Source organism: Stenotrophomonas sp. Steno-Z10-BAI (assembly GCF_056393115.1).
Genome location: NZ_JBWJOZ010000001.1, coordinates 56,588 through 114,258 on the forward strand (window position 1 = coordinate 56,588; position 57,671 = coordinate 114,258).

At 67.0% G+C, this 57,671-nt stretch carries 46 protein-coding genes (2 of these 46 running past the window's edge); 16 read left to right on the forward strand and 30 right to left on the reverse strand.

What is annotated here, in order from left to right; all coding sequences use genetic code 11:
• The 5 genes from AC06E9_RS00270 to AC06E9_RS00290 all read right to left on the reverse strand — a co-directional run.
• On the reverse strand, positions 1-164 hold the beginning of the coding sequence (locus AC06E9_RS00270) for a hypothetical protein (protein WP_121038154.1). Its footprint begins 223 nt before the window's first position; 164 of the gene's 387 nt are visible here — the first part of the coding sequence; the start codon lies at positions 162-164; the stop codon falls past the left edge of the window.
• A gap of 107 nt (positions 165-271) precedes the next feature.
• The gene (locus AC06E9_RS00275; protein WP_461770086.1) at positions 272-682 is read right to left on the reverse strand and encodes a hypothetical protein; all 411 of its coding nucleotides are present in this window, start codon (positions 680-682) and stop codon (positions 272-274) included.
• A 29-nt stretch (positions 683-711) separates the two neighbouring features.
• Positions 712-981, reverse strand: a complete 270-nt coding sequence (locus AC06E9_RS00280; protein ID WP_143592178.1) for a hypothetical protein — start codon at positions 979-981, stop codon at positions 712-714.
• Positions 982-1,121: 140 nt separating this feature from the next.
• Positions 1,122-10,064: a two-partner secretion domain-containing protein gene (locus AC06E9_RS00285; protein WP_478055211.1), complete on the reverse strand. Its 8,943-nt coding sequence runs from the start codon at positions 10,062-10,064 to the stop codon at positions 1,122-1,124.
• A gap of 55 nt (positions 10,065-10,119) precedes the next feature.
• Complete coding sequence (locus tag AC06E9_RS00290) at positions 10,120-11,868, reverse strand: ShlB/FhaC/HecB family hemolysin secretion/activation protein (protein WP_478055212.1); 1,749 nt, start codon at positions 11,866-11,868, stop codon at positions 10,120-10,122.
• 412 nt (positions 11,869-12,280) lie between these two features.
• Between AC06E9_RS00290 and AC06E9_RS00295 the strand changes: the two genes are divergently transcribed.
• From AC06E9_RS00295 to pgaD, 5 genes are all read left to right on the forward strand, one after another.
• A complete protein-coding gene (locus AC06E9_RS00295; protein WP_121041142.1) occupies positions 12,281-13,492 on the forward strand; it encodes a CynX/NimT family MFS transporter in 1,212 nt (403 codons plus the stop codon).
• A 344-nt stretch (positions 13,493-13,836) separates the two neighbouring features.
• Positions 13,837-15,873 (forward strand): poly-beta-1,6 N-acetyl-D-glucosamine export porin PgaA, encoded by a 2,037-nt coding sequence (gene pgaA / locus AC06E9_RS00300; protein WP_478055213.1) that lies wholly within the window; start codon positions 13,837-13,839, stop codon positions 15,871-15,873.
• A 10-nt stretch (positions 15,874-15,883) separates the two neighbouring features.
• Positions 15,884-17,779, forward strand: coding sequence for a poly-beta-1,6-N-acetyl-D-glucosamine N-deacetylase PgaB (pgaB, locus tag AC06E9_RS00305; protein WP_183073743.1), 1,896 nt, complete (start codon positions 15,884-15,886; stop codon positions 17,777-17,779).
• 7 nt (positions 17,780-17,786) lie between these two features.
• Positions 17,787-19,034 (forward strand): poly-beta-1,6-N-acetyl-D-glucosamine synthase, encoded by a 1,248-nt coding sequence (pgaC, locus tag AC06E9_RS00310; RefSeq protein ID WP_478055214.1) that lies wholly within the window; start codon positions 17,787-17,789, stop codon positions 19,032-19,034.
• Positions 19,031-19,507, forward strand: a complete 477-nt coding sequence (pgaD, locus tag AC06E9_RS00315) for a poly-beta-1,6-N-acetyl-D-glucosamine biosynthesis protein PgaD (protein ID WP_121038169.1) — start codon at positions 19,031-19,033, stop codon at positions 19,505-19,507. Before pgaC ends, pgaD begins: the two co-directional genes overlap by 4 nt.
• 32 nt (positions 19,508-19,539) lie before the next feature.
• Here the strand turns inward: pgaD and AC06E9_RS00320 are convergent, their stop codons facing one another.
• The 12 genes from AC06E9_RS00320 to AC06E9_RS00375 all read right to left on the reverse strand — a co-directional run bounded on the left by AC06E9_RS00320 (position 19,540) and on the right by AC06E9_RS00375 (position 31,491).
• Complete coding sequence (locus AC06E9_RS00320) at positions 19,540-20,802, reverse strand: glutamate-5-semialdehyde dehydrogenase (protein ID WP_478055215.1); 1,263 nt, start codon at positions 20,800-20,802, stop codon at positions 19,540-19,542.
• 35 nt (positions 20,803-20,837) lie between these two features.
• Positions 20,838-21,986 carry a glutamate 5-kinase gene (gene proB / locus AC06E9_RS00325; protein ID WP_121038175.1) on the reverse strand — a complete coding sequence of 383 codons (1,149 nt, stop codon included), beginning with the start codon at positions 21,984-21,986 and terminating at the stop codon, positions 20,838-20,840.
• Between the two features lie 13 nt (positions 21,987-21,999).
• Positions 22,000-22,260: a YciI family protein gene (locus tag AC06E9_RS00330; RefSeq protein WP_282263435.1), complete on the reverse strand. Its 261-nt coding sequence runs from the start codon at positions 22,258-22,260 to the stop codon at positions 22,000-22,002.
• A gap of 69 nt (positions 22,261-22,329) precedes the next feature.
• Entirely contained in the window at positions 22,330-23,625 is a 1,296-nt protein-coding gene (argH, locus tag AC06E9_RS00335; protein WP_152152728.1) for an argininosuccinate lyase, read from the reverse strand.
• Between the two features lie 75 nt (positions 23,626-23,700).
• Entirely contained in the window at positions 23,701-24,654 is a 954-nt protein-coding gene (argC, locus tag AC06E9_RS00340) for an N-acetyl-gamma-glutamyl-phosphate reductase (RefSeq protein ID WP_478055216.1), read from the reverse strand.
• Positions 24,651-25,250, reverse strand: coding sequence for a GNAT family N-acetyltransferase (locus AC06E9_RS00345; RefSeq protein ID WP_121038188.1), 600 nt, complete (start codon positions 25,248-25,250; stop codon positions 24,651-24,653). Before AC06E9_RS00345 ends, argC begins: the two co-directional genes overlap by 4 nt.
• 5 nt (positions 25,251-25,255) lie before the next feature.
• Positions 25,256-26,581 carry an acetylglutamate kinase gene (locus AC06E9_RS00350; RefSeq protein WP_183073675.1) on the reverse strand — a complete coding sequence of 442 codons (1,326 nt, stop codon included), beginning with the start codon at positions 26,579-26,581 and terminating at the stop codon, positions 25,256-25,258.
• 73 nt (positions 26,582-26,654) lie between these two features.
• A complete protein-coding gene (locus tag AC06E9_RS00355; protein WP_478055217.1) occupies positions 26,655-27,743 on the reverse strand; it encodes an acetylornithine deacetylase in 1,089 nt (362 codons plus the stop codon).
• A gap of 5 nt (positions 27,744-27,748) precedes the next feature.
• A complete protein-coding gene (locus AC06E9_RS00360) occupies positions 27,749-28,198 on the reverse strand; it encodes a GNAT family N-acetyltransferase (RefSeq protein WP_121041150.1) in 450 nt (149 codons plus the stop codon).
• Positions 28,199-28,261: 63 nt separating this feature from the next.
• Positions 28,262-29,455, reverse strand: a complete 1,194-nt coding sequence (locus tag AC06E9_RS00365; protein ID WP_121038191.1) for an argininosuccinate synthase — start codon at positions 29,453-29,455, stop codon at positions 28,262-28,264.
• Between the two features lie 92 nt (positions 29,456-29,547).
• The gene (locus tag AC06E9_RS00370) at positions 29,548-30,558 is read right to left on the reverse strand and encodes an N-acetylornithine carbamoyltransferase (protein WP_478055218.1); all 1,011 of its coding nucleotides are present in this window, start codon (positions 30,556-30,558) and stop codon (positions 29,548-29,550) included.
• A gap of 360 nt (positions 30,559-30,918) precedes the next feature.
• Entirely contained in the window at positions 30,919-31,491 is a 573-nt protein-coding gene (locus AC06E9_RS00375; RefSeq protein WP_121038197.1) for a hypothetical protein, read from the reverse strand.
• Between the two features lie 255 nt (positions 31,492-31,746).
• On the opposite strand from AC06E9_RS00375, the gene cysS reads away from it, so the two are divergent.
• From cysS to AC06E9_RS00390, 3 genes are all read left to right on the forward strand, one after another.
• Positions 31,747-33,114 (forward strand): cysteine--tRNA ligase, encoded by a 1,368-nt coding sequence (gene cysS, locus AC06E9_RS00380; protein ID WP_478055219.1) that lies wholly within the window; start codon positions 31,747-31,749, stop codon positions 33,112-33,114.
• A 151-nt stretch (positions 33,115-33,265) separates the two neighbouring features.
• Positions 33,266-33,706 (forward strand): SufE family protein, encoded by a 441-nt coding sequence (locus tag AC06E9_RS00385; RefSeq protein ID WP_461770096.1) that lies wholly within the window; start codon positions 33,266-33,268, stop codon positions 33,704-33,706.
• The gene (locus tag AC06E9_RS00390; protein ID WP_121038206.1) at positions 33,703-34,956 is read left to right on the forward strand and encodes an MFS transporter; all 1,254 of its coding nucleotides are present in this window, start codon (positions 33,703-33,705) and stop codon (positions 34,954-34,956) included. The genes AC06E9_RS00385 and AC06E9_RS00390 overlap by 4 nt, the downstream gene beginning before the upstream one ends.
• A gap of 885 nt (positions 34,957-35,841) precedes the next feature.
• On the opposite strand, the gene dksA is transcribed toward AC06E9_RS00390, so the two are convergent.
• Entirely contained in the window at positions 35,842-37,113 is a 1,272-nt protein-coding gene (gene dksA / locus AC06E9_RS00395) for an RNA polymerase-binding protein DksA (RefSeq protein WP_121038209.1), read from the reverse strand.
• 272 nt (positions 37,114-37,385) lie between these two features.
• Here dksA and yidD point away from each other — a divergent pair, with 272 nt between their 5' ends.
• Genes yidD through AC06E9_RS00410 form a run of 3 tightly spaced genes read left to right on the forward strand, consistent with a single transcriptional unit; the run spans position 37,386 to position 39,835 of the window.
• Positions 37,386-37,643 carry a membrane protein insertion efficiency factor YidD gene (gene yidD, locus AC06E9_RS00400; protein WP_121038212.1) on the forward strand — a complete coding sequence of 86 codons (258 nt, stop codon included), beginning with the start codon at positions 37,386-37,388 and terminating at the stop codon, positions 37,641-37,643.
• Positions 37,644-38,990 carry a dihydroorotase gene (locus AC06E9_RS00405; RefSeq protein WP_282264030.1) on the forward strand — a complete coding sequence of 449 codons (1,347 nt, stop codon included), beginning with the start codon at positions 37,644-37,646 and terminating at the stop codon, positions 38,988-38,990.
• Positions 38,990-39,835 carry a M23 family metallopeptidase gene (locus AC06E9_RS00410; RefSeq protein ID WP_183073676.1) on the forward strand — a complete coding sequence of 282 codons (846 nt, stop codon included), beginning with the start codon at positions 38,990-38,992 and terminating at the stop codon, positions 39,833-39,835. Before AC06E9_RS00405 ends, AC06E9_RS00410 begins: the two co-directional genes overlap by 1 nt.
• A gap of 31 nt (positions 39,836-39,866) precedes the next feature.
• Here the strand turns inward: AC06E9_RS00410 and AC06E9_RS00415 are convergent, their stop codons facing one another.
• From AC06E9_RS00415 to efp, 5 genes are all read right to left on the reverse strand, one after another.
• Positions 39,867-40,574 carry a squalene/phytoene synthase family protein gene (locus AC06E9_RS00415; protein ID WP_478055220.1) on the reverse strand — a complete coding sequence of 236 codons (708 nt, stop codon included), beginning with the start codon at positions 40,572-40,574 and terminating at the stop codon, positions 39,867-39,869.
• Between the two features lie 18 nt (positions 40,575-40,592).
• Positions 40,593-41,276 carry a phosphoglycolate phosphatase gene (locus AC06E9_RS00420; protein WP_121038222.1) on the reverse strand — a complete coding sequence of 228 codons (684 nt, stop codon included), beginning with the start codon at positions 41,274-41,276 and terminating at the stop codon, positions 40,593-40,595.
• Positions 41,269-42,000, reverse strand: coding sequence for a bifunctional 2-polyprenyl-6-hydroxyphenol methylase/3-demethylubiquinol 3-O-methyltransferase UbiG (gene ubiG / locus AC06E9_RS00425; RefSeq protein WP_121038225.1), 732 nt, complete (start codon positions 41,998-42,000; stop codon positions 41,269-41,271). The genes AC06E9_RS00420 and ubiG overlap by 8 nt, the downstream gene beginning before the upstream one ends.
• A gap of 16 nt (positions 42,001-42,016) precedes the next feature.
• The gene (locus AC06E9_RS00430; protein ID WP_478055221.1) at positions 42,017-43,360 is read right to left on the reverse strand and encodes a TRZ/ATZ family hydrolase; all 1,344 of its coding nucleotides are present in this window, start codon (positions 43,358-43,360) and stop codon (positions 42,017-42,019) included.
• A gap of 227 nt (positions 43,361-43,587) precedes the next feature.
• Positions 43,588-44,157 carry an elongation factor P gene (efp, locus tag AC06E9_RS00435; RefSeq protein WP_019182820.1) on the reverse strand — a complete coding sequence of 190 codons (570 nt, stop codon included), beginning with the start codon at positions 44,155-44,157 and terminating at the stop codon, positions 43,588-43,590.
• A 126-nt stretch (positions 44,158-44,283) separates the two neighbouring features.
• On the opposite strand from efp, the gene epmB reads away from it, so the two are divergent.
• Positions 44,284-45,288, forward strand: a complete 1,005-nt coding sequence (gene epmB, locus AC06E9_RS00440) for an EF-P beta-lysylation protein EpmB (protein ID WP_478055222.1) — start codon at positions 44,284-44,286, stop codon at positions 45,286-45,288.
• 2 nt (positions 45,289-45,290) lie between these two features.
• Here epmB and AC06E9_RS00445 read toward each other — a convergent pair whose 3' ends face one another.
• From AC06E9_RS00445 to AC06E9_RS00455, 3 genes are all read right to left on the reverse strand, one after another.
• Positions 45,291-47,417, reverse strand: coding sequence for a putative bifunctional diguanylate cyclase/phosphodiesterase (locus tag AC06E9_RS00445; protein ID WP_121038232.1), 2,127 nt, complete (start codon positions 47,415-47,417; stop codon positions 45,291-45,293).
• Positions 47,414-48,337: a phosphate/phosphite/phosphonate ABC transporter substrate-binding protein gene (locus AC06E9_RS00450; protein ID WP_478055223.1), complete on the reverse strand. Its 924-nt coding sequence runs from the start codon at positions 48,335-48,337 to the stop codon at positions 47,414-47,416. The genes AC06E9_RS00445 and AC06E9_RS00450 overlap by 4 nt, the downstream gene beginning before the upstream one ends.
• A gap of 61 nt (positions 48,338-48,398) precedes the next feature.
• On the reverse strand, positions 48,399-49,172 hold the full coding sequence (locus AC06E9_RS00455; protein ID WP_478055224.1) for an RNA methyltransferase: 774 nt from the start codon (positions 49,170-49,172) through the stop codon (positions 48,399-48,401).
• A 119-nt stretch (positions 49,173-49,291) separates the two neighbouring features.
• Between AC06E9_RS00455 and AC06E9_RS00460 the strand changes: the two genes are divergently transcribed.
• Positions 49,292-50,119, forward strand: coding sequence for an inositol monophosphatase family protein (locus AC06E9_RS00460; protein ID WP_019182815.1), 828 nt, complete (start codon positions 49,292-49,294; stop codon positions 50,117-50,119).
• A 457-nt stretch (positions 50,120-50,576) separates the two neighbouring features.
• Here AC06E9_RS00460 and htpX read toward each other — a convergent pair whose 3' ends face one another.
• Positions 50,577-51,449 (reverse strand): protease HtpX, encoded by an 873-nt coding sequence (gene htpX / locus AC06E9_RS00465; RefSeq protein WP_121038240.1) that lies wholly within the window; start codon positions 51,447-51,449, stop codon positions 50,577-50,579.
• A gap of 93 nt (positions 51,450-51,542) precedes the next feature.
• Between htpX and gluQRS the strand changes: the two genes are divergently transcribed.
• The 3 genes from gluQRS (at position 51,543) to phaR (ending at position 53,909) form a co-directional block, all read left to right on the forward strand.
• Positions 51,543-52,448, forward strand: coding sequence for a tRNA glutamyl-Q(34) synthetase GluQRS (gene gluQRS / locus AC06E9_RS00470; protein WP_478055225.1), 906 nt, complete (start codon positions 51,543-51,545; stop codon positions 52,446-52,448).
• Positions 52,449-52,501: 53 nt separating this feature from the next.
• The gene (phbB, locus tag AC06E9_RS00475) at positions 52,502-53,242 is read left to right on the forward strand and encodes an acetoacetyl-CoA reductase (protein ID WP_121038246.1); all 741 of its coding nucleotides are present in this window, start codon (positions 52,502-52,504) and stop codon (positions 53,240-53,242) included.
• Positions 53,243-53,363: 121 nt separating this feature from the next.
• Positions 53,364-53,909, forward strand: a complete 546-nt coding sequence (gene phaR, locus AC06E9_RS00480; RefSeq protein ID WP_152153446.1) for a polyhydroxyalkanoate synthesis repressor PhaR — start codon at positions 53,364-53,366, stop codon at positions 53,907-53,909.
• 122 nt (positions 53,910-54,031) lie between these two features.
• Here the strand turns inward: phaR and AC06E9_RS00485 are convergent, their stop codons facing one another.
• The 3 genes in view from AC06E9_RS00485 to mutL are tightly spaced (at most 10 nt apart) and all read right to left on the reverse strand, a layout consistent with a single transcriptional unit that may run on beyond the window.
• Positions 54,032-54,994 carry a TraB/GumN family protein gene (locus tag AC06E9_RS00485; protein ID WP_461770330.1) on the reverse strand — a complete coding sequence of 321 codons (963 nt, stop codon included), beginning with the start codon at positions 54,992-54,994 and terminating at the stop codon, positions 54,032-54,034.
• Between the two features lie 2 nt (positions 54,995-54,996).
• Positions 54,997-55,935: a DUF1684 domain-containing protein gene (locus AC06E9_RS00490; protein WP_478055226.1), complete on the reverse strand. Its 939-nt coding sequence runs from the start codon at positions 55,933-55,935 to the stop codon at positions 54,997-54,999.
• Between the two features lie 10 nt (positions 55,936-55,945).
• Positions 55,946-57,671, reverse strand: partial view of a DNA mismatch repair endonuclease MutL gene (mutL, locus tag AC06E9_RS00495; protein WP_478055227.1) — the 3' portion only. 146 nt of this gene lie beyond the right edge of the window; the window shows 1,726 of its 1,872 coding nt (coding positions 147-1,872); its start codon lies off the right edge, out of view; its stop codon occupies positions 55,946-55,948.

The window sequence follows — 57,671 nt, forward strand, 5'->3', positions numbered from 1 at the left end:
GCGTCGGCCTTGCTCGCCCCCGCCTTGCGCCAGTACTGCCGCGTCGGCATGACACGAACGGAACCCGCCGGAACAGGCCCCATGTCCGTCACCGCCACCTGCCCCGGTACAGCGGGAGTGCTGGCACAGCCTGCAACCGCGAAAAGTACGATCGCCATCAGCATCGATATACGTCTGACCCTCCGGCTCGCGCGAGGGTGCTCATGCGCCGTCCGCCGATGCCAGGGAGCAGGTGCAGCGGTGAACGCAACGCCACGAGGCCGCCGCACGTTCATCGCGACTGGCAGGCGGGGAATCGACTCGCAATATCCCCTGAGCATGTCCCGGTGTATCGGTATCCCTTTTGCATCATGCAGCGCTGGACGTCGTCATTCTTCCGGGTGAGGCGCTGCACGGTTTCGGGACCGTTGCCGCCCTGCTGATCGATGCCGACGTTGCCGTTCGCCATGCCGCCGCATGCCACCCACGCCGCCCCCAGTTGCGAGGCATCTGCCGTGCCCGCGGCCCAGCTGTCGCGCTGCGAAGGGGGATTGGCCAAGGCGTCGTGGGTTTTCTTGTCACAGTAGGCGCGCGGCGTCTGCGGGCCGCATAAGCGCCCGTTGCCCGCGGTGCAGCCCGTCATGACCGCTACCGCCATCAGCAGACCGAACCCCGTACAGCTTCGCCTTCGAACCTGCTTCATGCGCTTCGTCCAGGATGTCCGCAGACGCCTTACTTCTGGCATGCGGGATATTGACTGCGTATATCGCCTTCGCAGGAGCCCGTGTATTGATACCCGCGGGACATCATGCAACGCTGCATGTCGTCGAACTTGCGGCTCATCGCCTGCTGGATCACCGCAGAGCTCGATCCATCCGACGTGGCGACGTTGTAACCGCCGCTGTCCGCCCCGCCACAACCGAGCCAGTCCGCACTGCGGGCCGCGGGGTCATTGCCTGCTTTCTGCCAATGATCGCGCGGTGGAACGATGTTCCTGCCCACGGACGGATCTCCATTCATCCACATACCGCCGATGCCACAACTGGCGAGCATCAACGTTACACAGGCAAGTAGGAGCCTGTTTCCTGCACGCGGGGACCTCATGCTGACGTACCTTTTCTTTGAGGGATTGAGGAGGGATGTCATCGACTGGCACCGGCAAGAATGGAGATCGCGGACCAGACCTGGGGCGGCAGCGCCTTCGCCATTGCGAAGGGAGCCGCCACGGGAATCGCGACGACGGTCCAGCCTTCGTGGAAGGTGGACAGCGCCCATGGACGGCCACGACGTGCATTCCCCTGCTCATCGTACAACCCTGCAAGTTGCCCGCCGATCATGTCATGCGGGCCGGCGAAGTACTCGATCAGCCTGTCCTGCCAGTCTCCTGGCTTGTAGGGGTCGCCTCGCAGCGTCCCTGTCCAGCCTTGGATACCCCCAGTTACGCCGCCCAGTTTCTTGCCTTCCTCCGACGCCAGGTACTGGGCGAGGGTCAATCCCCCCTGTTTATCGTCGAACTGCACGCGTCCCAGCGAATCCAGGGCAAGTGTGCCGTCTGGATTCGTTGCACAGCGGATGCTGCCAGGTCCGCACAGCTGATCCAGGTCCACGCGGGTTCCCCCGATCTTGAACTCATCGCCATCCACACCGGCACTCTTTCCGTGGATGTTGTCCAGTGTCGTCACGCCGTCGGTGACACCCGGGAACAACTGCGAGTTCTTGATCATCTCCTGCCGCATCCAGTCCGCCGCACTGGCCAGCGCCTCCTTGGAGACCGCGCTGGTCGCCGAGCCGGTCACCGCGCCGATCAGGATGTTGAGCATCTTCTCCTGCGTGCGCAGTTCATCGGCTTCAGCCTGCAGCGCAGCCTTCTGCTCCGGCGTGGAGGCTTCCTCGTAACGCTCCTTGATGCTGGCGCCGCGGCTGGCCACATAGCTGCCCACGGCACTGTGCGCCTGCTGGGTGAACGCTGCGCTGATCTGCGCTTCGGCCTGCACCTTCTGCGCGAGCTCCACCGGATCCCAGTTACGGATCAGCCCGTTGGCATCGTCGCCACTGAGCACACCGCGATTGAGGCTGGCCAGGGTGTCGTCGATGCTCTTGCCGGTCTTGGCCAGCTGCGCGTTGCCATCGGTGATGGTCAGCGCGCCTGCGCTGATACCGCTGCGGGTGGTGCTGGCATCGCTGCCCTTGTCGCTGGCATAGCCGGGTGCGGCGGCGCTGGCATCGTTGCCATAGTTCTGCCACGACCAGCTGCTGCCCTGCCCGGCTGCACCGGTGGACCCGGGCGTGCCGTCGTTGCCACGGCCGCTGTTGCCGCCATTGGACGGGCCGCCTGTGCCGCTCTTGCTGAAGCCGCCGGACAGGCTCAGGCTGCTGGCCTTGTAATCGCTGCGGTTGTCCAGATCGCGCACACTCAATGTGCTGGTGATCAGCTGGTTGCGACCGTCGGCGATGGCCTGCTCGCTGGAGGCGATCACGCCACCGATCAGATCGGTATTGCCGCCTACGCGCACCTGGTAGCCACCGTCGCCCGCCTTGATCCCGCTCTGCTCGACAACACTGGCGTAGTCACCATCGACCTTGGTGTTGCCGTAGCTGGCGCTGCCGGAGAAACCCAAGCCGACCGTGACACTGCCGCCGACACTGGTGTCCTTGCTTTGGAAGGTGGAGGTGTCCTGCAGGCTCTCGATGTTGAGGTCGCCGCCGATATCGGCGATCACCTCGCGGCCGCTGGCCACCGCGCCACGCAGGGTGGTGTCGCCACCGGATTCGAGCACCAGCGTGTTGCCGGCGTTGACGTGGCTGTTGGTCCACTGCACGTCGGTGCCCTCGCCCTTGCCCTTGGAGCCACTGGCGTTGGCGGTGATGCCCGCACTGGCACCGCCGGAGCCGATGCTGATGGCCACGCCGACACCACCGCTGGCCGCGCTGCTCTTGCGATCGGTTTCCTGCGTGTTCTTCGCCGCCAGCAGGGCGATATCGCCATCGGCCCGCAGGTAGGCGTTGTTGCCGGCGTTGATGGTGCTGCCAATCACGGTCAGATCCGAGTCCTTGCCCGCGCCCGTGGCACTGATGCGCACGTCGCCGCCCGCGGTGATGCTGGAGCCGGCTGCGTTGTCATGCGTGGTGGTGGTCTTGCTGTCGCTGCGTGCGCCGCCCACGGTGATGGAGATGTTGATGCCGCCCGCCGCGCCCGGATCGGCCTGCACCGCACCCACCGCTGCCGCCGTATTGAGCACGGTGGTCGCCGCCGCCAGCGTCTTCATGCGGCTGTCGTCGGTCTGGCTGGCCGCCTTCTTCATCTGCTCGGCGCTCTGGATCGCCGAGATCACCGGCGCGGTCAGCGCCACCGTCAGGCCGGCCTGGCGGAACTTGTCCTCCTGGGTGGCGACGCCGGTCTCGCGGGCCTCCACGATGTCGACCTTGCGCGCATGGATGTCGATGTCGCCCTCGGGCGCGACGACGTGGCTGCCAACCTGGCGGTAGTTGTTGCCCGCCACCATCACCACGTTGCCCGCGGTGGAGCCGATGGTGGACGCCGCGGCACTGGTACTCACGTCCTTGGCATCGCGGCTCTGCATCTGCGTGCCGACCGTGAACGCGACGCCGCCGTTGTAGAGGAAGCCGCTTTCATCTTTGCGCTTGTAGTGGCTCTCACCGCGCGTGTTGGTCGCCGCCTGCACGGTCAGATCGTTGTCGGCCAGCAGCACGGTGCCCGCATCGGAGACCACGTTGCTGCCGGTCACGGTGATGTTGTTGCCGCGCACCGCCACCTGGTGCCCGCTGAGCGTGCTGGCGATGGCCTGGGTTTCCTCCAGGCTGTCGCGCGTGGTGTTGGTGGTGGACTTCAACAGCCCGCGATGGGTGTGCTTGCGGCCCTCGCTCCAGTTGTTGCTCTGCTCGCCGCTGGCGATGCTGACGTCGTTGTCGGCCATCACCGAGATCGCGCCATCGCTGCTGTAGACCTGCGCGGCGCGCAGGTTCACGTCATGCCCGGCCTGCAGCTGCACGGCCCCGGCGGTATCGAGGGTGGTGCCGACCTCGCGCACGTAGCCTTGGCGCAGGTAGTTGTCGTTGTTGCGGACATTGTTTTCCTGGCGCGCCTCGGTGACCGTGCCCAGGGAGAGATCCCGCCCCGCCGCGAGCAGGGTCTGGCCCTGTGCACCGGTGTTGACCACCTGGGCGCCGTCCATGCGCAGATCGCGGCCGGCCTTGGCCAGCAACGTGGCGCCCTGGTCGCTCACGAACAACCCGGCCACGCGATCGATGTTGGTCCGGCTGAAGTCGCTCAACCCCGCGGTGTTCTGACCGCTGCGGGTGGTGGTGACCATGTTGAGATCACGGCCGGCGCTGGCGACCAGCACGCTGCGCGCATCGATCAGGCCGCCGAGGTTGTCCAGATCGGTACGCGCGTTGGCACTGACCGTGTCACCGCTGATGCGGCCGTCGAGGTTGCGCAGGTTCTGCGCGTCGATCTTCACCGCGGTGCGGCCAGCAATGGTGCCGCTGTTGACCAGGTCGCCGCGCAGGTTCAGCTCCACCGAGCGGCCGGCCAGCAGCGTACCGGTGCCGTCGATATCGCCGGGGCGCACGCGCACATACACCTGCGGAACCAGTGCGGTGGTGGTGCTGCCATCGGCCAGGGTGACGCGCTGCTCGACCAGCCAGACGATGTCGCTGGTGAGCTGGGCCATCTGCGCCGGGGTCAGCGCCACGCCCGGGCGCAGGCCCCATGCGTCGGCGATGGTGGCCGCGTTGTCGAGCAGCGCGCGGTACTGCGCTTCATCGTCGGCGTAGCCATCCAGGAAGCGGCGGCCGGTGAGCTGGGCGACCTGATCGCGGACCAGCTTCTGTTCGTAGAACCCATCGCCCAAGCGCTTCTGCACGTTGGCCGGGTCCACGCCCATCTTCTGCAGCAGGTACTCCGAGCCGAGCCAGCTGCGGTAATCGGCAAAACGCGGATCGGTTTCGACCAGGTACTGGCCGGCATCCGGGCCGCTCTGGAACAGGCTGCTCTGCGGCAGTTCGGCCTCCACGCCGATGGTGCGGATCACGGTCGGCTGGTTGCCCGCCGCACCCTGCGCACCGGTGCCGGCAGTGCTGCCGGGCCCGGCCAGCGAGGCCACGCTGGCGCTGACTTCGGTCACCTGGCGCTGCCCACCCACGGCACCGGCCTCGGCTGCGCCACCGACCTGCCCACCGACGGAACCGGTGCTGACGCCGCCCACCTGATAGCCGCTGCCACCGTCGCGGGTGTGCTCGGCCGTCCGGGTGACGCCCAGGTTGATGGTGCGCACTTCATCGGCCGGGCGATAGGCGATCTTCCGGTCCCACTTGCGTTCGTGATAGCGCTTGAAACCACCGCGCCAGCGACTGTAGGTGTACTGGCTGGTGCCTTCCTCGTGCACCCGGTACTCGCCGAACGCATCGATGTTGCGCAGGTTGCCCAGGTCGCCCAGCAACGCACCGCCGGCCAGGATCTGGCTCTTGTCGTTGATCAGCTCATCGCCGCGCAGGCTCATGTTGCCGCCGGAAATGATGCGGCCGGGCGCGCTGGAGGCGACCTGGGTTTCGTACTCGGTATGGGTGACGTCGTACTGGGTCCAGTCCTTGACGTCGCCGTTGCCGTTCTTCCACCAGTACTTGCCGGCGCGGCTCCAGCTGGACCAGGTGAACTCGCTGGCATCGTGCATGCCCGGCGTGCCCTTGGGCTGGATGTACAGCTTCTTGGTCGGGCCCACCACCATCACTTCAGTGGTGGCGAAATGCTCGTTGCTGTTGAGCAGGCGCGCGGCATCGATGCTCACGCCACCCAGCGACTCGATGGTCGCGCTGGCATTGTGCACCGAGCCGGCGCGACCGACCGCATGCCCCTGCGCATCCAGCGCACCGCCGATGTTGAGTGCATTGTCGCCACCGCCGGCGCTGAAGATCAGCGCCTGCTCGCGGTTGACCACGGTGCCGGCGCCGATATCCAGGCGCTCACGCGCGGCAATGGTGGCGGCGCGGGTCACGCCCTCCAGCGTTTCGTCACTGTTGACCAGGGTGTTGGCACCGATCGACAGGCGGTCGCCATAGATGCGACCGGTGCCGACGTTGAGGATCACATCGGCATCGACGCGGGTATCCACGCCATCGATCAGCCCACGGTTGCCGAGCACGCCATCGGCGCGTACCTGGGTGCGGATGCCGCTGATCTCACCCGTGGCGAGGTTGTCGATCTGGCGTGCGTGCAGGTTCAGATCCCCGGCCTGCACCTTGCCTGCATTGGTCCACAGCCCCTGCGTGGAAACGGTGGCCTTGCCATTGGCGGTGATCTGGCCATCGTTGCGGTAGTCCTGCTGCAGCGCCAGCACCAGGTCGCCCTGCGACAACACCCGGCCCGTACCGTTGAGCGCGTTGGCATGCAGCGTCTGGTTGCCCGCCGACAGCAGCGTGCCGTCGGTGTTGCCGACCTGGCCGGCGTGCACGTCCAGGCTGCCCGCCGAGGACACCAGCCCCTGCTGGTTGAGCAGTGCATCGGTCGCCTGCAGCGCAATGCGCTGGTCGGCAGCGATCATGCCGCTGCTGTTGTCGATCTGCGCGGCAGTGAGGTCCACGTTGCGACCCTGCAGCCCGAGCGCGGTGCCGCCGCCGCTCGTGGCGCGGTTGTCGATGCGCGCGGCCCGGGCGACCAGATCGCCACCGGCCACGGCCAGCCCGGCCTGGTTGACCAGCTCACCGCTCAGATCGAGGGTCAGATTCTGGGCGGCCTGGAGACGGCCACCGCTGTTATCCACGCGCTGCGCCTGCAGCAGCAACGAGGCCCCGCTACCCACCTGCCCGCCGCTGCGGTTGTCCAGCGAGGCCAGCCGCGCATCCAGCGCCGCCTGCGCCTGGACAAGGCCGGCCCGGTTGTCCAGCTCACCCGCGCGGAGGGTCAGCCCAGCACCGCTGACGATACCACCGCGCGCGCCCGCCTCGGTGTTGCCCAGGCGCTGGCCGTGGGTATCGATGCGCATCGCCGCACTGGACTGCAGCAGGCCAGCGCGGTTCTCCAGCGCGCCACTGCGGATATCCAGCGTGCCGGCGGTGGCGGCGAGGATGCCCTCACTGTTGTCCACGCCCCCCAGGCCCGTATCGAGAGCAACGGACGCGCCCGCCAGGGTGCCACGCACGTTGGTCAGCCCCTGACTGGCGACCGAGAGCGCACGTTCGGCCTGGATCACACCGGCGGTGTTGTCGATAGCGCTCGCGCTATCGAGCGTGACATCGCCCTCGACCGAGGCCAGCGTGCCCGCCTCACGGTTGACGATGCGGCCGGCCTGCACCTGCAGCGTGCCGTTGGCAGCAACGGTGCCGGCGCTGTTGTCCAGCGCCTGCGTCACCGCCACGCCGAGCGTATCGCCCGCGTTGACGGTGCCGCTGTGATTGTCGAGGCTGCCGGCGCGCAGCTGCTGCGCACCACCGGAGGCGATCAGGCCACCCTGGCGGTTGTCGAGCAAGCCGTCCACGCTCAGCTGCAATGCACGGTCACCGGCCGCCTGGACCGTGCCAGCCTGGTTGTCCAGCTGGCCAGCCTGCAGGGTCAGATCGCCCGCGCTGGCCAGTGTGCCGCGCTGGTTGTCGATCACACCGGCCACCTGCAGCGCGGAGGCCGCATTGCCTGCCGCCAGCAGCTTGCCGTCGCGGTTGGAGAGGCTGCCCGCCTCCACGGCGAGCGCACCATTGCCGATGATCTGTCCGCTGTCGTTTTGCAGCGCGTGGGTCACGCGCAGGCCAAGCGTGTCGGTGCCGGTGGCGATCAGCTCACCCCGACGGTTGTCCAACTGCCCGGCGTCGATCGCCAGCCGCACCGCCGAGGTGATACCGCCGGAGACGTCGATACGCTGTCCCTGCAGGTGTAGCGCGCCATTGCTCAGCAGCTTGCCGCCTGCCCCGGCCAAGGTCGCCGCGGTGACGTCCAGGCGGCCGCTGCCGGCCTGCTGCACCTGCCCACCCGCGTTGCTCAACAGCGCGGTATCGATGGCCAGATCGCCGTTGCTGGCGAGCGTGCCACCGCTGTTGTCCAGCGCGGTTGCCGCCTTGATGCGGTTGGCCTGGCTGCCGGTCGCCAGCAGCTGGCCGCCACGGTTGTCGAGCGTATCGACCTGGAGATCGAGCGTGCCGGCCTGCAGTTCCGCCTGGCGATGGTCGACCTGCCCTGCGCGCAGGCTGAGCGTTCCAGCCGTGGCGATCTCGCCGCGCTGGCCGTCCAGCGTGCCGGTGGTGAGCTGCAGGCCGTCGCTGCCGGCGTGCAGCAGCGTGCCATCGGTGTTGACCAGCATTGCACTGGTCAGCGCCAGCGAAGCGGCGTTGCTGGCGAGACTGCCGTCGGTGTTATCGAGCGTGCCTGCCACCTGAAGCTGCGCGGGTGCAGTGCCGCTGTGGGCGATCTTGCCGCTGCGGTTGGACAGCTGCGTGGTGCGCGCATCGAGGGCGCCGCCCACATTCAATGCGCCCGCGTCGTTGTGCAGTGCCTGGCCCTGCACGCGCAGGTCGCGCTGGGTGGTCAGTTCGCCCTGCCGATTGGACAGCACACCACCGTTCACGCTCAGGTCGCGCACGCCGATGCTGCCGGCGTCGTTGTCCAACCCACTGGCGCGCAGATCGATATCGCCACCGGCCAGCACCGCGCCGGCATTGTTGTCGAGCAGGCCGGCAATCACCACGCGGCCCTGCGCGAGCGGCGCGGTGGTCGGCGGAATCACGCCCGGCGCGCTGCCGTCGGTGCTGCCGTTGCCGGTGCCCGGTGTTCCTGGGTTGCCCGTGCCTTCCCCCGTGCCTGGCGTCGTCGGTGCGGTGCCATCCTGCTGGGCCAGCGCGCCGATGCTGCCCTTGTCGCGGTTGTTCAGCTGCCCACTCTCTACCGCCAACGCCTGCACACCCGCCTGCTCAATGCGCCCGTCGCGGTTGACCAGCGAGGCGGCTTCCACATCCAGACGGGTGCCATTGAGCTGGCCGCCGCGGTTGTCCAGATCCTGGCCGGTGCGCAGGTTCAACTCGCGACCCGCGCTGACCAGACCTTCATTGCGCACACCGCCGCTGGCCGCGATGCCGGTGTCGTCGCGCGCCTGCAGTTTGCCGGTGTTTTCCAGCCGGCCATCGACGGTGACCACCAGCTCACCGGTCTGCGCGCCGAGATTGCCGGCGTTGCGCACGCCTACCCCATGCTCGGTGCCCATCAGCAGAATCTTGTTGGCATACATGCCGCCGAGCTGGGCGACGTCGAGCGCGTACTGCGGCGTGCTGCCGTCGGCCGCTTGGGCCTGCACGCGGCTCAGATCGGCGCTCACCGTATTGGCGCCAGTGGTGACCTGCAGCTGCTGTGCCCAGAGGCCCGCATTGAGCTGCACCGAGCGCGCGATCAGATCGGTGTAGTCGACCCGGCTGGCATCCATGCCGGCGCCAAAGATATGGATTGCCCCGCCCTGCACGCGATAGCCCTCCAACGCGCCGCCGTTGAACGTCGGCGTGCCGGTGGTCAGGGTGATGCGGTTGGCGTTGATGAAGCCGCAGCCATCGCAATCGATACCAGCGGGGTTGGCGATCACCACCTGCGCACGGTCGCCGGCAACTTCCACGTAGCCGCGCAGCTGGCTCGGGTTGGCGCCGTTGATCTCGTTGAGGATCACCCGTGCGGTGCCACCGGCCAGCCATGGATTGCCCTGTACCCAGCCACCGAGCTGGGACTGCGTGTTGCCGCGCGAATTGTTGAGGATGGCGCCCTGCTGGTCGACATCGAAACGCTGGTAGGTATTGCGCGAGACACCCGCCGCACTGGGGGTCTGGATGTTGATCTGCGGCGTGCCGTTGGCGGTTTCCAGCACGGTCGGGCGCTGGTTGCCCGGTGCGTTCGGATCGGCCACCACCTGCGCCGCGGCCAGGCCGCTCACGCCGACCCAGCCCAGCATCACCCACAACGCGAAGGCCATCGGGCGCAGTGCCGCCGTGCGATCGCCATCCTGCCCGGTACCGGCGCCGCCGGGGCGCGGGGTGATTTCCGCGGCGACCTGCCAGAGCATGAGGGCGTGGTTGAACACGAGGCGGTACAGATGCTTGTTCATTACAATTCCTTTGTGTGCGTGCGGTCGGTGCGGCGCGAACGCGCCCGCACTGAAATCAGAACGACCAGCTCAGGGTGAATCCGGTGACCGTGTACGCGTTCTGGAAGCCAGACGGCTTGTTCAACGGGGCGCCGACGAAGCCGTCCCAATACAGGCCGCGATAGGACCCGCGCAGGCCGATCACCGTGCCTGCGAGGTCATTGCCCAGCTGCCATTGCGTGGCGCTGCCGCCGACATGGCCGTAATCGGCGCCGACGTAGAACTCCTGCCCACCGCCGAGTGCCAAGCCGATGTCGTTGCGGATGAGCCAACCGCGTTCGCCCATCAGCGACATCTCGCCATCGAAGCCGCGCACGGTGTAGCGGCCACCGATCGCGAAGCGGTCCTGCGGCACCAGCCCGCCACGGTTCCACTGCGCGCGCCAGCTGCCGGTGTAACGCAGGCGCTGCTGGCCCAGCTGGAACGGGACGCTCAGCTGGGCGTCGGCGAAGTAGATCTTCGGGTGCGAGGTGGCTTCACCGAACAGCTCCTCGGGCGCTGCGATCGAGCCGAATGCCCCGGTGCCGCGGCGGAAGCCGACGGTGCCATCCAGCGTGGCCTGGCCGATGAAATGCCGGTGGTTCAGGCCGAGTTCCCAGCCGCCCATGCGCCGGCGCTGCACCAGGATTTCGGTGTCGTCGATGAAGTTGCGCGAGTCGCGCTCCCACGCGCGCAGGTACATGCTGGTCTTGCTGCTCGCGTTGCGGAACAGCAGACGCGTTGCCCGTACTTCGGCGTTGTAGCTTTCGCCGCTGTACAGATACGACTGCTGGCTGCCGGCCACGGTCTGCTCGTATTCGTAGCCGCTGCGCGTGGCGCCGAACAGCCAGTAGCCGACAGGCACGGAGTAGTGGAAGGTGAAGCCCTTGGTGCCGCGCTTGCCGCCGCTGAACACGTCATGGTTGAGGTTGACGTAGAACAGGTCGTTCTGGCGCAGCGCGTGGTCCAGCGACATCGTCGCACCGGCCTGGGTCTTGCCGGTGGCCTTGCTCCCGGAATCGTCCAGGCTCAGGTTGAAGCGCACCAGCCGCTGCTGCGACCACTGCACGACCAGGTCGCTCTGCCCGGGCGCGGCATCGGCGCCTTCGGCCGGGCTGATCTGGATGTCGGCCTCGGCGGTCGGTACCCGCTTGAAGTTCTCCAGTCCCTGTTCGATATCGCGCAGGTTGAGCAGGTCGCCACTGCGCGCGGGGATCGCATTCCACAAGGTGGCGTCGCGATGGGTGCCCTCGGCGAACCGGATCTGGCGCAGCGTGCCGGGTACGACGGTCAACTCCAGCGTGCCAGTGGTCAGGTCCTGCGGTTGGGCCAACACGCGTGTGGTGACAAAGCCGCGTTCCACGATGGCGTTCTGCACGCGCGACATCACCACGTTGATCCCGGTGGTGCCCAGGCAACGGCCAAGCGCCGGGTCGCCTTTGACGTTGGCCGCAGCCAGCGCCCACTGGAATCGCTCGGCCTGCTCACCGCCCAAGGTGATGCGTTCGATCACGAAACAGGGGGCCTCATCGGTGGGCAGCCGCTCCGGGGCCGCTACCGGTGCTTCCTGCAGGCGCGCATCGGGCCGGGTTTCAAGCTGCTCGCGCAGCGCGCGTTCGCGCTCCTGCTGGCGGAGCAGTTCCTGATCCGGGGCAGGCAGCTGCTGGGCGTGCACGGGCGAGCAGATCAGGGCGAGCGCGGCCGCCAGCGGGGCCAGCAGCCATGCGCGCGGGGAAGCGCCGTGAGTACCGGCGCGAGCCGGGGTGGGGAATACGTTGTTTGGCATGCAGGATCTCGAACGTGGGCTGGCACGAACCATCGTTCGCTATAGACCGCCCCTATGGAGGCCCGCCAATTTAAGAGCTATTTGCGACATGAAAACCGTCAAAAACCCCACTCACTCGGTAGGGCAAGCACCCGTCGGCGTGTAGGTATTTTCCTAAATAGTCATTTTTTTGACGTAGCTCACATGGAAGGAGATCGCGCGACCCTTGTTGTGAAGACGTTTTCACACGTAGCGCCTGCCGAGGGCCTCGATGAGGGACCTGTCGGGATCGAACCCGTACAATGGCCGGTCCTGGCCCCGCCTTCGGCGGCGGCCCAGTCCCCTACCCCGCAGATGCCGGCCGCTGGCCGGTCTCTGCCGTTGCACCCGCGTGCCTGAGGCCGCGGTGCGCCACCTGTCAGGAACCATGCTGATGACTCACCCCACTTCACCGTCCCAGTCCCTGCTGCACGGACGCCTGCTGGCCTTTGCCGCCATCCTGCTGGCGGCCTTGAACCTGCGCACCGCGGTCACCTCGCTGACCCCGCTATTGGATGTGCTCGGCCAGACCTTCGGCTTCGGCACCACCATGACCGGCGTGCTCGGCATGCTGCCGACGGCCGCCTTCGCGCTGTTCGGCGTGACCACCCCGGCAGTGGCGCGCCGCCTGGGCCTGGAGCGCACCGCCTTGCTGGCGATGAGCCTGGCCACCGTGGGCCTGCTGCTGCGCTCGATGGCCGGCGGCGTGGGCAGCCTGCTGTTCGGCTCGGTGGTGGCGCTGGCCGGCATGGGGATCGGCAACGTGGTCGTACCGCCGCTGGTGAAGCGTTACTTCGCCAACCGCGTGGGCACCATGAGCACGCTCTACATCACCGTGCTGCAGATCGGCACGATGATGCCGGCCCTGCTGGCGGTACCCGTCGCGCAGCAGGCGGGCTGGCGCGTATCGCTGGGCATCTGGGCGCTGATGTCGCTGGCTGCGGCACTGCCGTGGCTGATGCTCTCCCGCGCCCGTCCGCACCCGGACACGATCAGCGCTGCCAACGATCCCTCCAGCGCGCCGCACGGCAAGGTCTGGAAGACCCCGCTGGCGTGGGGCATGACCCTGATGTTCGGCATGACCTCGTTGATGACCTATTCGATGTTCACCTGGCTGCCGCGGATCGTGGTCGAGGCCGGTGCAACACCGGCATTCGGCGGCATCATGGTGGCGATCTTCGCGGCCTGCGGCCTGCTGCCATCGCTGACCATGCCGGCCCTGGCCGTGCGCCTGCGCAATCCTTTCGGGCTGGTGCTGATCGGCTTCAGCGCGTTTCTGATCGCCTTCGCCGGCCTGTTGTTCGCCCCGATGAAGGCCCCGTGGCTGTGGGCGGTGCTGCTCGGCATCGGGCCGTCCACGTTCCCGTTGGCGTTGACCCTGATCAACCTGCGCACGCGTACGCCGGCCGGCTCGGCGGCGTTGTCCGGCTTCATGCAGGGCGTGGGCTATGCCTTCAGCTGCCTGGGGCCGTTCCTGTTCGGCTGGCTGCACGCGGTCAGCGGTGGCTGGCACCTGCCGTTCGGCTTCCTGGTGCTGTGCGCGGTGGTGCTGTTGTGCGCCTCGTGGGTCGCCTGCAAACCGCAGAAGCTCGAAGACCAGTGGTAAGCGCCCCGGCGCGTCCATCTACACGCGCTGTGCGCAACTGCTGACGTAGCGTGTCGCTAACTGACCCGGTGGGCTGCACCGGGCAGTGTTCGGAGCCTCTGGCGTCGCCAGCCGGCTGAACAGCTTCATGGCAATGGAGTGCGCTGTCCATGTTGGCGACATGGTCTGAATCCGTAGCAATTCAATGGCTTGCCTTCCCCTCCGGGTTCTACCCGCGGGCTGATCGGCCGTACCCGGCCATTAACGATTTGGCAACAACTGCGCAGTCAGGCACGATTGGCATGTGATGTGCGTCACACTTTTGACGCAACACACCTTTGAAAGGATGCTCCAAGGGGGGTTCCATGTACGACCATCGGCCGCTGGCGCTCAGCGTCGGCCTGGCATGCGCCGCACTCGCTTTCTCCACTCCGGCCACCGCAGCCGCCGACCCGCAGGCTGACGCGTTGGCCGAGATCGGCCACTACCGCGACCAGGCCCATTGGCTGGATGCACTGGCCGCGATCGAGCGGGCACGGGTGCAATCGCCCGACGACGCACTGCTGTATCGCCTGCAGGTGCTGACCCTGGCGGACATCGGCAACGCGCACCGCGCCTGGCAGCTGTATCTGGCGCGCCCCACCCTGTTCGATGCGGCACAGAAAGAACGGCTGGAAGGCAATTACCTGGCCAAGCTGGTGGGCTGGAGCCTGGCCTATGGCCCCAGCGAGGACACCCGCCTGGATGAAGCCGATGCCGCGCTGGTGCAGATGCAGCAGTACCTCGAACGCGATGGCACCCCCGTGCAGCAGGCCCCGCTGCGGATCCGCTATGACCGGCTGATCCTGCTCAACCGGCTGGGGCGTCATGCACAGGTGCGCGAGGAGTACCGCACGCTGCTCGCCGAGGGCCACCCGGTGCCGAACTATCTGCTGGCCGCCGTCGGCGATTCGCTGATGGCCACGCAGCATCCGGCCGAGGCGATCCCGGTGCTGGACGCCGCGCTCAAAGCCGATCCGTCGCTGCCGCAGGCGCGCTCGGAACTGGCCTATGCGTATCTGGAGGACGAGCAGGCCGACACCGCGATCGCCCTGCTGAAGAAGTGGCAGGCCGATGAGCCCGCGTGGCGCTGGGCGAACGGTGCCAAGGCACCCTATGCGAACTGGCCGCGCTACGAGGCCGACCTCAACCTGGCCATGGTGCGTGCCTACAGTGGCGACCTGCCCACCGCCCAGCGCGATCTGGAGAAGATGGTGGAGATCGGCCCGGGCAACACCGGCACGCAGTCCTCGCTGGGCAACATCTACCTGATGCGTGGCTGGCCACGACGGGCGCTGGAGCGCTACAGCATGGCCAACACGCTGGACCCGCGCGACGTACCTGCGCGCCTGGGTCAGTACGACGCCTATGTACAGGTGCAGCGCGATGACCTGGCACGACCGGTCCACGACACGCTGCTTGCCGCCTACCCCAACCAGCCCTCCGTGCAACGCATGGACCGCAGCTGGCGTGCACACCGTGGCTGGCAATGGCATGCCTACGCCGAAGGTGGGCGCAGCTCGGGCGGTGGCGGTGCATCGCCGCTGGGCAACGATGACGGCCGCTACGGCGTGGAAGTGCAGTCCCCGGTGCTGGACGACCACTGGCGCTTGGTCGCGTTCGCCGATCGGCGCAGCGTGGATTTCCAGGACCAGACCATCGACCCGTTGCGGATCGGTGCGGGCACGCGCTACCGCTACGGCCGCGCCGATGCCGAAGCCTTCGTCAACCGCGCCAACGACCACATCGGCGATACCGGCCTCAGCGCCGGGTTCGGCTGGCAGTTCAGCGATCAATGGCATGCCGGCATCACTGCCGCACGCAATGACCCGGATGCCTCGATGCAGGCACGCGTCTCCGGCATCACGGCCGACAGCATCGCACTGGCGGCCGACTATCGCCGCGACGAGCGCACCCACTGGAGCGTGGGGGCCAGCCAGTTCCGCTACGACGACGGCAACCGTCGCGATACCGTCAGCACCGCCATCGAGCAGCGCCTGATGACCCGGCCGACGGTATTCCTGGACGGTCTGGGCAGCGTGTATGCCAGCCGCGGCAGCCGCGATGACGTGCCCTATTTCAATCCCTCCGAGGATCACTCGGTGGAGATCGGCCTGCGCGTGGACCAGCAGTTATGGCGCCACTACGAACGCCACTTCCGGCATCGCCTGACCGTCTCCGTGGGCCAGTACTGGCAGCAGGGTTATGGCAGCGCGATCGTGCCCTCGGCCGAGTATCGCCATGAGTGGCAGCTCGGCGAAGGCCGCATTTTCGAGTACGGCATCCGCTGGTCGCGACCGGTCTATGACGGACAGCGTGAACGACACATCGGCCTGGATGCCGGCCTGCGGTGGGGAGAATGACATGCGGCACATGGACTTGAAGCGCTGGACCCGCTGGCTGTTGCTGGCCCTGCTCACCGCGGTGCTGCCGGCACAGGCACAGCAACCACCGGCCGTACTTGATGCCGCCGACAACGGGCTGCTGGTGCTCAGCTACCACGACATCCGCGACGAGGTCGCCGCCCGCGGCGACCCGGACGCGTATGCCGTGAGCACGCAGAACTTCGCCGCACACCTGGACTGGCTGTCCGCGCATGGGTATCACCCGGTGTCGCTGTCGCAGCTGATCACCGCCTCGCAGGGCGGCACGCCGCTGCCGCCCAAGCCGGTACTGCTGACCTTCGATGACGGCCTGCGCAGCGTGTACAGCAAGGTCTTCCCGCTGCTGCGCGCCTACAACTATCCGGCGCTGGTCGCGGTGATCACCGACTACGTGGACATGCCGGCCGGGCGCCAGATCGACTACGGCTACCGCCCGTTCACCCGCGATGATTTCCTGACCTGGGCGCAGCTGCGCGAGATGCAGAAAAGCGGACTGATCGAACTGGCCAGCCACACCGACAACCTGCACCATGGCGTGCAGTCCAATCCGCAGGGCAACTCCACCCCGGCGGTGATCACCCGGACCTACGATCCGGCCCGCAGGACCTATGAAACCGCGGCCGACTACGAGACCCGCCTGCGCGCCGACCTGGGCCGCAGCGTGGAGCGCATCCAGCGCAATGTCGGCGTCAGCCCCAAGGCGATCGTGTGGCCGTACGCGGCCTACAACGCGCTGAGCAACGACATCGCCGAGCAGCTGGGCATGCCGGTCTCGTTCGATCTGGAAGGGCGCAGCACGCCGGTCAAGCGTGATCTGCACGGTCTGGCCCGGTTGCTGGTGACCAACAACCCGACCGTGGTGCAGCTGGCTTATGAACTGCGCCGCGATGTCGAACGCGATGGCATGCGGGCGCTGCAGATCGACCTGGATGCGGTCTACGATGCCGACCCGGTGCAACAGGGCAAGAACCTGGATGCGCTGATCGACCGGGTCAAGAAGATCGGCCCGACCCACGTGTTCCTGCAGGCCTTCGCCGATCCGGACGGCAACGGCTCGGCCGACGCGTTGTACTTCCCCAACCGCCATCTGCCGATGCGTGCGGATCTGTTCAACCGCGTGGCGTGGCAGCTCAAGACGCGCGCGGGGGTGAAGGTGTTTGCGTGGCTGCCGGTGCTGGGCTACGAGCTCAAGGATCCGGCCATCCGCAAGGCGCTGGCCATCGAGAGCCCGGAAAGCGACGGCATCTTCCGGCTGGACTTCACCCGGCCCCAGGTCCGCAAGATCATCGATGACATCTACGAAGACCTCGCGATCAACTCGTACTTCGAGGGCCTGCTCTTCCACGATGACGCCTACCTGCGCGACACCGAGCTGACCCAGCTGCCGCAGGAAGGCGATGACGGTGCACGTACCCAGGCCCTGATCGACTTCACGCTGGAGCTGCGCACCGCCGCGCAGCGCTGGCGGCCGAAGCTGGGCACCGTGCGAAACCTGTATGCCCAGCCCGTGCTGGAACCGCAGAGCGCGAGCTGGTTCGCCCAGCGCCTGGACCTGTTCAACAAGGCCTACGACCACACCGCTTTGATGGCGATGCCGTGGATGGAAGGCAGCCGCAGCCCGGAACGCTGGCTGGACCGGCTGGTGGTGGCGGTGAAGCAACACGATCCGCAGTTGTCGCAGACGATGTTCGAGCTGCAGACGCTGGACTGGCGCACCGGCAAGCCGATCCCCGGCGACCGCCTGCGCGCGCAGATCCGTCGTCTACAGGCGCAGGGCGTGCGTCATTTCGCCTGGTATCCGGATGACTTCATCGCCGGACGTCCCTCCACGTATGACGCGCGCGCGGCCATGTCGGCCCGCAGCTTCCCGTACGAGGAAAAGTGAGGTCGCCATGCATCCTCTTCTCTACACCTTGTTCCAGTTCGCCTTCTTCTACCCGATGGTGATGGCGTTCTTCTGGATGTCCGGCGGCCTGTATTACTTCTTCCGGCGCGAACGCAAGGCACGCGACCGTGATGATCCGCCGCCGATGGCCGAGTATCCGTTCGCGTCGATCCTGATCCCGTGCCACAACGAAGCGGAGAACCTGGACGACACCCTCGGTTCGGCGCTGAAGCAGAACTACCCGGACTTCGAAGTCATCGCCATCAACGATGGCAGCAGCGACGATACCGGGGCACGGCTGGATGCCCTGGCCGCCCTTCACCCACGCCTGCGCGTGGTGCATCTGGACCGCAATCTGGGCAAGGCCAATGCGCTGCGCATGGGCGCACTGGCGGCACGCTCGGAGTTCCTGGTGTGTATCGATGGCGATGCGATGCTGGAGGAGTACGCCACCCACTGGATGGTCTGGCACCTGACCTCCGGCCCGCGCGTGGGCGCGGTCACCGGCAACCCGCGCATCCGCAACCGTTCCACCCTGCTGGGCCGGCTGCAGGTGGCCGAGTTCTCCTCGATCATCGGCATGATCAAGCGCGCGCAGCGGGTGTATGGGCGCATCTTCACCATCTCCGGGGTGATCGCCGCGTTCCGCCGTACTGCCCTGCATCGGATCGGGTACTGGTCCGACGACATGGTCACCGAGGACATCGACATCAGCTGGCGCCTGCAGCTGGATCATTGGGACATCCGCTACGAGCCCAATGCGCTGTGCTTCATCCTGATGCCGGAAACGCTGAAGGGGCTGTGGCGGCAGCGCCTGCGCTGGGCCCAGGGCGGCGTGGAAGTGCTGCTGCGGCATGGCGGCTCGCTGTTCCACTGGCGCAAGCGCCGCATGTGGGGCGTGCTGCTGGAGTACATCCTCAGCGTGCTGTGGGCGTACGCGATGCTGGCCATCATCGTGCTGTGGGCACTGGGCAAGTTCATGACGCTGCCGCCCGAGCTGTACATCGCCACGCTGCTGCCGCAGTGGCATGGCGTGATCCTGGCGCTGGTCTGCCTGCTGCAGTTCGCCAGCAGCCTGATCATCGACCGACGTTACGAAACGCATATTGGACGTAATTACTTCTGGGTGATCTGGTACCCGATGGCGTACTGGCTCATCAGTCTGTTCACGACCCTGGTGGCGTTCCCCAAGACGATCTTCAAGCGTCGTGGCAAGCGCGCGGTCTGGGTCAGTCCTGACCGGGGTATCCGATGAACACTGTCAAATCCACCCGCCGCTTCGACTCGCGGCTGATCCAGAAACCGCGCCAGCAGCCACGCCTGCAGCGTACTGCCTGGGGCTTTGTGACCATCGCCTTCTGGGCGTTCTACTTCTACCTGTGGGCACCGTTGGTGACGCTGATCTCTTGGCTGCTCGGCGGGCGGATGGCCTGGGCGCAGCTGTACGAACAGAAGCAGACGGTCGATCCGTTCGTGGTCATCGCGCTGCCGGTGATGCTGGTGTGCTGCGCAGCGCTGCTGATCGCCTGGGCCGAGTACAACCGCATGCGGTTTTCGGGCAAGGAGCGCCGGCTGCCGCATGACGATGTGACCCGTGAAGAGATGGCGCACGACCTGGGCGCGAGCGCTGCGGTGGCATCCCTGCTGGCCGATGGCAAGGCGGTGACCCTGCACATGGATGACCACGCGCGGCCGGTGCGGGTGACAGCGCAGGCGCTGGCCGGTTGAGGCTCGTGCCGGCCGCTGGCCGGCACGACCGATTACGTGCGTGTCTGGCCTTCGCCGCGGACGACGAAGCGCTCCACGGTGAGCGCTTCCAGTCCCATCGGGCCGTAGGCATGCAGGCGGGTGGTGGAGATGCCGATCTCCGCACCCAGGCCGAGCTCGCCACCATCGGAGAAGCGCGAGGAGGCGTTGACCATCACCACCGCTGAGCGCAACGCGTGCACGAAGCGCTCCGCCGCCGCGGCATCCTCGGTCGCGATCACTTCGGTGTGGTCCGAGCTGTACTGCTGGATATGCGCGAGGGCGTGGTCGAGGTCGTCCACCACGCGCACGGCGAGGATCAGATCCAGATACTCGGCGGCGTAATCGTCTTCGCTGGCTGCCTCTGCATCGGGCAGCCACTGGCGTGCCACCGCATCGGCGCGTAGCTGCACCCCACGTTCGGCCAGCGCTTTCGCCGCCAAGGGCAGGAAGGTCGGCGCGAGGTCGGCATGGACCAGCAGCGTCTCCAGCGAGTTGCAGGCCGACGGCCGGCTGCACTTGCCATCCACCAGCAGGCGCAGCGCCAGTGCAGGATCGGCGGCGCGGTCCACATACAGATGGCAGACGCCCTTGTAATGCTTGATCACCGGTACGCGGGCATGCTCGGCCACGAAGCGGATCAACCCTTCCCCACCGCGTGGAATCGCCAGGTCGATCAGGTCGTTGAGCTGCAGCAGCGCCAGCATGGTCTCGCGGCGCAGATCCTCGACCAGCGTCAGTGCTGCATCGGCAATGCCGGCCTCGCGCAGCGCGCGCTTGAGCGAGGCGGCAATCGCGGTGTTGGAGTGGATCGCCTCCGAGCCGCCGCGCAGGATCACGCCGTTGCCGGCCTTGATGCACAGCGCTGCCGCATCGGCGGTCACGTTGGGGCGCGCCTCGTAGATCATCGCGATGACGCCCAGCGGTACGCGCACTTTCTGAACGCGGATGCCATTGGGGCGCACATCATCGCGGGTTACCTGGCCGACCGGATCGGGCAATGCGGCGACCTCGCGCAGGGCGGCGGCGATACCGGCCAGACGCGGCGGGTTCAAGGCCAGGCGATCCAGCATCGCCGTGCCCACGCCCTTCTCCGTGGCCGCAGCAAGATCGCGGGCGTTGGCGGCGAGAATCGCATCGGTATCGGCGTCCAGCGCGGTGGCCATGGCCTCCAGCAGTTCGGCCTTGGCGGCGGATGACAGCTGAGCAAGTTGCTGGGCAGCCTCGCGGCAGGCCAGCGCCTGGGTGCGGATGTCGGTAGTGGAGCTGGCGACCATCTCAATATCCTTGAAAAAACACGGCGGGGACGCAATCACAACAGCACCAGATCGTCACGGTGGATGACGTTGCCACCGTAGTTGTAGCCGAGCACGCTTTCGATGTCGCGCGAGTGACGCCCGGCGACGCGGCGGATGTCGCTGGCCGAGTACTGGCTGACGCCACGGGCCAGGCAGACCTCGCCGGCCTCGGTGCGTTGCCGGATCTCGACCATGTCACCGCGGCGGAAGTCACCCTCCGCACCGACCACGCCGCCGGGCAGCAGCGAGGCGCCCTTGCCACGCAGCGCATCGGCCGCACCGGTATCGACCAGGATCGCGCCCGGTTCCAGCGGTGCGTGCCGCAGCCAGTATTTGCGCGCGGCCACGCGGGTCTGCGCGGCATGGATGCGGGTACCGAAGAGGCGGCCCTGGCTGAGCGCGCGCACCACCTCGGCGCTGCGCCCGTTGAACAGGCAGGTCTCGATGCCGACACGCCCGGCCTTGGCTGCGGCCTCCAGCTTGGTATGCATGCCGCCGGTGCCCGCGCCGCTGCCGGCCCCCCCGGCCATCGCCAGCACCTCGACGGTCAGCTCGGGCACATCGTGGATCGGCCGCGCCTGCGGATCACGCCGCGGGTCGGCGCTGTACAGGCCGTCGATATCGGTGGCGATGAACAGCACATCGGCGTCGATCAGCGCAGCGACGGTCGCCGCGAGATTGTCGTTGTCGCCGAGCTTGAGCTCATCCACCGAGACGGTGTCGTTCTCGTTGACCACCGGCAGCGCGCCCAGCCGCAGCAGTTCGTTGAGCGTGGCCCGGGCATTGAGGTAGCGGCGGCGGTTGCGCAGGTCGTCATGGGTCAGCAGCACCTGCGCCACCGGACGTTCGAAGAAGCGCTGCCACAGCCCGATCAGCTGTGCCTGGCCCAGCGCGGCCAGTGCCTGCCGTGCGGCCATCGCCGCCCCGGCTTCCAGCGCGCGCGGCACGATCGCCCGGCCAGCGGCGACCGCGCCGGAGGACACGATCACCACTTCACGCCCGGCCAGGACATTGGCCGAGACGAACTGGGCCAGCCCCAGTGCGTGGCGGGGCGAGAGACCGCCGCCGTCAGCGGCCAGCAGGCTGCTGCCCACTTTGAGGACGGCACGTTTCCACTGCGGAACGGCTTGTTCGGTAAACGGCGAAGGCACGGACTGGTTCATGTGATCGGCGCGCTCAGCGCGTGCTCCATTCGTGGATACGGGCGGTGGCACTGCCGTGCACCAGCAGCGGATCGGTGTCGACCAGCGCCTGCGCGGCGGCCAGGTCGGCGATGTCCTGCAGCACGTAGGCGCCACCGCTCTTGTCGGTGAAGCCCCCGGTCAGCAGCAGCTGCCCGCGGGCCCGCACCGCATCGAGAAAGCGCACGTGCGCGGCACCCACGTCATCGCGGAAGTCCGGCGTGCGGGTGACCATCACCAGGTAACAGGTTTTCATGTGGATCCTTTTCCCGGGCTCGCCCGGCAAGACGTTACAAAAACGGCGGCCTTGCGGCCGCCGTCGTGATTACACCAGTGCGGCCCAGCGGGCGCGCAGTTCATCCAGCCGCAGGTCGGCGGCCGCGCCGGGCGACACGCGCGCGGCCAGGCTGCCTTCGGGGGTCCGCCCCTGCCCGGCCGTATCCGCCGCCGCGGCGGCGGCCTTGTAGGCCTCGCGGAACGGCACACCGGCCACCGCCGCTTCCACGGCGACATCGGTGGCGTACATGCCCGAGTCGATCGCCGCACGCAGCTTGTCATCGCGCCATTCCAGGTTGGCCAGCAGCGCCGGCAGCAGTTCCAGCGCGGCCAGACCGCGGCCGAAGCCATGGAAGATCGCGCCCTTGCTGCTCTGCAGATCGCGGTGATAGCCCGACGGCAGCGACAGCAGCTGCTCGATCTCGGTGCGGGCCGCGGCCACGCTGGCGTGGGTGGCACGCATCAGTTCGATCACGTCCGGGTTGCGCTTGTTCGGCATGATCGAACTGCCGGTGGTGTACTGCGCGGGCAGCGCGACAAAGCCGAACTCGCCGCTGGTGAACAGCGACAGGTCCCATGCGATGCGGCGCAGATCCAGGGTGGCGCCGCCAAGCGCTTCCAGTGCGGCCAGCTCGAACTTGCCGCGCGAGAGCTGCGCGTAGATCGGCGAGATCTGCATCCGCGCGAAGCCGAGTGCCTCGGTGGTGTGCGCGCGGTCCAGCGGCAGGTTCACGCCATAACCGGCGGCCGTGCCGAGCGGATTGGCATCGACCAGGGTGAAGGTGTCGTGCGCGCGGATCGCGTTGTCGATGAAGGCTTCGGCCCAGCCGGCCCACCACATGCCCGCCGAGGACACCACGGCGCGCTGGATGTGGGTATAGCCCGGCACCGGCAGGTCTTTTTCGGCCTCGGCGCGATCCAGCGCGACCTTGGCGATCTCGCGGCTCAGCTCGGCCACGCGCAGCAGCTTGTCCTTCAGCCACAGCCGGGTCGCCACCAGGATCTGGTCGTTGCGGCTGCGCCCGGTGTGGATCTTGCGGCCGGCATCGCCGAGGCGCTCGGTCAGGCGCGCTTCGATCGCCGAGTGGCAATCCTCGAAGCGCTCATCCAGCACGAACGCGCCACTGCGGAAATCCTCGGCCAGCACGTCCAACTCGCGCTGCAGGCCGACGCGTTCGTCGTGGGCGAGGATGCCGATGTTCTCCAGGCCCTGCGCATGCGCCTTGCTGGCCGCCACGTCGTACAGGAAGAACGCGCGGTCCAGGATCACATCATCGCCGGCCAGGAAAGTCTGGATCTTGGCGTCTACCGCCACGCCGGGCTTCTGCCACAGAAGGTCTGCCATGTCTTGCTCCGTAGGCGGAATCGCTCCGCCGGGTTGTCAGGGCGCGCGCAGGGGGCCGCGCTGCGCCGTGGGAATTCAGTGCGGGATAGAGGCCAGTTCGTCCAGGCCCAGTGCCAGGTTGAGGTTCTGCATCGCCTGGGTGGCCGCGCCCTTGAGCAGGTTGTCCAGGGTCGCCACCACCACGACGCGCTTGCCGCCCGGGGCGACGTCGAAGCCGCCGATCTGCACGCCGTGCCGGCCCGCAATCTGGCTTACCCAGGGCGCTTCGTCGATCACGTCGACCAACGCTTCGTTGGCGTAGTACTTCTGGTAGAGCGCGAACACGTCCTCGCGCTTGACGACCGTGTTGAGCCACAGGTTCACGGTCATGGTGATGCCGCGGAAGTGCGGCGCCACATGCGGCATGAACTCCACCGGCACGCGCAGGTGCGCGGTGACTTCGCGCTCGTGCACATGGTTGGTCAGCGCATACGGCATCAGGTTGTCGCGCAGCAGTTCGGGATTGTTCTTGTCCGAGGGCGTGGTGCCCGCGCCGGAGTAGCCGGAAACACCAAAGCACTGCGGCGGGCCGGCCAGCTGCTGCAGCAGCGGGCTGATCGCCAGCTGCATCGCGGTGGCGTAGCAGCCCGGGTTGCTGATGTGCTTCTGGCCCAGGTAGTCGCCCCGGGTCAGCTCCGGCAGGCCGTAATACCAGCTCGGCTCGAAGCGGTGATCGGCCGACAGATCGACGGTCACCGTGTCCGGCCTGGCCGCATCCAGCGCGGTGACGAACGGCGCGGACAGGCCATTGGGCAGTGCCAGGATCACGGCGTCCATGCCCTTGGCGGCGACAGCATCCGCATCCAGGTTCTCGAACTGCAGTTCACCGTGCCAATCGCTGTGGTGGTCGCTCACGCGCTGGCCAGCCAGTTCGCGCGAGGACACGAAGCCCAGCTGCAGGCGCGGGTGGGCGGCGATCAGTTTGATCAGCTCGGCGCCGGTGTGGCCGCGGGCGCCGACGATGCCGACAGTGAAGATCTTGGTGCTCATGCGTGTGCGTCCAGGCGGTGCTGCAGGTGGCGTTTCACCCCCGGCCATTCCGCATCGATGATGGAGAAGATGACGGTATCGCGCGGGGTGCCATCCGGGTGGCGCTTGTGGTTGCGCAGCACGCCGTCCTGCTTGGCGCCCAACCGTGCGATCGCGGTGCGCGAGGTAAGGTTGAACCAGCTGGTCTCGAACACCACGCTCAGGCATTCCAGCCGCTCGAAGGCGTGGGTGAGCAGCATCAGCTTGGTCTCGGTGTTGATGCCGGTGCGCTGGGCGGCCTCGCCATACCAGGTGTAGCCGATGCTCAGGCGCGGCACCTCGGCGTCCAGATCGTAGTAGCGGGTGGTGCCGACCACTTCATCGGCCTCGTTGAGGACCGCGAACGGCAGCACCTTGCCCTCGGCCTGCGCCTGAAGCGCGGCCTGGACATAGGCGGTCATGGTCTTCGCACTCGGCACCTGGGTGTACCAGAGCTTGGACAAGGTGCCATCCCCCAGTGCACCGCGCAGGCCATCGATGTGCGCCATCTGCAGCGGCTCCAGCCGGGCGTGGGTGCCGGCCAGTGTGGGGACCTTGGTCCAATCGGCGAGATTCATGAGGTTCAGCCCTCCAGGCTGGGGGTGCGTGCGGCGCAATGCTCGACGTACGCTTTGATGCGGTCGAAGCCATCGGCGCCGAACCAGAACACTTTCCAGTGGCCCTGCTTGTAGCAGCCATCGGATTGCGCGTAATAGAAGTGATTGATCGGGTTGCCGTTGCGCGAGCGCCAGAACAGCTGTGGGGTTTCGTCCAGCATGACATTCCAGACCGCGCGGCCAAGGCCTTCGCCCTGCGCGTCATCGAGCACCGCGAACTTGTCCAGGTAGACGCCTTCGGGCTCGTCGGTAAGGATCACCGCGGTGCGGTAGTTCTCACTGACGTAGGCGCGCAGCAGCTTGGTTTTCTGGAAGTAGTCCGGCACCAGGGTACGGCCGAAGCTGGATTCGATCAGCTGCTTCAGGCGCGGCAGATCGAGCGCATCCCACGCGGTGGCGCGCAGCACCTTCTCGCCCTTGCGCACCAGCGTGCCCGAGCCCTTGTGGGTGAACAGCTCCTTGGCCAGGTCCGCCGGGCGGGTGATCGACACCGACGATTCCAGCGGCAGGCGATCGAGCAGGTCCTTGATCTGCTCGATCTTGACCCGCATGCCGCCATGGATCCACGGCTGCTGCATCAGCTGGTCGTACTCGGTGGACAGGTTGATCGAATCGATCACCTTGCCCTCTTCATCAAGCAGGCCGCCGGTGCCGGTCAGGAAGATGATCTTGTAGGGCTGCAGTTCCTGCACCAGCTCATTGGCGGCGAAATCGGCGTTGACGTTGAGGATCTGCCCGCAGCGGGTTTCGCCCAGGCTGGTGATCACCGGGATCGAGCCGGCACGCAGGCTTGCTTCGATCGGGGCCAGGTTGACCTTCTTGACCTCACCGACCAGGCCGTAGGTGTCCTGATCCAGGTACTCGGCTTCGAACACGCCGCCGGTGATCGAGGTCGCGCGTGCGCCGTTCTGCTGCAGGGCTTCGACCAGCTGCAGATTGGAGGCCTGGAACACCCGGCGCACGATCGCCAGGCCTTCGGCCGAGGTCACGCGCAGGCCGTTGACGGTCTGCTTCTCGATGCCGGCCGCCGACAGTTCGGCATCCAGCTGCGGGCCGGCGCCATGCAGCACGATCGGGGTCAGGCCGACTTCCTGCAGGAACGACAGCGAGGAGGTCAGCGCCTCCAGGTCATCGCGCAGCACCGCGCCGCCGACTTTGACCACGGCGAAGCGTTTGGCGTCCAGCTGCGAGAAACGCTTGAGGTACTGGCTGATTTCCTTCGCGCTGGCCATGCTCGAGAGCAGGCGCACGATGGTCTGACGGGTCTGGCGGTGGGGCTGGGAAGAAGGCATTTCGATATCGTCGCAGGCGGCCGGGGCCGCGATGGGAGTTCCGTCAGTGGGGGACCACGACGGCGTCATTCGATCAGGCGCCGTGCGCAATGATGCGGTGCACGGACGCGGCGTAACGCTGCAGCTGCTCCAGTGTCACGAACTCATCGGCGGTGTGGGCCTGGGCGATGTCGCCCGGGCCGTACACCAGCGTGGTGTAACCCCCGGCCGAGAACAGCGAAGCCTCGGTCCAGAAATCCACCGCGTTGCCGATCGGGATATCCAGCGCATCGGCCACGTCACGCGCGGCCAGCCGGCGGTTTTCTGCTTCGGCAATATCGCCGGCCGGGAAGCTGGGCCCACGGAAGGTCTCGGTGAACACCGCGGCCTCCGGTTCGGCGAAACCGGCAAAGGTGGCCAGCAGCGCATCGATATCCATCGACGGCAGCGGGCGGAAGCCGAAGCGCACCTCGGCGGCGGGTGCGATCATGTTGGCCTTGATGCCGCCTTCCACGCGCCCGATGTTGAAGCGCAGGCCGGTGAGCCCGCCGAAGCGCGCATGCGACAACGACTCGACATGGTCCAACGCGCGGTTGCCCCAGCGCATCGCCTGATGCAGTGCGCTGGCGGCCGCATCCTGCTTGCCCGAGGCATGCCCGGCGCGGCCCTTGAACTGCATCAGCACCGAGCTGATGCCACGGTGCGCGAGTACCGCTTCGCTCATCGTCGGCTCGGCCACCAGCACCGCTTCATACGCAATGCCACGGGCGAGGAACGCGGCGATGCAACGCGGGTCGTTGGCCTCCTCGTCGCTGGAGAACAGAAACGCGGCGTCGCCATCACTGGCGTTCGCAGCCGCCACCAACGCCGCCGCGGCGCCCTTGATGTCGCACACGCCCAGTCCGATCACGCGGTCCTCGGCGCGCCGCATCACGTGCGGATCGGCCGTCCAATGCGGCGAATCCGGCACGGTATCCAGGTGCACGTTGAACAGGTACTTCGGGGTGCCACGCACCGCATACAGGCTGACTGCACCGTCGCCATGGTCGATCACTTCCACATTGAACCCGGGCAGGTTCGCACGCAGGTAATCGAAGATGCCGCCGGTGGTGATCGCACGCGGCGGATTGCGCGTGTCGAACGACACCAGGGCCTGCAGTTGGGTAAGGGTGTTTTCGAGCATGCGGGTCAGTCCTTCACTGCGGCAACGGCCGCATCCTGGTAGATCGTGGGTCGCGCAATTTCCATCAGCAGCTCCGGGCGCGCCGGAGCATCGAATCCGAAACGCGCGTACAGGCCATGCGCGTCGCGGGTGGCGAGCATGAAACGGCGCAGGCCCTGCAGCGCCGGCTGCGCCAGCAACGCCTCGATCAACGCCGTGCTGTAGCCGCGCCCCCGGTGGTCGGGCAGCACGAACACATCGGCCAGGTAGCCGAAGGTCGCACCGTCGGTGATCACCCGGGCAAAGGCCACCTGACTGCCATCGTCCAGATAGCCGCCGATGCACAAGGAGCCGTCGATCGCCCGCTGCACCGTTTCCCGTGGAATCCCTTCGCTCCAATACGCTTGGGTCGACAGATACCGGTGAATCAGCGCGACATCGAGCCGCTGTTTATCGGTGCAGACGTGCAGGTTCATGGTCTCGGTCCAGTTCAACGCCCGGCGGGTGGCGCGCACCCGCCGGACACGTCGATCAATCGATCAGCGATTCACCTGCGCATACAACGTCGAGCTCATGCCGAACAGCTTGATGAAGCCTTCGGCCTCTTCCACGCCCCAGTCGGCCGACTGTGCATAGGTGGCGCCCTTGGCGTTGAGCAGGTGCGGCGACTTCACGGCCACGGCATCCACACGGCCACCACGGGTCTCCAGCACCACTTCACCGTTGACCTTGGTCTGCGAGGACTTCAGGAAGGCCTCGATGTCGGTCTTGAGCGGGTCGTGGTAGAAGCCTTCGTACACCAGCTCCACCCACTTGCGTGCCACGTCCGGCTTGAAGCGGTTCTGCTGCTTGGTCAGCACCGCATCTTCCAGCGCACGGTGCGCGGCCAGCAGCGAGACCAGGCCCGGCGCTTCAAACACGATGCGGCCCTTCAGGCCGATCACGGTGTCACCGGTGTAGACGCCACGGCCGACGCCGTACGGGGCGAACAGCTTGTTGAGCTTGGCCAGGATCTGCTCACCCGGCAGCGCCTTGCCATCCAGCTCGACCGCTTCGCCTTCGACGAACGTCAGGGTCACGGTGAGCGGCTCGACCGGCCATTCGCTGCGCGGGGCGCACCAGCCGCGGGCACCCTCGCCCGGGGCTTCCCAACGGTCGATCTCGCCGCCGGACATGGTCAGGCCGAGCAGGTTCTCGTTGATGGTGTAGGCCTGCTGCTTGGCACGCACGCCGAAGCCACGCTCTTCCAGGTACTTCTGCTCATAGGCGCGGGTCTGGGTGTGTTCCTTCTGGATCTCACGGATCGGCGCGACGATCTGGTAATCGCCCAGTGCCTTCACGGCCAGGTCGAAACGGACCTGGTCGTTGCCCATGCCGGTGCAGCCGTGGGCGATGATGTTGGTGCCCAGCTCGGCGGCGCGCTTGAGCGCGGCATCCACGATCAGGTAGCGATCGGAGACCAGCAGCGGGTACTGGCCCTGGTAGCCTTCGCCGGCCCACACGAACGGCTTGACGAAACCACTCCAGATCGCCGGGCCACCATCGACGGTGACGTGGCTGGTGACGCCCAGCTCGGCGGCACGCTGCTCGATGAAATCGCGCTCTTCGTCATCCACGCCGCCGGTATCGGCGAACACGGTGTGCACGTTGTAGCCGCGCTCCTGCAGGTAAGGCACGCAGAAGCTGGTGTCGAGTCCGCCGGAGAAGGCCAGGACGATGTCTTTGTTGCTCATGGGGGTCAGGTCCAATAGGGGGATGCGGTAAGAATCTGGGTTGGTGCGGGTAGAGCCACGCCATGCGTGGCTGCACCATTGGAGGCGTTCGATCAGCGGCTGATCAATGCCGACATGATCGCCTTCTGCACATGCAGGCGGTTTTCGGCTTCGTCGATCGCGATGCACTGCGCCGAATCCATCACGCCGTCGGTCGCTTTCACGTTGCGACGCAGCGGCAGGCAGTGGCTGAAGACACCGTTGTTGGTGAGCGCCATCTTGGCTTCGTCGACGATGAAGTGCTTGTACTGATCGCGGATCGGCTTCTCCGGTTCCCAGTTGCCGAAGAACGGCAGCGCGCCCCAGCTCTTGGCGTACACCACGTCCGCGCCGGCGTAGGCACTGGCGATGTCATGGCTGACCTGCAGCGAACCGCCGCTCTCGGCGACGTTCTGCTCGGCCCAGCCCATGTAGCGCTCATCCAGGATGTAATCCGGGGTCGGGCACAGCAGGGTCACGTCCATGCCCATGCGGGTGGCGATGGTCAGCGCCGAGTTGGCCACCGCGGTGTTGAGCGGCTTGGGGTGATAGGTCCAGGTCAGCACGTACTTCTTGCCGCGCAGGTCCTGGGTGCCGAAGTGTTCCTGCAGGGCCATCACGTGGGCCAGTTCCTGGCACGGGTGGGTGATGGTTTCCATGTTGATCACCGGCACCGGCGAGTACTTGGCGAAGCTCTTGAGCACTTCGTCCTCGCGGTCCTTGGTCCAGTCGATGAACTTCGGGAAGGCACGCACGCCGATCAGGTCCACATAGCGGCCCAGCACTTTGGTCACTTCGGCGATGTGCTCCTCGGTGTCCCCGTCCATCACCGAGCCCAGGTTGAACTCGATCGGCCAGGCGTCTTTGCCCGGCTGCAGCACGATCGCGTGGCCGCCCAGCTGGAACGCGCCCAGCTCGAAGCTGGTGCGGGTGCGCATGGAGGGATTGAAGAACACCAGGGCAATCGACTTGCCCTTGAGCTCGTCGCCCAGTTTGTTGCGCTTGAACAACGCGGCCTGGGTCAACAGGGCATCCAGGTCGGTGCGGCTCCAATCCTGGGTGTTCAGGAAGTGCTTCAGGGACATCGATCGATCCTTTGCGGCTGGTTTTCCACCGTTTCCGGCAGGGGTTGGGGGCGCCGGGGCGCGTTCAGGGCTCAACAAAACGTATACAGATGAAACTTTTCAGATCGTAGAAACGAAAAAACCCAGCGCGGGGGCTGGGTTTTCCAAACAGGCAGCACGAAGCTCCGGTTACCCAGCGAAAATGTGGGGTTCCGGTCGGCGGGCACGCGACGTCATGCCCGTAGCCATACGGGCGGCGCTGGTGTCGTGCTGGAAGTCGGTGAGTTTCATGGCCGCCCATCTTTGCATGCACCCGGGGCGGGTGCAAGGCCTGAATGGAAATTCAGGTTGAAGGCGTCGCCCGTGAGGCGACGGGAGGTGTCACGGGTTGGCGCCACCGGCCTGCTCGTTGCCCACCCACGGGGTGATCGAAACGCGGATCTTGAGCCGGTTGCCCGGGTCTTCAGGCAGGCGGGAACGGTACTTGGTGCCCTTGTAGACGTAGTCCACGTCGTAGGCGATCGGGCGGCGGAACTCACGGCCGACCGGGATGATCTTGCAATCCCGGGTCAACAACGGCCCGGTGTTGGCCGGCGTGGCCTCGACCACCACCGTTTCTGAGTAGCCACTTTCGTCGGTGCTGCCGTCCTCCCGGCGGAAGATCGAGCGCACCGAATCCATGAAGCGGCCGAAGCGGCCCTTGTCTTCCTGCGGCTCCTCGCCGGTGACGTTGACCGGCGCGAGCGTGCGGGTGGAGACCGGCTCGCAGTGCTCTTCAGTGCGGGTGGCGCGCAGGGTCTGGAAGACCGGCTCGACGTTGAGCACCTGGGCGTAGTCGAACTTGACGTTCTCCACGATCACCACCCGGTTGCGCACCTCACCCTCCTGGGCGCACGCCCCGAAGGCGGCACTTCCGAGCAGGCAGACCAGCGTCAACAACGAAGCGGATTTCATTGGCAACAAGGAAAAGGACAAGAGGGATAGTTTAGGCAGTGGCAAGCACAAGGGGCTGAACATTACCCTTCCGTGACGCTTCTGCCCATAGGCCGGCCCCACCCGCGGGGCCGGAAGCCCGCCACGACGGGACGGAACGCCTGAAGCCTTCAGCCACACCGCCGGCGGCCGGGGCCGCCTGCCTGCCCTGCCCACATCCCCCCAAAGCCCCCGACACGTTCTAAAATCGACCGCTTACCCCCGCTCCCGACCCTCATGACCCTGCGCCTGCACAACAACCTGACACGCCAGCTCGAACCGTTCACCCCGCTCGATCCGACCTGTCCGACCCTGTATGTGTGTGGCCCCACGGTCTACAACTACGTCCACATCGGCAATGCCCGTGGGCCGGTGGTGTTCGGCGTACTGGCCGACCTGCTGCGCCGCCGCTTCGGCGGCCTGCGCTATGCCCGCAACATCACCGACGTGGATGACAAGATCAACACGGCCGCGCGCGAGCAGCACGTCCCGATCAGCACCATCACCGACCGCTTCGCCGCCGCCTACCGCGAGGACATGGCCGCGCTGGGCGTGGTGCCGCCGGATATCGAGCCGGAAGCCACCGCGCATATCCCGCAGATCGTGACGATGATCGAGCAGCTGATCGCCAACGGGCATGCCTATGCGGCCGAAGGCCACGTGCTGTTCTCGGTGGGCTCCTACGCCGAGTACGGCAAGCTCTCGCGCCGTGACCCTGACGAGATGCTGGCCGGTGCGCGCGTGGATGTCGCCCCGTACAAGCGCGACCCGGGCGATTTCGTGCTCTGGAAGCCCTCCAGCGACGACCTGCCCGGCTGGGAGTCGCCCTGGGGCCGTGGCCGCCCGGGCTGGCACATCGAGTGCTCGGCGATGGCCGCCGCGCACCTGGGGCCGACCATCGATATCCATGCCGGCGGCGTGGACCTGCAGTTCCCGCACCACGAGAACGAGATCGCCCAGAGCGAGTGCGCGCACGGCGGGCAGACCTTCGCCCGGTTCTGGCTGCACAACGGCATGCTCAACTTCGGCGGCGCCAAGATGAGCAAGTCGATCGGCAACATCGAGCGCGTGCACGATCTGGTCCGCCAGCATGCCCCCGAGGCGCTGCGCTATGCCTTGCTGTCGGCCCACTACCGGCAGCCGCTGGACTGGTCCGATGCGCTGATCGAGCAGTCGGTGCGCACCCTGGACCGCCTGTACGGCACCCTGCGCGATCTGGTCGGGGTGGACGCCGCTGCGGTGATTCCGGCCGAGATCGAGGCCGCGCTGGATGACGACCTCAACACCCCACAGGCACTGGCCGAGCTGGCCCGTATCGCCGGTGAGGCACGCAAGGCTGCCGACGCCGACAAGGCGCACTGGAAGTCCGCGCTGCTCGGTGCCGGCCTGGCGCTGGGCCTGCTGCAGCAGGATCCCGCGGCCTGGTTTGGCACCGCAGGCGGCAACGACGACGATGCGGCGATCCAGGCCCTGATCGATGAACGCGCCGCTGTCAAGCAGGCCCGCGACTTCGCCCGCGCCGATGCGATCCGCGACCAGTTGGCCGCCGAGGGCATCGTGCTGGAAGACACCGCCCAAGGCGTGCGCTGGTCGCGCAAGCGCTGAACGACCGCCCGGCTGACCGTCGGGCGCTACCCGACACCGCCCGATCCACTGGGCATTGCCATGACATCGCCCCGGCCACGGACGGCCGGGCTGCCTCCCCCCCGCAACTGCACGGTCACCCACGGACGGCGAACACCGACCCGGAGCCCCCATGACCCCCACCTCCCCGTTCCCGCTCGAACCCACCGCTGCTGAAGCCCAGGCAGCCATCGCCGAGGAATTCGCGTTCTTCGGTGACTGGTCCGAGCGCTACCAGTACCTGATCGACCTCGGCCGCAAACTGCCCACGTTCCCGGAAGAATGGAAAACCGAGGAACATCGCCTGCTCGGCTGCCAGTCCATGGTCTGGATCGTGCCGGACGGCAATGCCGAGGCGCTGCGCTTCCACGCCATCAGTGATTCGGCGATCGTCTCCGGGCTCATTTACCTGGCCCTGCGCGTCTACTCGGGCCGTTCGGCGGCCGACATCCTGGCCACCGAGCCGAACTACATCCAGGACATCGGGCTGTCGCGCCACCTGTCGCCGACCCGCAGCAACGGCGTGGCGGCGATGCTGGCCTTCATCCGCGACACCGCCCAAGCGCAGTCGTGACGCTCTCCGCCGATCCGCAGGAGCCGGACAGCGCCCTGCAGCTGCTGGCCCGCCCGGGCTTTTCGCTGGTGCTGGCGTACCGCATCTTCGCGATGCTCTCCTACCAGATCGTCGCGGTGACGGTCGGCTGGCATATCTACGAGGTCACCCGCAATCCGTTCTCGCTGGGCCTGGTCGGCCTGGCCGAGGTGCTGCCGTTCTTCTGCGTGGCGCCGTTTGCCGGCTACCTGGTCGACCACCTGCCCCGCCGCCGGCTGGGCATGGTCGCCTGCAGCGGGCTGGTGATGACCGCACTGGTGTTGACCGCGGTCGCCCAGGGCTGGCTGCCGTTCCACGGAGTGTGGCCGATCTATGCGGCGATCGCCCTGACCGGCATGGTCCGCGCGTTCCTCTCGCCGATCTACAACGCTCTGTTCGCCCGCGTGCTGGAGCGTACGCAGTACGCCCGCGGAGCCGGCCTTGGCGCGGTCGTCTTCCAGGCCGGCATGGTGCTCGGGCCGGCCCTGGGCGGTGCGCTGGTGGCGTGGGGCGGCAAGGGCGTGGCCTATGGCGTGGCGGTAGGCGTGTCGCTGATCGCGCTGGGCTGCCTGGCGGCGCTGCGCGTCTCCGAGCCGGTGCACACGGGCCCGGCGGCGCCGATCTTCAAGAGCATCGCCGAGGGCGGCCGGTTCGTGCTGGGCAACAAGATCATGGTCGGGGCGATGGCGCTGGACATGTTTTCGGTGTTGCTCGGCGGCGTGGTGGCGATGCTGCCGGCGTTCCTGCACGAGATTCTGCATCACGGCCCGGAGGGGCTGGGCGTGCTGCGTGCGGCGCCGGCGCTGGGTTCGGTGTGCGTGGGGCTGTGGCTGGCGCGTCGGCCGCTGCAGCGCAATGCGGGGCGTGTGCTGTTGTTCGCGGTGGCCGGCTTTGGCCTGTGCGTGATCGGCTTCGGGCTGTCGTCGAATTTCTGGCTGTCGGCGGCGATCCTGTTGTTCTACGGTGCGTTCGACGGTGTGTCGGTGGTGGTGCGTTCGACGATTCTGCAGTTGGCGACGCCGGAGGAGATGCGTGGTCGGGTGTCGTCGATCAATGGCATTTTCATCAGCTCGTCCAATGAGCTGGGTGCGTTCTATGCGGGCACGATGGCCAAGCTGTTGGGGCTGGTCCCGGCGGTGGTGCTGGGCGGCTTTGCGGTGTTGAGCGTGGCGGGCATTACGGCGTGGAAGAATCCGACGCTGCGGCGGTTGAACCTGCGCGATCTGCATTGAGCATTTGGCCGGCTCATTGCTTGGTGCTGGCCAGCTGGTTGGCTGGCGCCGCGCGGTTGGGGTGCATGCGTTGTCGGCTCGGCGCCTTCCTGTGCCTGGGGTTGGGCGGCCGGGCAGCGCAGTGCAGGACCCGCCGTAAACCCATCCATGGGGGCTCGTAGTGCGGCATCCATGCCGCACACGGTCCTTCACTGCGCCACCCGTCCACCCATGGACAGTGGGTTGCTTGCGCGGAATCAACAGCGAAGAACAAACGACGACAGGCAAAAAGCAAATAGCCGGCTCCTCACCGCTTATCACTCACGGAGTGCGACGCCGGTTGTTCGCTGTCAGCTGTCAGCGCTTAGCTTTTGGCTTTTGGCTGTTAGCTGCTGGCTTACGACATACCGCTTACGGCTTGCGGCTTGCGTCTTGCGGCTTCGGTCTCGCCTCCGGGTGCCAGCGGATTGCAGATTGCGTAATTTTCGGCGCGCCCGCCTAGCCGGTAGATCCACACCACACATGAATACCGCGCGCCGCGGCACAAGCATCCAGACCAGCGTTTGGTAGTTCCTGAAGGCCCAGCCAACCCTGGCAGCTGATTCAGAGCGTGCCGAAAGCGGGAGTCCAGGCTCTTCCAGCCGCCCACCCGTGAACGTATCGGGAGTGGGTCGGGTAGCCCGGTCCGGGACCGTGTGCGGCATGGATGCCGCACTACGAGCCCCCATGGATGGGTTTACGGCGGGTCCCGGACCGGGCTGCCCGACCCACTCGAGCACCAGACAGCAAGGCGCCAACACCCTTCGCGACCAACCCGAACCAACCCGAACCAAAAACAAACAGCCAGCCAAAAAAAACCCGGCCGAAGCCGGGTTTTTTCGTAGAACAGCACAACCAACAGCGCGATCAGTCGCCCTGCTGCTTCTGCAGATGCTCCCAACGCTCCTGCGCATCGATCGTGCGCTCAGCGGTCAGGCGGGCTTCCAGACGGTCCAGGCCAATTTCTTCGCCCGTATCCACACAGAAACCGTAATCGCCATCTTCCAGACGCTTCAGCGTGCTGTTGATCTTGCCGATCAGCTTGCGATAACGATCGCGGGTACGCAGTTCCAGCGAGTTCTCGGTCTCGCGGGTGGCGCGCTCGGCCTCATCGCCGATATCACGCACTTCCTCCTGCAGATTCGCGATGGTCTGCTTGGATTCCTCCACCAGATCATTGCGCCAGTGCTGCAGGCGCTGGCGGAAATACTCCAGCTGCAGCGGGCTCATGTATTCCTCTTCCGCGCTCGGCTTGTAACCGTCGGGCAGGATCGGACGACCGGTGGCTTCGTCAGTCTTGTATTCCACCACCTTCACCTTGGTGCGAGGGGCCGGGGCGGCCGAACGCGCTGCCACGGCAACGGCGACCTTGCCGACCGGACGGGACACGGGCTTGGGGGCGGACTCGGACTTGGCGGGGGTTTTTGCAGGCGATTTCGAAACGGGCACGGGATTCTTGTTTTGCGGGGCCTTGGAGGCGGCGACAGGGGCGACCGGCGCCGGCGCGGACGCCGGAGAAGGTGCCGCCTTGGCCGGGCTCTTGGCCGGGACAGACTTGGCCGGCGCCGGCGATGCCGGCTTCGGTGCGGACTTCACTACGGGTGCTGCAACCGGCTTGGTGGCCGGCTTGGGTGCCACGGGCTTGCTGGCGGTCTTGCTGGCCTTCACCGGCGTAGCCGGTGCCTGCTTGACTGCGGTCTTCTTCGCCGGTGCCGGCTTGGCCGCCGGTTTGGCGACAGCAGGCGTCACGGTCTTCTTGGCTGCCGTCTTGCTGGCAGCGGCTTTCTTGACGGGCGCCTTGCTCACCGGCTTGCCTGCCGCGCGCTTGGCGGGCGTGGCAACCGGCTTGGCGACCGTCGACTTCTTGGCAACGACCTTCTTGGCGACGGTCTTCTTGGCCACCACCGTCTTGGCAGCAGGCTTCTTGGCGACAGCCTTCTTGACGGTCCTGGCCGGCGACGTGCTGGCCGCCTTTTTAACGGGTGCCGTCCTGGCCGCCGGTTGTTTGGATGCAGGCTTGCCAGCCGGCTTGGCGGCCGGCTTTCTGGCAACGGACTTGGCCGCCAACTTCTTTACAACAGGCTTGGCGGTTTTCTTGGCGGCCTTGACGGCCTTCTTTGCAGTTTTTTTAGCAGCCACGAAACGCTCTTCCTTGGATTCCCCGGGGCCCGGGAAAGCGGGCCTTTATAGCCTACCCGACCAGCAGCAGCAACCACACCGCCTACTCCGTTCAGCCCCGGAGTCGCAAGGCGTGCGACCGGTCCACCTGGCAGGCGGGCCAACGTGCGCAGTTCGGTACCTGACCCGGCGACACCGCCGGGGTGGCCCGTCGCGCGCGTGGGTGCGGACGGGTCCAACGCCCCATCCTGCGACAAATGCGCCCTTCATGCCAACTGGAATAAGATTGGGAGGTGATCTCACGCCTGCTCATCGCCCTGCTGCGCTTCTACAAGCGCTTCATCAGCCCGTTGCTGGGGCCGCGTTGCCGCTTCATGCCCAGCTGTTCTGAATACGCCATGCAAGCCATCGCCACCCATGGCCCCGCGCGCGGCAGCTGGCTGGCCGCGCGCCGGCTGGGCCGCTGCCATCCCTTCCATCCCGGTGGCATCGACGAGGTGCCCCCGCGCGCCGCGCATGACGCCACCTGCCGCTGCACAGGAAAACACTGAATGTCCTCCACGCTCATCGTCAACGCCCGCCTGGTCAACGAAGGCACCATCACCCAGGGTGACCTGCGCATCGAAGATGGCCGCATCGCGCAGATCGGCCCCGGTTTGGATGCCCGCCCCGGCGAAACCGTCGTCGACGCCGCCGGCCGCTGGCTGCTGCCGGGCATGATCGACGACCAGGTCCATTTCCGTGAGCCCGGCCTGACCCACAAGGGCGACATCGCGACCGAATCGGCCGCGGCCGTCGCCGGGGGCCTGACCAGCTTCATGGACATGCCCAACACCAATCCACCCACGCTCAACGCCGAGATCCTGCAGTCCAAGTACGATGCCGCCGCCGGCCGCGCACGCGCCAACTACGGCTTCTACATGGGCGCCAGCAACGACAACCTGGCCCACATCCAGTCGCTGGATCCCAAGACCGCGCCGGGCATCAAGGTGTTCATGGGCGCCTCCACCGGCAACATGCTGGTCGACAACCCGGAAACGCTCGATGCGATCTTCCGCGATGCGCCCACGCCGATCATCACGCACTGCGAAGACACGCCGATGATCGATGCCAAGGCCAAGGAGTACGCCGAGAAGTATGGCGATGCCCTGAGTGCCGAGCAGCACCCGGACATCCGCTCGCGCGAGGCCTGCCTGAAGTCCTCCGAGCTGGCCGTGTCGCTGGCCAGGAAGCACGGCACCCGCCTGCACGTGCTGCACATCTCCACCGCTGATGAGCTGGCCCTGTTCGAACGCGGCCCGCTGATCCGCGCCGATGGCAGCCGCAAGCAGATCACCGCCGAAACGTGCATCCACTTCCTGCGTTTCGACCGCAGCGATTACGCGCGGCTGGGCAACCTGATCAAGTGCAACCCGGCGATCAAGGAAGCCAGCGACCGCGAAGCGCTGACCCGCGCCGTGGCCGATGACGTGATCGACGTGCTCGCCACCGATCATGCGCCGCACACCTGGGAAGAAAAGCAGAAGCCCTATGCACAGGCGCCGTCCGGCCTGCCGCTGGTGCAGTACGCGCTGGTCGCCGCGCTGGAACTGGTACACGAAGGCAAACTGGAGATCACCCAGGTCGTGCAGAAGTTCGCGCACGCGCCGGCGCAGTTGTTCGATGTCAGCCAGCGTGGCTACCTGCGCGAAGGCTACTTCGCCGATCTGGTGCTGGTCGAAGACGTGCCGTTCACCGTCAAGCGCGAAGACGTGCTGTCCAAGTGCGGCTGGTCGCCGTTTGAAGGCACCACCTTCCGTTCGCGCATCGCCTCGACCTGGGTCAACGGGCAGTTGGCGTGGGATGGCGAGAAGCTGGTGGGCTCGCCGAACGGCCAGCGCATGAGCTTCGACCGCTGATGCGGGCACGGGTGTTGCGCGCGGCCCTGGCGGCCGCAGGCGTCGCGGCGATGGGCAGTCTGCTGCCCTCGCCCGCCGTGGCCCAGGCAGATGCGCGCGTGGTGTTTCCGGCCAGCGCCTCGCAGGGCGCGATGGTGATCGGCAAAGTGCCGGCCGGCAGCGTCGTGCAGTACGGCGGCCGCACCCTGCGCGTGAGCGGGTACGGCAGCGTGGTGTTCGGCATCGGCCGCGATGAGAAAGGTCCACTGCAGGTGCAGGTGACGCGCCCGGACGGCGGCAGCGAAACGGCCAGCATCGCGGTCACCCCGCGTGACTGGCCGACCGAGCGCGTCAACGGCGTGCCGCCCAAGACGGTCAATCCGCCGCCGGCGATTGCCGAACGGATCAAGCGTGAGCAGGCGCAGGTCACCGCCGCGCGTGCCCGCGATGACAATCGCGCCGACTTCGCACAGGCCTTCATCTGGCCGGTGCAGGGCCGCATCAGCGGCCGCTTCGGCAATGCGCGCGTCTATAACGGCCAACCCGGTTCGGGCCACTCCGGCATGGACATCGCGGTGCCGACCGGCACCCCGGTGAAGGCACCGGCCGCCGGCGTGGTCACCTTCGCCGGCCCGGACCTCTACCTGACAGGCGGCACGCTGCTGCTGGATCACGGCTTCGGGATCAGTTCGAACTTCCTGCATCTGTCGCGCATCGACGTGAAGGTCGGCGACCGCGTCGAGCAGGGCCAGGTGATCGCCGCTGTCGGTGCGACCGGTCGCGCGACCGGCCCGCACCTGCATTGGGGCATGAACTGGTTCGATACCCGCATCGACCCGCTGCTGGTGCTGGAACGCGGAAAGTAACGGAGGGCCGGCCGCTGGCCGGCACCCACGCTCAGCCTCGCGCAGCCCACCAGGTCAGCCACAGCGTACGCATCGGCGTGGCCTGGTACTGACGGTCCTGCGCCCAGGTCTGCTGGCGGGCACGGGCCAACGCGGCGTACAGCCGGCGGGGCCGCGGGCCGGCAACCCGCGCCGGCCACTTCGCCAGCAACTGCTGCGCCCACCTGCGCGGTGCGGCGGTGTCATCCTCGGCCAGCAGCGAACGCGGAATGGCGGCAACGCCACTCTCGTGCAGCCGCTGGGCCAGGGTCTGCACCAGCACCGGGGTGGCGACATCGCCACGCGCCGGGGTATCGAACATCACCGCTTCGACCGCGGCCACCGCGGCCGCATAGGCCTGCAGCGCGCGCAGCGCCTGCGCCGGATCGACCGGCACCGCACGCGCGTCGATCAGATCCGGCAGGGTCTCGGCCAGCTGCGCCCACGGCGCGCGCACCGGCTCAAGCACGCGGCCCAGCGGATGGCGCGAGCGCTGTGCGGACCAGCTGCGCAGCTCTTCACCCCACCACGCCAGTTTGGCGTCGGACGGCAACGGGTCGCCGGCGGTATTGAGGATGTCGTCGAACTCCTGCAGCAGCGAGAACCACGCCACCACCAGGGTGCGCTGGTGCTCGGGCACGAAGCGTTCGGCCACCTGCCACTCGGGCCAGCGGGTCCGCCACTTGTCCAGGAAACTGTCCAGGGCGCTGGGAGTACTCACGGTGTATTCCTTGAAAGGCTAGAGCGTGCGCGGAAGCGGCCACGCCTTGGCATGTTGCAGGTGTTCGGGACGTGCGATCAGCGTGTCGGCGCCCCAGGCCATGGGATCGTCGGCATCGAGCCGATAGCCCCACAGCGCGGCGACCGAGGCCATGCCGGCGGCGTTGGCGGCGACGATGTCGCGCTCGTCATCGCCCACGTAGACACAGGTACCCGGGGCGATGCCCATGCGCTCGGCGGCAGCCAGCAGCGGCAGTGGATGCGGCTTGCGCTGGGCCAGGGTATCGCCGCCGATCAGCACCTTGCAGCGCTGTTCCCAGCCCAGCTGCGGCACGATCAGCCGGGCCAGGTATTCGGGCTTGTTGGTGACGATGCCCCACGCGCAGCCGGCCGCATCGAGCGCGTCGAGCATCCCGGCGATGCCATCAAACAGCACGGCATGCTGGCCGATCAGGCCTTCGTAGCGCGCCAGGAACTCCGGCACCAGCGCATCACGCTCGGCCTGCCCCAGCTCGGGAAAGGCCACCGAGACCATCGCACGCGAGCCCTTGGAGACCACCGGGCGCAGCGCACCCAGGGTGATCGGCGCGCGCTCGCGCGCGGCCAGCATCGCGTTGGCGGTGGCCAGCATGTCCGGTGCGCTGTCCAGCAGGGTGCCGTCCAGATCGAACAGCACCGCCGGCGGGAAACCGAACTCAGACACGAGCCGCGTCGTCCGGCTTGACCGCGTGGGCCAGGTAATTGATGTCGGTGCGCGTGCTCAGGCGGGCACGGTTGCGCCACGGCTCATACGCCATGCCGCTGACATCGCGCAGGTTGAAATCGGCCTCGCGCAGCCACTTGCCCAGCTCGGCCGGCTTGATGAAATCCTGGTAGTGGTGCGTGCCCTTCGGCAGCAGCCGCGCCACGTACTCGGCACCGACGATCGCCACGGCGAACGCGGCCGGGGTGCGGTTCACGGTGGACAGGAACAGCTGGCCGCCCGGCTTGAGCAGGCGATGGCAGGCGGCGATGATCGCGCCCGGGTCCGGCACATGCTCGAGCATTTCCATGCAGGTGACCACATCGAAGCTGCCCGGCTGTTCGGCGGCCAGGTCTTCAGCGGCCTGCACGCGGTAGTCGACCGTGACGCCCGACTCCAGCCCGTGCAGGCGGGCGACCTTGACCAGTTCCGGGGCCAGATCGATCGCGGTGACGTCCGCGCCTTCCTTGGCCAGCGCCTCGCTGAGCAGCCCGCCACCGCAGCCGATATCGAGCACGCGGGCACCGCGCAGGGTGACGCGCTGGGCGACGTACTGCAGGCGCACCGGGTTCAACGCGTGCAGCGGCTTCTGCGGGCCATCGACGTCCCACCAGCGGTTGGCGAGCGCGGCGAACTTGTCCAGTTCGGCCTGATCGAAATTGGTGGAAGCATGGGGGGTGTTCATGGGGATCCTTGATGCATCAAGCACGGATGTGTCGGATACGCTCGCGCCACTGGCGGGCGTTGGCGACGATCGCGGCGGTGTCCATGCCGACCAGTTCGCGCTGGACCAGCTTGGGCTGGCCGGCGATCCAGACATCGCTGACCTGGTGGCGGCCGGCGGCGTAGACAAGCTGCGAGAGCATATGGTGCAGCGGTTGGGTTTCCAGCGCGGAGAGATCCACGCAGACCAGATCGGCCTGCTTGCCGACCTCGATCGAGCCGATGCGGTCGCCGAAGCCCAGCGCGCGTGCGCCGCCCAGGGTGGCCGCGCGCAGCGTGGTGGCCGCGTCCAGCGCGGTGGCGTCATTGGCCACGGCCTTGGCCAGGATCGCCGCGGTGCGGTTCTCGCTGAACATGTCCAGGTCATTGTTGCTGGCGCAGCCATCGGTGCCGATCGCCAGGTTCACACCGGCGCGCTGCAGCGCGCACGCCGGGCAGAACCCGGAGGCCAGCTTGAGGTTGGATTCGGGGCAATGCACCACGCTGACGCCGCGCTCGGCGCACAGGTGGATCTCGGCCTCGGTCAACTGGGTCATGTGCACCGCGATCAGGCGGTCGTTGACCAGGCCGAGCCGATCCAGACGCGCCAGCGGACGCTGGCCGTGCAGCTTGAGCGAGTCGCTGATTTCCTGCGCGGTTTCATGCGTGTGCAGGTGCACCTGCATGTCCAGCTGGTCGGACAGCATGCGCACGCGTTCGAAGTTCGCGTCGTTGACGGTGTACGGCGCGTGCGGGGCGAACGAGGTGCCGATCAGCGGATCGTTGCGCCACTGGTCGTGCAGCTCGCCGGCCTTGGCGAAGTACTCGTCGTCGGTCTTGGCCCAGGCCGTCGGGAAATCGATGATCACCGCACCGACCAGCGCACGGAACCCGTGCTGCTTGTAGACGGCGGCCTGGACGTCGGAGAAGAAGTAGTTTTCGTTGGCGCAGGTGGTACCGCCGCGCAGCATCTCGGCGATCGCCAGGGTGGTGCCATCGGCCACGAACTCCGGCCCGATCACCGCCGCTTCCACCGGCCAGATGTGCTGCTGCAGCCACACCATCAGCGGCAGGTCGTCGGCGACGCCCCGCAGCAGGGTCATGGGATTGTGGGTGTGCGCGTTGACCAGACCCGGCATCAACGCCGCGTCCGGGCGGGACACGGTCTGCTTGGGCGCAAAGCGCTCGCGCGCTTGGGCACGCGGCAGGATCGCGATGATCTCACTGCCACGCACGGCCACGGCATGGTCTTCCAGCACCACCGCATGCGGCTCGATCGGGACCACGTAACCGGCTTCGATCAACAGGTCACAGGCTTCGGGAATGCGGGCGGTGTCGGTCATGCGGGCTCACTTTGCTGGAGAAACAGGTCAGCCTACGGCAGGGCCTACCTCGAACCTTCAGAAGACCGGTCCCATGCTGGACGGCTACCGCGATGCTTCTGGAGGACTAGCCCCTGAATCAGGGACGGCCGCGAAGCGGCGGGGTGTGGATGCTGGTGAGTTGGGGCCCACGATCCGCGGCGCGGATCGTGGGAGCGCCAGCGCGGATGCGCTGCCGCGTACCCGGATTACTTGCCTGCGCGTGCGGAGTATTCGCCCGAGCGGGTGTCGACCTTGATGATTTCATCCTGGTTGACGAACAGCGGCACGCGGACCACCGCGCCGGTTTCCAGGGTGGCCGGCTTGCCGCCGCCGCCCGAAGTGTCGCCACGGACGCCCGGATCGGTTTCGGTGATCTTCAGTTCCACGAAGTTCGGCGGCTGCACGAAGATCGGCTCGCCGTTCCACAGGGTGACGATGCAGGACTCTTCGCCCTTCAGCCACTTCTCGGCGCCGCCCATGCCGGCCTTGGTGGCCTGCACCTGCTCGAAGGATTCCGGGTCCATGAAGTGCCAGAACTCGCCGTCGCTGTACATGAAGTCCATATTGGTATCGACAACATCGGCCTTCTCCACGTCATCGGTAGCCTTCATGGTCATTTCGACCACACGGCCCGACTTGATGAAGCGGTACTTCATGCGGGTGAAGGCCTGGCCCTTGCCCGGCTTGACGTATTCGGTCTCGGTGATGACCGCTGGTTCATTGTTGACCAGGATCTTCATCCCGTTCTTGACGTCGTTCATGCCAACAGTGGCCATGCTGAAACTCCTGAATGGGCAAACGCCGCGCAGGCGCGGCGAGCCGGATAGAATGGGAAATCCCACCGACACCGGTGGGGTGACTCGATATTTCTGACCCACATGATAACCGCAGGCCCCCATTCCATGCAGCTTTCCGCCATGCCCCTGGCCGCCCCCGTCCGCTGGCAGCAACGGTGGCGCGAGGCGATCCGCGACCCGCGCGAGCTGCTGCGCCAGCTGGGGCTGGATCCGGTGGCGCTGGGGGTCTCTGACGAGGCGGCCGGCCAGTTCGCGGTGCGCGTGCCGCAGGGCTTCGCGGCCCGGATGCGCCATGGCGACCGGCATGACCCCCTGCTCCGCCAGGTCCTGCCGATCACCGACGAATTGAAGGTCGTGCCCGGCTTCAGCCTGGATGCGGTGGGCGACGGCGCGGCCAAGAAGGCCACCGGGGTCATCCAGAAATACCGCGGCCGTGCCCTGCTGGTCACCACCGGCAGCTGCGCGATCAACTGCCGCTACTGCTTCCGCCGCCATTTCGACTACGGCGCCGAGAACGCGGCCCGCGAGGGCTGGCGCGATGCGGTCGACGCGATCGCGCAGGACCCGGACATCGACGAGGTGATCCTGTCCGGCGGCGACCCGCTGTCGCTGGCGACCCACAAGCTGGTGGAGCTGACCCAGGCCCTGAAGCAGATTCCGCACCTGCGCCGCCTGCGCATCCACAGCCGCCTGCCAGTGGTGCTGCCCGAACGCGTGGACGACGAGCTGGTGCAGTGGATCGCCTCGCTGCCGTGGCCGGTCGCGTTCGTGATCCATGCCAACCACGCCAACGAATTCGATGCGACCGTGGATGCTGCGATGGCGCGCCTGCGCGCGGCCGGCGCCACCCTGCTCAACCAGGCGGTGCTGCTGCGCGGGGTCAACGATTCGATCGAGGCGCTGCAGGCGTTGAGCGAGCGCAGTTTCGCGGCGGGCGTGCTGCCCTATTACCTGTACCAGGTGGACCGGGTCGAAGGCGTGGCCCATTTCGAAGTGGCCGACGACACCGCCAAGGACCTGCATGCACAGCTGACCGCACGCCTGTCCGGCTACCTGGTCCCCAAGCTGGTCCGCGAGATCTCCGGCGACAGCAGCAAGCGGCCGGTCTAGCGTCAGCTGCCCGATTCGAGCAGCTGCACCACCTCGGTCGCGCTGACCGGGTGGCTCAGCCAGTAGCCCTGGGCCAGGTCGCAGCCGCGCTGGGCCAGCAGATCGAACTGCACTTCCTGCTCGATACCTTCGGCCACCACGGTGATCCCCAGCGCATGGGCCATGGCGATGATCGCCGTGGTCAACGCCAGATCGTCCGGGTCACGCTGCATGTCGGCCACGAAGCTCTTGTCGATCTTGACCCCGTCCACCGGCACCTGGCGCAGATGGCTCAGGCCGGAGAAGCCGGTTCCGAAATCGTCCAGCCAGACCTTGACGCCGGTCCGGTGCAGCTTGTCCAGCAGCGCGGCAGCCAGCATTTCATCGCCGATCACGGCGGTTTCGGTCAGTTCCAGGTGCAGGCGCGACGCCGGCAGCCCGGTGTCGCGCAGGCACTCGGCGACCAGAGTCGGCAGCTCGCCGCCCCGCAGCTGGCGCGGTGACACGTTGACCGAGACGAACAGCCCTTCACCATCGGCGCCGGGTGGCCACTGCACCGCCTCGGTGCAGGCCGCGCGCAGCACCTTGGGGCCGATCACCTCGATCAGCCCACTCTGCTCGGCCACTTCAATGAACACCGAGGGCGGAATCGTGCCCAGGGTGGGGTGCTGCCAGCGCAGCAGTACCTCCACGCCGACCATGCGGCGGTCGCGGGTCCGGTAGATCGGCTGATAGGCCAGCCGCAGCTCGCCGCGCTCCCAGGCACCGCGCAGCTCCTGCTCCATGTGCACGCGGCGCTCGACCGCATGGTCCATCGCCCGGCTGTAGTAGCGGTAACAGTTCTTGCCGGCCATCTTGGCCTGGTACATCGCGATGTCGCCGTTCTTGAGCAGCGTGGTGGCATCGGCGGCATCGTCCGGAAACAGGGTCACGCCGATCGAGGTGCCCAGGAACAACTCGCGGCCCTGCACCACCAGCGGCTTGCCCAGTTCACGCACGAGTATCTCGGCCAGCTCACGGGCCCCGGCGGGAACATCGCCGTCACCGATCAGGATCACGAACTCATCGCCACCGAAGCGCGCCAGCAGCGCCTCATCGCCGCCGGCCTGGGCCACCGCCGCGCTGATCCGCTGTGCGAACTGCAGCAAGGCCTCGTCACCGGCCTCGTGGCCCAGCGTGTCGTTGACGCGCTTGAAATCGTCCATGTCAGCGAACAACAGCCCCAGCCGATGCCCGGAGGCCCGCGCCGCCATCAAGCGGTGATCCAGTGCCTCGCGGAAAGCCAGCCGGTTGGTCAGCCCGGTCAGGGCATCGGTATAGGCCATGTGCCGCACCTCACGGTCGTGCCGGGCAATCGCCTGGCTCATGCGACCGAACGCGCGCATCAGCTCACCGACCTCATCCTGGCGCCGGATCTCCGGCATCTGCAGGGTGTAATCGCCGGCCTCGATCTGGCGGGCGGCACCGGCCAGCCAGCGGATCGGCGTGACCAGGGTGCGCTGCACGTAGATGATCACCACCGCGCCGATTCCAACCAGCAGGCCGAGCATCAGCAGCAGCCAGCCCAGGTGCCGCTTGCCGACCTGCTGCAGGCGATCGCCCAGGGTCTGGTTGGCCTGCTGCTCCATGGCCTGCACATCGTCCAGCGCCATGCCCACGCGCACGCCGCCGATCCGCTGGTTGCCGATCATGATCGGCATCGCGTTGTCGAGCACCTTGGGCGACTGCTGCACCACCAGCGCGCGCGCGCCGGCCGCGCCCGCCGCGAGCGGATCGGTCATCGGCTGGCCAAACTCGAGCACGTCCACCGTGCCGTCGTGGATCAGCCTGCCGTTGTCATCGAATACCAGCACATAGCGCACCACCTGCTGCCGCGAGGTATTGCGTACCAGCGCGCCGACCTGCTCCAGGTCGTTGTAATAGAGCGGATTGGCCAGCGCATCGGACAGCTCCCGCGCCAGCGCTTCGCCACGGCTGCGCACACTGCGGTCGAACAGGTCATGGATGACCGTCCCGCTGAGGTGCTGCACCTCATCCTGCATCGTCGCCTGGCGCCCCAGCACCACGGCCACGATCGCCACCACGACCAGCATCGCGCCGCCCATCGCCAGCACGAAGCGGGCCTGCATTCCCGAACCCAAGCGACTCATTCCACTTCCATCCGCACGCGCGTCAAGCCTTGTTTCAATTCATCCAGCCGGTGCTGCATCTGCGCATCCACCCGGTGGAACCCGGACGTACCAAAAAATGTTTTCAATGCCGGCTGCGCCTGCGGATCCGATGCGGCATCCAGCAGCACCTGCTGCAACCGGTCGCGCACCTTCGGATCCAGGTCGTCACGCACCATTTCGACCGCACGCGGATACGGTTCGGTGCGATGGATGATGCGGAAATCGCGCAGGAAATTGGCCGGAATGCGCTTGGCATCGGACCAGTCCACGCTGCTCACCGCACCGGCATCGACCAGCCCCTTATGGACGAACGTGGCGATGTTCGATTCCGACCGGGCGAACACGTAACCCACCGTATCCGGCGCGGCGACATCGCCGATCGAGGCCAGGATTTCCGGCGTCTCGCCATGCTGCAGCAGGGTCATCACCGGCACCAGATACGCGCTGGTGGAGGCCACGTTCTGCAACGCCAGGGTGTGCCCACGCAGGTCTTCCAGCGTCTGGATGGGGCTGTCGCGGCGCACGAAAAACACGGTGTAGTAGTCGCGAACGCCGCTGCGCTCGGTCAGCAGCAGCGGCCTGGCGCCGCTGCGCAACCCCAGCGCGACGGCGGTACCGGAGGTCTCGGTCACCCAATCGACACGGCCGCGGCGCAGGTAACTGCCCATCTGCTGGGTATCGCGCGCCATCAGGATGCGGCCTTCGGTGATACCAACATCGTGCATGCGCGGAATCACGTAATCGAGCAGGGGCTGCAGTTGCGCATAGTGTGACCTGGGGTCGTCGCTGATCCGGCCCAGCACCAGCACTTGAGCGGGCCCGGCCCACACCGGGCCGGTCATCGCGACGATGGCCAGACACAGCACTACGCTCTGCAGCAGCCTTCGCAGTCCCGACAAGCCCATCACTCCCCCCAAGGAATCGAGACAGACTACCCGAAAAAATGAGAACTGCGTCAGCTTACAGGGGCTTATTGGTCGCCAATCGCGCCATGCGCTGTGCGTCGGAGAGGATGCCGCGCAGCAGGCGCACTTCCTGTTCGCTCAATTCGGTGCGCAGGAACAGGCGGCGCAGCTTGCGCATCGCCGATTCAGGGGCACGGCCCTTGTGGAAATCGATCTCATCCAAGGTGTCACCCAGCTGGCCGAACAGGCCTTCCACCTGGGCATGGCTGGCCGGCGCTTCGCCGAAGCCGGGGTCGGCCGGGGCGGCGGCCGGGGCATCGGCCGCGCCGAGAATGGCCATGCGCACTTCATAGGCCAGCACCTGGACGGCGGCGGCCAGATTCAATGAACTGAAGTCCGGGTTGGACGGAATATGGACGGCGGCGTGGCAGAGCTGCAGCTCTTCATTGGTCAGGCCGGTGCGTTCACGGCCGAACACGAAGGCCACTTCGGCCGGCTCGGCCGCCTTGGCCAGCACGCGCTGGGCAGCCACGGCAGGCAGCAGTTCTTCCAGCTGGACCCGGCGCGAGCGGGCGGTACAGCCCAGTACGAACCGGCAGTCGGCCACGGCCTCGGCCAGGGTCGCCACGACCGGCGCGTCGCCGAGGACGTCTTCGGCACCGGCCGAGCGGCGGAAGGCCTCTTCATCCAGCGGTCTTTCCGGGGCGACCAGGACCAGGCGGCCCAGGCCCATGGTTTTCATGGCGCGTGCGGCCGCCCCCATGTTTCCGGGGTGCTGGGTGCCGACCAGGACGAAGCGGATGCGGGCGGGAGCGGTTTGAACGGACATGAACAGGCCAAATGCGAGCAGGACAGCGACAAATGGTAAACTGTGCGGCCGGCCTCTGCGCCGGGACCGCTCTTTTCCCCCGCCAAACCCCTACTCTGCCTTTACGGGAGCTTTTCGCCATGCAGAAACCCGCCGTCACCGTCATGGTCAAGGCCGCCCGCCTCGCCGGCAACGTCCTGTTGCGCAACATCAACAAGCTCGAGGCGTTGAACGTCGTGCAGAAGGGCCGCATGGACTATGCCAGTGAAGTCGATGCAGATGCGGAAAAGGTCATCGTCAAGGAACTCAAGCGCGCCTATCCCGAATACGGGATCATGGGTGAGGAAGGTGGCGTGCAGTCGGTCAACCGTTACATGTGGGTCATCGATCCGCTGGACGGCACCAGCAACTACCTGCGCGGCTTCCCGCATTACTGCGTGTCCATCGCCCTGGTCGAGAACGGTGAGCCGATCGACGCGGTGATCTTCGATCCGCTTCGCAATGAACTGTTCACCGCCAGCCGTGGTGCGGGCGCGGTGTTCAATGACCGTCGTATCCGGATTGCCGAGCGCAAGGATCTGGGCGGCGCGATGATCCATACCGGTTTTGCACCGCGTGAGCGCCAGCGCACGAGCGCGCAGCTGAAGGCGGTGGACGCACTGCTGGTACAGGCCGAAGACGTGCGCCGCACGGGTTCGGCGGCGCTGGATCTGGCCTATGTGGCCTGTGGCCGTGCCGATGCGTACTTCGAGGCCGGTGTGAAGGCCTGGGACATCGCCGCCGGTGTGCTGCTGGTCCGTGAGGCCGGTGGCCGTGTGTGCGATTTCAAGGGCGCGACCCCGGCCCGCATGGACAGCCGTGGTCCGGAAACCCAGCAGATCGTCGCGGGCAACGTGAAGATCAGCGATGCGCTGCAGAAGGTGCTGGTCAATACGGGCTACGCGGCGGAGTTCGACGCGAAGTTCTGATCGGGCTGGATCTGATCTGCAGGATGACGGCGCCTTCGGGCGCCGTTGTTGTTTGTGGGCTGTCATCGTGCGCCGTTCTGGACGCGTCATAGCGAGCCTGGCTCGTCGTGCTTCGGTAGTGCCGACCGCTGGTCGGCTGCTGTTGAATGCTGGCAACGGTAACGGCAACGGCAGCGGCAGCGCTTCCATTGCTGAGGGCGAGAGGCCGGTGGGTAGCCTGGGCCAAGACGCGCCGTAAACCCATCCCTGGGGGCTCGTGGGCGCCATCCATGGCGCCCTGACGGTCTTGGCCCAGGCTACCCACCGGCCTCTCGACAGATCTCGATGTGGCGGATGGGAGAGCTCAACGCTCCTGACATCTACTGGACGGCACTGACATTTTTTGGTCGCGGGCGCTCGCCCAACAAAAAACGCCCGGCGGGAGCCGGGCGTTCTGCTCTGCGCACTGCGGTGTGGGTTACACCACGGTGTTGTTGGCGGCGCGCAGGGCGGCGATGCGCTCGTCCAGCGGGGGGTGGCTCATGAACAGCTTCTTGGCGGCGCCGCCGGCGATGCCGAAGGCGGCGATCTGGGTCGGCAGCGTGCTCTGGCCGTGGTTGACCTTCAGGCGTTCCAGGGCGGCGATCATCTTCTGGCGGCCAGCCAGGTGGGCGCCACCGGCGTCGGCGCGGAATTCGCGGTGACGGGAGAACCACATGGAGATCATGGTGGCGAACAGGCCGAACACCATTTCCAGGACGAACACGATGATGTAGTACGCAAAGCCGCGGCCGCCGCCTTCGCGGTTGCCGGACAGGGCGCTGTCGATGAAGCCGCCGACGATGCGGGCCAGGACGATCACGAAGGTGTTGAGCACACCCTGCAGCAGGGCCATGGTAATCATGTCGCCATTGGCGACGTGGGCGATTTCATGGCCGAGCACGGCTTCGGCTTCGTCTTCGCTCATGTTGTGCAGCAGGCCGGTGGAGACGGCGACCAGGGCCTTGTTGCGGTTGGCGCCGGTGGCGAAGGCGTTGATTTCCGGGCCTTCGTACACCGCCACTTCGGGCATGCCGATGCCGGCTTCACGGGCCTGGCGTTCCACGGTGGCCAACAGCCAGCGTTCGGTCGGGTTGCGCGGCTCGGTGATCACGACGGCGCCGGTGGAGCGCTTGGCCATGAACTTGGACAGCAGCAGCGAGATGAACGAGCCGCCGAAACCGAAGATGGCCGCGAAGACCAGCAAGCCGCTCATCTGGTTGGGATTGACGCCCAGTACCGACATCACGATGCCGGCCAGGATCAGCACCGCAAAGTTGGTCAGCAGGAAGAGAGCAATGCGACTGAACATGGGAAAAGGACGCTCATGGGAGGTTGATGAGTGCAAATCTGCGGTGACTTCAGCTTGAATTCAAGTCGCAAACTGACCGACGATTCATAGTCCATGTCTGATTCCTCCTATTGCGGGCGCTTTGCGCCCTCGCCTACCGGCCCCCTGCACCCCGGCTCGCTGCTGGCGGCGCTCGGCAGTTGGCTGCTCGCCCGCCACGCCGGCGGCCAGTGGCTGGTGCGCGTGGAGGACGTCGATCCTCCTCGAACGGTGCCTGGCGCGGTGAGCGGCCAACTGGCCGCACTGGCCGCCTTCGGGCTGTGCAGTGACGGGCCGATCGTCCATCAGAGCCAGCGCGATGCGCTGTACCAGGGCGCGCTGGACCGGCTGCTGCGCGAGGGCAAGGCGTTTGCCTGCCACTGCAGCCGCAGCGAGCTGGCCGCGCAGGGCGGCATCCATCACCACTGCGTGGCCCGCGCCGCGCGTGCGCAACCGGCGGTGCGGCTGCGGGTGCCACCGGGCAGCGTGGTGGGGTTCGACGACGGCTTGCAGGGCCGCATCGTGCAGGACGTGCACTCCGAGGTCGGCGATTTCGTGCTGCGCCGGGCCGATGGCTTCTGGGCCTATCAGCTGGCAGTGGTGGTCGACGATGGCGCGCAGCGCGTGACCGACGTGGTGCGCGGGGCCGATCTGCTCGAATCCACGCCGCGCCAGATCCTGCTGCAGCAGGCCCTGGGTCTGCCGACACCGCGCTACCTGCATCTGCCGCTGCTGCTCGGCCCGGAGGGGCGCAAGCTCTCCAAGTCCGAGGCGGCGCTGCCGGTGGACCCCGCCCAGCCGCTGCCAGCGCTGCGCCGGGCATGGGCGCAGCTGGGCCAGGATCCGGCGATCGGTGCAGGGGCCGATGAGGTGGGCGGGTGGCTTCGGCAGGCGGCCGATGGCTTTGATCCGGCGCGATTGCCACCGGGCGACATTCCGCTGCCGCACGCCGCTGGCGAGGCCGCCCCTTTTGCCCGCTGATGTTGCAGAATCCTGTTCCCCCTTGTTCGCCCTGCCTTTCGGAGTAGCTGCTCATGACATCTCGCGTCGCACTGGTCACCGGTGGTACCGGCGGTATCGGTACTGCCATCTGCCAACGCCTGGCCGACCAGGGCCATCGGGTCGCCACCAACTACCGCGACGAAGCCAAAGCCAAGGCCTGGCGCGAGAAGATGTTGGCGCGCGGCTGCGATGTGGCGATCTTCCCGGGCGATGTGTCCGACCCGGGCACCGCCGAGAGCATGGTGCAGGCCGTTGAAGCGGCGCTGGGCCCGGTCGAGATCCTGATCAACAACGCCGGCATCACCCGAGACACCACCTTCCACCGCATGCGTGCGGACCAGTGGCACGACGTCATCAACACCAACCTCAACTCGGTGTTCAACGTCACCCGCCCGGTCATCGAAGGCATGCGCCGCCGCGGCTGGGGCCGGGTCATCCAGATCAGCTCGATCAACGGCCTGAAGGGCCAGTACGGCCAGGCCAACTACGCCGCCGCCAAGGCCGGCATGCACGGCTTCACCATTTCGCTGGCGCGCGAGAATGCGGGCTTCGGCATCACCGTGAATACGATTTCGCCGGGCTACGTGGCCACCGACATGGTGATGGCCGTGCCGGACGAAGTGCGCGCCAAGATCATCGCCGACATCCCCACCGGCCGCCTCGGCAAGCCGGAGGAGATCGCCTACGCGGTCGCCTTCCTGGTCAACGAGGAAGCCTCCTGGATCACCGGCTCCAACCTGGACATCAACGGCGGCCACCATATGGGGTGGTAACGGCCGAAATTGCTGCACTCCATGTTGCGCAACATAAATGCGGCCCCTTGCTACCTATGGCGGTTGCATAGGCTGCTGCACTGCGCCATGCTGCGCGCCTACTGTGATGAGTGACTGCTTCATGGCTGCGACCCGCATTATCAAGAAGTACCCGAACCGCCGGCTCTACGACACGGAAATCTCCAGCTACATCACCATAGAGGATGTGCGCCAGCTGATCCTGGACGGTGAGGACTTCGAGGTGCGTGATGCCAAGAGCGGCGATGACCTGACCCGCTCGGTGCTGCTGCAGATCATCGCCGACCAGGAGCAGGACGGCGAACCAATGCTGTCCACCCAGCTGCTCAGCCAGCTGATCCGCTTCTATGGGGACTCGCTGCAGGGCTTCATGGGCAATTACCTGGAGCGCAGCATGCAGGTCTTCCTGGACCAGCAGCAGCAGTTCCGCCAGCAGATGGGCAATCTCCTCGGCCAGACTCCCTGGGCGATGATGAACCAGCTGACCGAGCGCAACATGGAGATGTGGCAGGACTTCCAGCGCAACATGGGCACCGGCTTCGGCGGCCGCCCGGGTGGCACCGGGACAGGTACCGGCACGGGTACGGGTACGGGTACCGGCAAGAAGCCGGAAACGCCGGCACCGGGTGCAGGCAAAACCCGCCGCTGAGCCCCCGGCGTGGCGCAACAAAGAAAAAGGCGCAGCCCTCGGGCCGCGCCTTTTCTCGTTTCGGGGCCGGGCGACGTCACCGTCGCCGGCCGTCCAGCCCTATCGCCGTCCGGCCGCGCGCATCAGCGCTTGGGCTTGGCACAGCCGGTGCAGACCCGCTCGACCTTGTAGCCCTTGGCGCGCAGCTTCTCGACCACGCCGTCGTTGCCGAGCAGATGCAGCGTGCCGACCACCACCATCGTGCCGCCCTGCCCGGCCTGCAGATGCTGCTGCAGCTTGGGTACCCAGGCATCGTTGCGGTCGGTGTTGATGCGCTTGTACAGCTGCGGGTACTGGCCGCGCATCTCGGTGGCCATCGAGGTCCACAACAATTTGTCGTCGCCACGGCGCCAGGCATCGTGCAGCTTGCGCCCCATCTCGTCGCCCTTGCCGGCCTGTTCCAGCGCTTCGGCCACCATCTGCTGCTGTTCCTTGGCCGTCATCCCCGACAGCACCGCGATCTGGGTATCGATGTCTTCCAGCCCGGCGGTCGCCTTGCCGGCACTCGCGGCGCGGGTCATGAAATGGCGATCCAGGCCGAGCGCGGGGTCCAGTCCCATCTTGGTGAACTGGCTCAGGGTGATGGTCAGGCCGACGAACCACGGCTTCATGCCCTGCAGTTGGGCCAGCGGCAGCTTGTTCTCCTGCGCATAGGCCTGCAGCCTGGTCCAGGTCGCGGCGTCCAGGTCGCGTTTGAGCTCCGAACCATCAGTGCGCATCGCGGCCTGCACCATTTTCTGCGCCAGCTGCGGCGATTCCATGTCCTGCGGCGACAGCTCGAACACCACCCGCTGCGAGGCCGTGAACGCCTGGTCGACATCGGCAGAGAGCGGGTAATCGCTCGGCTGCAGCAGATGGAACGAACCCAGCAGATACAGGCGGCTGTCGCCCGGGCCGGTCACCTTCCACAGCAGCGGGACCGGCGGGGTGGCTTTCGCCGCTGTCGGCACGCTCGGCGCCACCGGGCGCGCGTCGGCGCTGCCCGTACCGAACAACAGGCTCGCAGCGATCAGCAACGGGGACACGACACGCGACAACATCGAGATCATCAAGCCTCTCCTTCAGGGGCGTGGTACGCCTGCTCACCTGCGTCCACACGCAGGTCCAGGCGGTTTTCAGGGGGTGTCAGTGGACAGGTCGCGAACGGCGTGAACGCGCACGGCGGGTTGTAGGCGTGATTGAAATCGATCACCACCCGGCCCTGCGCGTCGGGCGCGGGCAGATCGAGATAGCGGCCAGCCGGATAGCTGCCGTGGCCGCTGGTGCGATCGCCGAAGATCACGAACAGCTCGCGCCCAGGCTCGCCGATCGCCTCCAGCCGCCAAGTGTGGCCGTCGCGTTCGAATTCCAGCGTGCCGGCATTGGGCATGTTCGTGGTCAGCCCGGTGATGTCCACGATCGGCAGCGTCTTGCCGGCCGGATGTGGCACGAAGCGCGCGGTGATGCGCCACGACGGGCCACCCGGCCAGTAGGTCAGGCCGGTGAAGTTCGTCCGCGAGGGGGCATCGGCGTGCTTGACCCGCAGCGCGAAGCGCTCACCGCGATGGATCAGGCTGAGCCGGCCCTTGTCGTCACCGAAGGCGATGACTGTCGGGGTGGGATCGCGATCGCTGAAGAAGCGGATGCGGCCGGTGACCGGCTTGCCGTCCACCTGCATCGGAACCCCGCGTTCGGGCGTGAACCAGACGGTGTTGCCGTCACGCGCGACCATGCCCAGCTTGTCCGGGCCGACCGCCAGACGGATGCCGCTGCCCGGCCCACGCCCGATGTAGTGCGCCTTGTATTCCAGCCAGTGGAGGCCAACCAGGCTGGTCCAGCCATCGGCGGCGTGCAGTTCTTCGTAGCGCTGTTGGCGCCACTGCTGTTGTTCGGCGGCGAAGGCCGGATCGATCGCCACCTTCGCCGGTGCCGCCTCGTTCTTTTCGCCGCATCCTGACACGCTCACTGCCAGCAGCAACGCGGCGGCCCACACTCCCCAGTGCTTCATGACCTTCCTCTCAACGTCCGCGCAGGAACCAGCGGTCGATTTCCGCCAGCGAAAAACGCGCCCAGGTCGGTCGGCCGTGATTGCACTGACCCGAGCGTTCGGTGATTTCCATGTCGCGCAGCAGGCCGTTCATTTCCGGCACGGTCAGGCGCCGGTTGGCGCGCACGGCACCATGGCAGGCCATGGTGGACAGCAGTTCGTCGCGGGCACTGGCGATGCGTCGGCTCTGGCCATGCTCGCGCAGGTCGGTCAGCACGTCGCGCAGCAGCGCTTCGGGTTCGGCATTGGCCAGCAATGCCGGAATGCTGCGCACATGCAGTGAGCCCGGCCCAGCGCGGGTGATTTCAAAGCCCAGCGAGGTCAAGGTCTCGGCCTCGCGCTCGGCGGTGTCGGCATCGCGTTCGCCCACCGCCAGGGTGATCGGCACCAGCAGCGGCTGCGCATGCAGGCCCATGCCATCGTGCGCGGTTTTCAGGCGCTCGTAACCGATGCGCTCGTGCGCGGCGTGCATGTCCACCACGATCAGGCCTTCGGCGTTCTCGGCGAGGATGTAGATGCCATGCAGCTGTGCGATCGCATAGCCCAACGGCGGTACGCCACTGTCGGCTGCGGTCACCGGCAGGCCGTTTTCGCTCGGCATCGGCGCCAGGCTGCTGGTCGCTGCGGTACCGCCCGGCGCGCCATACAGCGCTGCATAGGCGGACGGCGCATCGGCCACACGCAACCCCAACGGTGATTGCTGCGGGCGCCAGTCGCCGCCCATGCCACCGCCAGCGCCGTTGCCGGCGAGTGCATAGCCGGTACTGCCCGACGACGGCAGCCCGTAAGCGGGGGCCGCCGTGGCGGCACTCTCGGTGGCATGCACCTGGGGGCCGGCCGCGGTCATGCCGGCACGGGTTTCGGCCAGCGCTTCCTTGAGCGTGCGGTAGACGAAATCGTGGATCAGGCGCGAGTCGCGGAAGCGCACTTCATGCTTGGCCGGATGCACGTTGACATCGACGCGGGTCGGGTCGAGTTCCAGGAACAGCACGTACGCGGGCTGACGACCGTGGAACAGCACATCGCCGTAGGCCATCTTCACCGCATGGGCAACGCTGCGGTCGCGCACCGAGCGGCCGTTGACGTACAGGTACTGCTGATCGGTGCTGGCCCGCGAATAATGCGGCTGCGCGATCCAGCCGTGCAGACGCAGGCCGGCACCGCTGTGATCCACGCGCAGTGCCTGGTTGGCGAAGTCTTCGCCCAGCGTTTCGCCCAGGCGCGCATCCGAGTACAGATCCCCGGGCTTGTAGCGGCGCGAGGGTTTGCCGTTGTGCGACACGCGCAGCTCCACATCCGGACGCGCCAGCGCGAGCGAGCGCAACCACTCTTCGATATGGCCCAGCTCGGTGCGCTCGGCGCGCAGGAACTTGCGGCGCGCCGGCACGTTGTAGAACAGCTCGCGCACTTCTACCGTGGTGCCGGGCGCCTGCGCGCGCGGGGTGACTTCGCCCAGCCGGCCGCCCTCGATATGCAGGGCCGAACCGTGCTCGTCGATGGCGCGGCGCGAGCTCAGGGTGAAGCGGCTGACCGAGGCGATCGACGGCAGCGCTTCGCCGCGGAAGCCGAGCGTCGCCACCGATTCCAGATCATCCAGGCTGGCGATCTTGCTGGTTGCATGCCGCGACACGGCCAACGGCAGCTCTTCCGGAGCGATGCCACCGCCGTCGTCGCGGATGCGGATCAGCCGCACACCG

Bases quoted from the DNA above. Each gene is read 5' to 3' on its own strand.
- argH (WP_152152728.1), bottom strand. From the start codon at position 23,625: ATGGCAGACCTTCTGTGGCAGAAGCCCGGCGTGGCGGTAGACGCCAAG.
- epmB (WP_478055222.1), top strand. From the start codon at position 44,284: ATGCAGCTTTCCGCCATGCCCCTGGCCGCCCCCGTCCGCTGGCAGCAA.
- pgaB (WP_183073743.1), top strand. From the start codon at position 15,884: ATGGACTTGAAGCGCTGGACCCGCTGGCTGTTGCTGGCCCTGCTCACC.
- AC06E9_RS00445 (WP_121038232.1), bottom strand. From the start codon at position 47,417: ATGAGTCGCTTGGGTTCGGGAATGCAGGCCCGCTTCGTGCTGGCGATG.
- AC06E9_RS00490 (WP_478055226.1), bottom strand. From the start codon at position 55,935: ATGAAGCACTGGGGAGTGTGGGCCGCCGCGTTGCTGCTGGCAGTGAGC.
- cysS (WP_478055219.1), top strand. From the start codon at position 31,747: ATGACCCTGCGCCTGCACAACAACCTGACACGCCAGCTCGAACCGTTC.
- AC06E9_RS00455 (WP_478055224.1), bottom strand. From the start codon at position 49,172: ATGTCCGTTCAAACCGCTCCCGCCCGCATCCGCTTCGTCCTGGTCGGC.
- pgaC (WP_478055214.1), top strand. From the start codon at position 17,787: ATGCATCCTCTTCTCTACACCTTGTTCCAGTTCGCCTTCTTCTACCCG.
- AC06E9_RS00345 (WP_121038188.1), bottom strand. From the start codon at position 25,250: ATGAATCTCGCCGATTGGACCAAGGTCCCCACACTGGCCGGCACCCAC.
- AC06E9_RS00355 (WP_478055217.1), bottom strand. From the start codon at position 27,743: ATGCTCGAAAACACCCTTACCCAACTGCAGGCCCTGGTGTCGTTCGAC.
- AC06E9_RS00330 (WP_282263435.1), bottom strand. From the start codon at position 22,260: ATGAAAACCTGTTACCTGGTGATGGTCACCCGCACGCCGGACTTCCGC.
- AC06E9_RS00360 (WP_121041150.1), bottom strand. From the start codon at position 28,198: ATGAACCTGCACGTCTGCACCGATAAACAGCGGCTCGATGTCGCGCTG.
- AC06E9_RS00285 (WP_478055211.1), bottom strand. From the start codon at position 10,064: ATGAACAAGCATCTGTACCGCCTCGTGTTCAACCACGCCCTCATGCTC.
- AC06E9_RS00410 (WP_183073676.1), top strand. From the start codon at position 38,990: ATGCGGGCACGGGTGTTGCGCGCGGCCCTGGCGGCCGCAGGCGTCGCG.
- AC06E9_RS00365 (WP_121038191.1), bottom strand. From the start codon at position 29,455: ATGAGCAACAAAGACATCGTCCTGGCCTTCTCCGGCGGACTCGACACC.
- argC (WP_478055216.1), bottom strand. From the start codon at position 24,654: ATGAGCACCAAGATCTTCACTGTCGGCATCGTCGGCGCCCGCGGCCAC.
- pgaA (WP_478055213.1), top strand. From the start codon at position 13,837: ATGTACGACCATCGGCCGCTGGCGCTCAGCGTCGGCCTGGCATGCGCC.
- AC06E9_RS00375 (WP_121038197.1), bottom strand. From the start codon at position 31,491: ATGAAATCCGCTTCGTTGTTGACGCTGGTCTGCCTGCTCGGAAGTGCC.
- htpX (WP_121038240.1), bottom strand. From the start codon at position 51,449: ATGTTCAGTCGCATTGCTCTCTTCCTGCTGACCAACTTTGCGGTGCTG.
- AC06E9_RS00430 (WP_478055221.1), bottom strand. From the start codon at position 43,360: ATGACCGACACCGCCCGCATTCCCGAAGCCTGTGACCTGTTGATCGAA.
- phaR (WP_152153446.1), top strand. From the start codon at position 53,364: ATGGCTGCGACCCGCATTATCAAGAAGTACCCGAACCGCCGGCTCTAC.
- pgaD (WP_121038169.1), top strand. From the start codon at position 19,031: ATGAACACTGTCAAATCCACCCGCCGCTTCGACTCGCGGCTGATCCAG.
- AC06E9_RS00350 (WP_183073675.1), bottom strand. From the start codon at position 26,581: ATGCCTTCTTCCCAGCCCCACCGCCAGACCCGTCAGACCATCGTGCGC.
- AC06E9_RS00405 (WP_282264030.1), top strand. From the start codon at position 37,644: ATGTCCTCCACGCTCATCGTCAACGCCCGCCTGGTCAACGAAGGCACC.
- AC06E9_RS00295 (WP_121041142.1), top strand. From the start codon at position 12,281: ATGACTCACCCCACTTCACCGTCCCAGTCCCTGCTGCACGGACGCCTG.
- AC06E9_RS00275 (WP_461770086.1), bottom strand. From the start codon at position 682: ATGAAGCAGGTTCGAAGGCGAAGCTGTACGGGGTTCGGTCTGCTGATG.
- efp (WP_019182820.1), bottom strand. From the start codon at position 44,157: ATGGCCACTGTTGGCATGAACGACGTCAAGAACGGGATGAAGATCCTG.
- ubiG (WP_121038225.1), bottom strand. From the start codon at position 42,000: ATGAACACCCCCCATGCTTCCACCAATTTCGATCAGGCCGAACTGGAC.
- proB (WP_121038175.1), bottom strand. From the start codon at position 21,986: ATGAACCAGTCCGTGCCTTCGCCGTTTACCGAACAAGCCGTTCCGCAG.
- AC06E9_RS00290 (WP_478055212.1), bottom strand. From the start codon at position 11,868: ATGCCAAACAACGTATTCCCCACCCCGGCTCGCGCCGGTACTCACGGC.
- AC06E9_RS00460 (WP_019182815.1), top strand. From the start codon at position 49,292: ATGCAGAAACCCGCCGTCACCGTCATGGTCAAGGCCGCCCGCCTCGCC.
- AC06E9_RS00385 (WP_461770096.1), top strand. From the start codon at position 33,266: ATGACCCCCACCTCCCCGTTCCCGCTCGAACCCACCGCTGCTGAAGCC.
- phbB (WP_121038246.1), top strand. From the start codon at position 52,502: ATGACATCTCGCGTCGCACTGGTCACCGGTGGTACCGGCGGTATCGGT.
- AC06E9_RS00320 (WP_478055215.1), bottom strand. From the start codon at position 20,802: ATGGTCGCCAGCTCCACTACCGACATCCGCACCCAGGCGCTGGCCTGC.
- gluQRS (WP_478055225.1), top strand. From the start codon at position 51,543: ATGTCTGATTCCTCCTATTGCGGGCGCTTTGCGCCCTCGCCTACCGGC.
- AC06E9_RS00370 (WP_478055218.1), bottom strand. From the start codon at position 30,558: ATGTCCCTGAAGCACTTCCTGAACACCCAGGATTGGAGCCGCACCGAC.